A 56,664-nucleotide genomic window follows, 5' to 3' on the forward strand; every position below is an offset into this window, starting at 1 on the left:
TGCGCTTCGCCTTTAAAGTTGAACACTTCGGCGTTTGCCAGCACTTTGGCTTCTAAATCGAACACATTAATCAGGCGCGTGTCGTGGCGTTTGCCGACTTCGTAGTCGTTGAAGTCGTGCGCAGGCGTGATTTTCACGCAGCCGGTGCCAAAATCTTTTTCAACGTATTCGTCGGCGATAACAGGAATGGTGCGGCCGGTCAGCGGCAGGATTAATTCTTTACCGATTAAGTGGGTATAACGTTCGTCTTCGGGATTGACGGCAACAGCCACGTCGCCCAGCAGCGTTTCAGGACGGGTGGTCGCCACGATAACGGCTTCAGCAGGATTGTCGGCCAGCGGATAGCGGATGTGCCACATGGAACCTTGTTCTTCCACGCTTTCTACTTCCAGATCAGACACTGCCGTACCCAAAACCGGATCCCAGTTCACCAAGCGTTTGCCGCGGTAAATCAAGCCCTGTTCAAACAGGCGCACAAACACTTCGGTCACGGTTTCGGCACGCACGTCGTCCATCGTGAAATATTCGCGCGTCCAGTCGGCAGAGCAGCCCACGCGGCGCATTTGTTGGGTAATCGTGCCGCCGGAAACTTCTTTCCATTCCCACACTTTTTCCAAGAATTTTTCGCGCCCCAAGTCATGACGCGACACGTTTTGCGCGGCAAGTTGACGCTCGACCACGATTTGCGTGGCGATGCCCGCGTGGTCGGTGCCCGGAATCCAGGCGGTGTTGCAGCCTTTCATGCGGTAGTAACGGGTCAGACCGTCCATGATGGTTTGGTTGAAGGCATGGCCCATGTGCAGCGTGCCGGTTACATTGGGCGGCGGCAGTTGGATGGAGAAAGACGGTTTCGTCAAATCCATATCAGGCTGGAAATAGCCCTGCTCTTCCCAGTTTTGATAATGTTTGGATTCGATTTCGGCTGGATTGTATTTGTCTAACATGATGGAACTTTGTGAAATTAAGGTTATTTTTGATGTGCGGATTATAACGCAAAAAGGCCGTCTGAATCATTTCAGACGGCCTTCGGCATACGGGTTTTAAAAATGGAACAATACCAGGCTGATGGCAATCACCGCCATACCCGTTGTCAGGCCGTAAACGGTTTCATGGCCGTCTGAATAGCGTTTGGCGGCCGGCAACAGCTCGTCCAACGCCAAAAAAACCATCACGCCGGCTATCACGCCGAATACCGAACCAAACACGGCAGGCGATAAAAACGGCTGCAAAACCAAATAGCCCAAAGCCGCACCCAACGGCTCGGCCAAGCCGGATAGCAGACACGCCCACACCGTTTTCTTACGGCTGCGGGTGGCAAAATAAACCGGCGCGGCAATGGAAATGCCCTCCGGAATATTATGGATGGCAATCGCCAACGCCAAAGGCATCCCGACCGCCGGATTTTCCAAGGTGGCAAAAAACGTCGCCAAGCCTTCGGGGAAATTGTGCGCCGTAATCGCAAACGCCGCCATCATGCCGACTCGCGCAATATGGCGGCGTTTACTTTCTTGAAACGACGGGTCTTGCGCATCCAAGGTTTCATGCGGGTTCGGCACCAGGCGGTCAATCAGCGCGATGCCGCCCATCCCGGCCAAAAATGCCATGGTCGCCGCCGCAAACGCGTGGTCTTTATCATAAATTTCAGCGAACGCCTCACTGGATTTACTGAAAATCTCCGTCAGGGAAACATACACCATCGCACCGCCGGCAAATGCCAAACCAAACGACAACACGCGCGGATTGGGCGTTTTCGAAAACATCACTAAGCCGCTGCCTAATACGGTAAACAAACCAGCGGCCAGCGTGATGGAAAAGGCAACGGCCAAATTGGACATCGAAAAATCGGGCATGAGAAAACCTGCGCTAAAAGCTGGGACAGGTTCAGACTAACACTTTTTAATGATTATGATAATAGTTATTATTTATTTTATTGATTGGATACCCGGATTTTGAAACAAAAGGCCGTCTGAAAAATGGTTTTCAGACGGCCCTTAAGTTTGAAATGTCGCTAAACCTTATCGCTTTCCAGCTTAAGCCTGATAGCGTGACAGGCTCAAGTCGTCGCTGCGGATTTCGGTGTCTTTGCCGCTCACGATATCGGCAGTTAATTTTGCCGAGCCCAGCGACATGGTCCAGCCCAAAGTACCGTGGCCGGTATTCAGGAACAGGTTTTCAAAGCGGGTGCGCCCGATTAACGGCGTGCTGTCGGGCGTCATCGGTCTGAGGCCGCTCCAGAACAATGCCTGGCTCAAATCGCCGCCTTCTGGGAACAAATCGTTGACGACCAAAGCCAAGGTTTCGCGGCGTTTTTCGGGCAGTTTGATTTCGTAGCCCGACAATTCCGCCATGCCGCCGACGCGGATTCTGTTGTCAAAGCGCGTGATGGCAACTTTGTAACTTTCATCTAAAACGGTGGAAACTGGTGCGCCGTCTGAATTGGTGACCGGCAGGGTCAAGGAATAGCCTTTGACGGGATAAATGGGCAGATCAAGGTCCAACTGCGCCAACACAGTCCTGCTAAAGCAGCCGAGCGCACAGACAACGGCATCTGCTTCAAACCGCCCTGTTTCAGTTTCAACGGCTTTGATGCGCAGTCCGTTGTGGTCGATGCGGCTGATGGTTTGGTTGAAGTGGAACTGTACGCCCTTTTCCTGACACAATTTGTATAGGTTTTCAGTGAAGAGGTGGCAGTCGCCGGTCGCGTCCGCAGGCAGATGCAGGCCGCCGGCAATTTTGGCGGTAACGCGTGCCAGCGCAGGCTCAAATTCTGCGCATTCTTCGGGTTTCAGACGGCGGTACGGCACGCCGTAACGTTCCAAAACGGCAATGTCTTGTTCTGCCGCTTCGACTTCTTTGGTTTGGCGGAAAATCTGCAACGTCCCTTTTTTGCGCCCTTCAAAATTCATGCCGGTTTGCGATTCAAAACGGCGGAACATCTCACGGCTGTATTCGGAAATCCTGACCATGCGCTCTTTATTGATTTGATAGCGCGTTGCCGTGCAGTTTTGCAGCATCTGCCACAGCCATTCGATTTGATACAGGCTGCCGTCAGGGCGAAACAGCAAAGGCGGATGGCTTTTAAACAGCCATTTCAGCGCTTTGGTCGGGATACCGGGTGCAGCCCACGGCGTGGTATAGCCATAGGAAAGCTGGCCTGCATTGGCAAAACTGGTTTCCATCGCCACGCCCTTGGCGCGGTCGATGACCGTTACTTCATGTCCTGCCTCTGCCAGATACCACGCGGAAGATACGCCGGCAACACCAGCACCTAAAACAAGCACTTTCATTTTTCTCCTCCTCTGACTTTTTTCAAAACAAACTTAATATACATCGGGCCGTCTGAATGTTCAGACGGCCTTGGACATTAATGCGGCAATTCGCCGTTTTTGATTTTTTGTTTGAAGTCGCGCGTTTCATTGACGATGACTTTCGCCATCAACAAAAGCGCAATCAGGTTGGGCAATGCCATCAAGCCGTTGAATGTGTCCGAAGCCAGCCACACCAAATCAAGGCTCAACACGGTTCCCAGCATGACGGAAGAAACATAACCGACGCGGTACAAACCGGCAAACTTCTCGCCGAAGACATAAACCGCGCATTTCTCGCCGTAATAACACCAGCCGAGAATGGTTGAGTAGGCAAAGAAAATCAGGCCGATGGTCACAATCCAGCCACCGATGCCGGGCAGCATTTTTTGGAAAGTGACGGTTGTCAGTGCCGCGCCGCTCAATTCAGGTTTCACAAACTCGCCGCCTGCGCCGAGCAGACCCATGACCAAAACGATACCGGTAATCGAGCAGACAACGATGGTGTCCAAAAACGTACCGGTCATGGAAACCAAAGCCTGACGGACGGGGTGGTCGGTTTTCGCGGCGGCGGCGGCAATCGGCGCAGAACCCATACCTGCCTCGTTGGAGAACACGCCGCGCGCCACGCCGTAGCGGATGACCGTACCGATAGCGCCGCCGGCCACAGCTTTCGCGCTAAACGCATCGGAGAAAATCAGTTTGACGGCAGGCATCAGCACATCGGAATTAATCACGATAATGGCAATACCGCCCACCACATAAAACACTGCCATGGCAGGTACGATAAAGGACGCGGCTTTGGCAATGCCCTTAATGCCGCCCAAAAGCACGATGGCCGTTAATACAGTCAATATCACGCCGGTGTAGGCAGGTTCGACACCGAAGCTGGTTTGTACTGCCTGCGCAACCGAGTTGGACTGCACCGAGCTGCCGATACCGAAGGAAGCGAATGTGCCGAACAGCGCAAACGCAACGGCCATCCATTTCCAGTTTTTGCCTAAGCCTTTTTCGATGTAATACATCGGGCCGCCGGACATTTCGCCTTTGGAATTGGTGACGCGGTATTTCACCGCCAACACGCCCTCGCCGTATTTGGTGGCCATACCGAAAATGGCGGTCATCCACATCCAAAATACCGCGCCCGGGCCGCCGGTTACCACCGCAGTCGCCACACCGGCGATGTTACCCGTACCGATGGTGGCGGACAGCGCGGTCATCAACGCCGCGAAATGGGAAATATCGCCTTCGTGGTCTTCGCCGTTTTCATGCTTCTTTGACGGCACAAACGCCTGTTTCAGCGCATAACCCAACATGGTGAACTGCAAGCCTTTCAGCAAAACGGTCAGCAAAATGCCCGTACCGACCAGCAGCATCAACATAATAGGTCCCCAGACCCAGCCGCTGATGGTTTCGAAAAAGGCTTTGAGATTGTCTAAAAACAATTGCATGGCTTTCTCCTTTGTCTGTTTTATTTTTTATGCACTACTTTTTGTAGTGTCATGTAATTTCAGCACAGAATATTCAATAAGACAATATCTTTCTTTTTAAAAAGATTTTTGAGGTTTTACCCTAAAAAGATATCTATTTAGACCGGTCAGATTGTTTACAATCCGCTAAAAATAAAGGCTGCGGCCGAGATAAAATGCCAAATGAAAGTTAATCAACCATCAATTAAGACTGCAACAATTAAAATGACACAATCGACAAATGGCACATTATTGAAAAATACAAACGCGCAAATCTTGTTTTAAAAAAGCTTCAGGCCGTCTGAAAGATGGTTTTCAGACGGCCTGAGGCTTTTTAATTATATTGATAAAATCAGGTTGATGAATGTTGCCCAAGCAACTGCGCCAACAGTCGGGCAAAGCGTTCCGTTGCGCCTTCGCTGGTGTGCAAATACAGGGCAGGTTCGATGAGTTCCAATTCATTGAGCAGGAAGGTGTCGCCGACCAATGTACCGTCTACTCGGGCGTAAACCGGCATTTGCGGCAAGGCAGCCAGTACGTCTTGCGCGGCACGGACGGCAAACTCGGGCGGCTCAATACCGAATACCGACACACCATAGGCCAAGTTGGCGCGCCATTCACCTTGTGGCGGCTGACGGCGCACGGCATGGCTGAATACGCCGTTGAAAAACACCAGCGATGTTTCGCCTGCTGTTTCGATTTCGCGGATATACGGTTGAACAATCATGCCTTGCGGATAATCCGCCATGTTCACGTCCAATGCCTCCGCACAAACTTTGACCACGCCTTTGCCACTCTGCCCGAATGCCGGCTTGATGACCGCTTCCGTCCAGCCCTGTTGGTTCAGGATGTCCGCCAATTCGGTTTTTTGCGGCGGAACGAACACGCTGGGAATCACTCGCGCGCCGCACTCTGCCAAATCGCACAAATAAGTCTTTTCCATATTCCAAGCCATCAGCTCGGGCGGATTGATAAAACGCTGCCCCGCCTGCCCGGCTTGTTCCAGCCATAGGCGGAAGGCTTCGGGTTCGGCGGCATAATCCCATGCGCACAAAGGCAGTAAAAACGGCGCAGACGGATGGTTTTGCCACGCATCAAATACGGTTTTCACGCCCATGGTTTCCAAATGCGCCGCCAATGTTTTCAGGTTGTCCGACGGTTCGGGATAGGTTTGGCAGGTAATGAGTGCCAAAACGGTTTGCTCGGTCATGGTTGCATCTCGTTGCTAAAACCAAAATTATATAGCGAAATCAAACCAAAAGATTTTTCAGACGGTCTGATACATGAGGTCGATTCTGATAAAATGGTTTCCCCTTTTCCGTCGGAACATGCTCATGAAATCTGCTCACGTCCTTGTCTGGTTCCGCCGCAACCTCCGCCTGCACGACAATGCCGCGCTTAATGCCGCTGTTGCAAGCGGTTTGCCCATCGCCTGCGTCTGGGTCAGCCAAAGGCCGTCTGAAAACCACAATCCGCGTCAAAGCCTGTTCCATTATCAAGCCGCACAAGAGCTGCATACCCGTCTGGCGGCACACCATATTCCCTTATATGTTGTCTCCACCGACGAAGACCTCCTCCCCTTGGCTGCTGCGCTCAATGCCTATACTGTCATCACAGACGAAGCCTACACCGAAGCCGAAATCCGCCAAGACAACCACCTCTGGCACAATTTCGACCGAGCAGGCATTGCCCTGCAACACGCCAACGACCGCGGTATTTTGGCCAAAGCCCCCCTCATGGATGCCAACGGCCTGCCCTACACCGATTTTGCCGCCTATAAACAAGCATGGTTGCAGGCTTATTCAGGACAAAGGCCGTCTGAAACCGAATTGCCCATTCAAACCGGACAAAACATTCCACTGTTTCCAGCCCATACCGGCGCAATATTGCCTGCCTATCAACAGGGCGGCGAAACCGCAGCCTTAACGCAATGGCACGTGTTCAAACAGAATTTGGTTCACTACCCGATTACCCAAAATTTTCCGGCACGAAAAAACACCAGCCTCCTCAATGCCTACCTGTCCGCAGGCTGCATTTCACCGCGCCTGCTGGCTGCCGAAAGCTTGGCAAACCGACATTTTGAATGGCTGGACAAGCTTATTTTCCGCGACTACTGCTACCAGCTCGCCTACCACCGCCGCCTGCCCGAAACAACCGATGCTGCTCCGGTACGCGAATACTGGCGACACGGCCAAACCGGCGTACCCATCATCGACGCCTCCATCCGCGGCCTCGAAGCCACCGGCCACTTACATCCCGTTCTCCAGCAGCTGTGCGCCCACTATTTCTGCCATGCCCTCAATCTTGACCCCAACCAAGGCATCGCATGGACAGCCTCCGTCCAAACCGGCACCGACCCTGCGCTCAACCAAGCCAACTGGCACCTCGCCGCCCAAGACACAACCACCGTCCGCTATGCCCACCGTTCGCACCAAATCGACCCCGACGGCAGCTACATCCGCAGTTATCTCCCCGAATTGGCGCACCTGCCGTCCACCCTCATCCACACGCCGTGGGCCGCCGCCGACGACATCGACACACACGGCTATCCCTTTCCCAAGGCCGTCTGAAACCTACGTTCACACCAAAAAACCACACTAAATACAGCTGAAAAACGTTCAAACAAAATATTTTGGTTTCAGACGGCCAAACAGATTGAATAGCCAAGATTTACACGGTAAACTTACGTCATTAAAAAATTTTATTATTTCATTACAATGAAACCCGCATTCGACATAAAAACGTCACGTTTGGACGTCTTATCCATCCATCTGCACACCGCAGATCTAACCGAATTGGAAGAATTCCTGCGCCAACTGGCAGGCCAATCCCAAGACGAATTCGTTCCCTTCATTTTAGACGTACAAGATTTCGACCATCCCGAGTCCATCGATTTGGGCGGTATGATTTCCCTGTTTGCCCGTTACGGCATGCAAATTTTAGGGCTGCACCACACCAGCGACACATGGGCGGCAGCGGCGGCGCGTTACCACTTGGTATTCAAACAAGGCAACTCCACCCAGGCAGCCGACACACAAGCAGCACCTACTCCTCGCCAAGCACCGCAGCCGCAAGACGTACAAGCCACCGTTATCAACAATCCGACCGTATTGGTCAGCACGCCCGTGCGTACCGGCCAGCAGGTTTACGCTGAAAACGGCGACCTCATCGTTACTGGCATCGTCAGCCAAGGTGCGGAACTTATCGCCGACGGCAACATCCATATTTACGCCCCCATGCGCGGCAGAGCGTTGGCCGGCGCAAAAGGCAATACCAACGCGCGCATCTTTATTCATTCCATGCAGGCCGAATTAGTCTCCGTTGCCGGTATCTACCGCAACTTCGAGCAAGACCTGCCCGAGCATCTGCACAAAAAACCCGTACAAGTATCATTGCAAGACAACCGACTGGTTATCAGCGCAATCGACGCCGAATAAACATCAGTACTTAAAAAGGAAATATCGTGTCCAAAATCATCGTAGTAACTTCAGGTAAAGGCGGCGTAGGCAAGACCACTACCAGCGCCAGCATCGCAACCGGCCTGGCCCTGCGCGGCCACAAAACCGCCGTGATCGACTTCGACGTCGGTTTGCGCAACCTCGACCTGATTATGGGTTGCGAACGCCGCGTTGTGTATGACCTCATCAACGTCATCCAAGGCGAAGCGACTCTCAACCAAGCCCTGATTAAAGACAAAAACTGCGAAAACCTCTACATCCTGCCTGCATCGCAAACCCGCGATAAAGACGCACTGACCCGCGAAGGCGTGGACAACGTGATGAAAGAGCTGGCCAGCGAAAAAATGGGCTTCGAATTCATTATCTGCGATTCCCCTGCCGGTATCGAACAAGGTGCACTGATGGCACTCTACTTTGCCGACGAAGCCATCATTACCACCAATCCGGAAGTATCCAGCGTCCGCGACTCCGACCGCATCTTGGGCATTTTGCAAAGCAAATCCCGCAAAGCAGAACAAGGCAGCACTGTTAAAGAGCACTTGCTGATTACCCGCTACTCCCCTGAGCGCGTGGCCAAAGGCGAAATGCTGTCGGTACAAGACATCTGCGACATCTTGCGTATTCCGTTGATCGGTGTGATTCCTGAATCACAAAACGTCCTGCAAGCTTCCAACGCCGGCGAACCTGTCATCCACCAAGACAATGCCGCAGCAGCAGAAGCCTACAAAGACGTTATCGCCCGCCTCTTGGGTGAAAACCGCGAAATGCGTTTCCTCGAAGCTGAGAAGAAAAGCTTCTTAAAACGACTGTTCGGAGGTTAATACATGTCACTGCTCGATATGCTGTTCGGCAGAAAGCCGAAAACCGCCACCGTCGCGCGCGACCGCCTGCAAATCATCATCGCGCAAGAACGCGCACAAGAAGGCCAAGCTCCGGACTATCTGCCGACCTTGCGTAAAGAGTTGTTGGAAGTCCTGTCCAAATACGTCAACGTATCATTGGACGACATCCGCATCTCCCAAGAGAAACAAGACGGCTTGGACGTTCTTGAGCTGAACATCACCCTGCCGGAACAAAAAAAGGCTTAACACATGACCTTGACCGAATTGCGTTACATCGTAGCCGTCGCACAAGAACGTCACTTCGGACGTGCCGCACGACGCTGCTTTGTCAGCCAGCCCACCCTCTCCATCGCCATCAAAAAGCTGGAGGAAGAGCTGTCGGTATCCCTGTTCGACCGTAGCAGCAACGACATCATCACGACCGAAGCAGGCGAGCGCATTGTCGCCCAAGCCCGCCGGGTTTTGGAAGAAGCAGAACTCATCAAGCACCTTGCCAATGAAGAGCAAAACGAATTGGAAGGCGCATTCAAACTCGGCCTGATTTTCACCGTTGCCCCCTACCTTCTGCCCAAGCTCATTACCGCGCTGCGTGAAACCGCACCGAAAATGCCGCTGATGCTGGAAGAGAACTATACCCACATCCTGACCGAGTCGCTCAAACGCGGCGATGTCGATGCAATCGTCGTTGCCGAACCGTTCCAAGAGCCGGGCATCGTAACCGAGCCTCTGTATGACGAACCTTTCTTCGTCATCGTTCCCAAAGGACATCACTTTGAAGAACTCGATGCCGTTACGCCTCAACTTTTGAGCGAAGAACAAGTGTTGCTGCTGTCCGAAGGCAACTGTATGCGCGACCAAGTGTTGGCAAGCTGTTCCGAATTGGCTTCCAAGCAAAAAATCCAGGGCTTGACCAATACCCTGCAAGGCAGCTCCATCAACACCATCCGCCACATGGTTGCCAGCGGTTTGGCCATCAGCGTCATGCCGGCTACCGCCTTGACCGAAAACGACCATATGCTTTTCAGCATTATCCCGTTTGAAGGCACTGCACCGCACCGCCGTGTCGTTTTGGCCTATCGCCGCAACTTTGTCCGACCGAAAGCACTGACTGCTTTGCGCACTGCCATTTTGCAATCGCAACTGACCGGTGTAACCTTCGTCAACGAATAAACCGCAAAACAAAAGGCCATCTGAACATTCAGACGGCCTTTTTATTTTTAACCGAATAAAGGATTAGTAGCGGGTATGAACTTGACTGCCGATAACACCACCCAAAGCCGCACCACCCAAGGTAGAGCCGGTATCGCCACCAATCAAGTTACCTGCCACACCACCCAATACCGCACCAGCCGCAGTGTTGCGTTGAGTTTGAGTCATATTGGCACATGCACCCAAAGAAGCGGCCAGCATGATCAAGGTCACAGTTTTTGCAAAAGTTTTCTTCATGGTTTGATTCTCCATCAGGGGTTAAGCTGTATATGGAACAGTATGGCACAACCTTTCATTAATATATTTTCTGATAAGTAAAGACAGATTAAACTAAGATAACGCCCTTGATGAACGGTTAAATGCAAAAATAAACGGTAATTCCAAAAGAATATTTATAAATTTTAATATATTTGGCATAAAATTGCGCATACATCAACCGCATTCGGTAGTGATACAATGACGACTTGTCTGAACTACCGGAAACACCCGTCATGAGTACCTACGCACTGGCACACATCATCCACGTTTATTGCGCGATTGCCTTTGTCGGCGGCGTATTTTTCGAAATGCTGGTTCTCTCCGTTTTGCACACCGGCCGCGTTTCGCGCGAATCGCGCCGAGAAGTCGAACGTGCCATGTCCTATCGTGCCGTCCGCGTGATGCCTATTGTCGTCATCACCCTTTTCATCAGCGGCATCGTGATGGTGTACAACCGCTACCTGCCGATACTTCACCACCCATTCGACAGCTCTTTCAGCATCATGCTGAGCATCAAAATCCTGTTGGCAATAAGCGTTTTGGTGCATTTTGCCATCGCCGTTGTCAAAATGGCCCGACACACCCTCACCGTCGGCTGGTCGAAATACATACACGCCGTTGTCTTCAGCCATATGCTGTTTATCGTCTTTTTTGCCAAGGCGATGTTCTACCTGTCTTGGTAAACCTTACCTATACCCCACACACAAGGATTGTTTATGACCCAATACCCGTCCGTCGGCTCGCCGATGTTTTACGGCATCTTCTTTATTGCCGTCTTAATCATGATTGCCATCGATATGGTATCGCTGAAAAAAAACGGCGCCCACAAAGTCAGCATCAAAGAAGCCCTCGCTTGGAGCGGCATTTGGGTGGCAGTATCCTGCGCATTTGCAGGCTGGCTCTATTTTGAACTGGCGGGCAACCCGACTTACGGGGCCGTTGTCGCCAAAGAAAAAGTCCTTGAATTCTTCACCGGCTATGTACTCGAAAAATCCCTTGCCGTTGATAACATCTTCGTTTTCCTGATGATTTTCGGCTACTTCAAAGTCGAACCCAAATTTCAACACCGCATCTTGCTCTATGGTGTATTCGGCGCCATCGTCCTGCGCGCCATCATGATCTTCATCGGCGCAGCCTTGGTACAACAATTTGAATGGATTTTGTACCTCTTCGGCGCCTTCCTCTTATACACCGGCATTCACATGATGAAGCCGGAAGCCGAAGCTGAAGAAGACCTTTCCCAAAACAAAATCCTGACCCTACTCAAAAAAGTCATCCCGACCAGCCAACAGTTTGACGGTGAAAAATTCTTTACCATTGAAAACGGCAAACGCATCGCTACGCCGCTTTTGCTAGTATTGATTATGATCGAATTGAGCGACGTCATCTTCGCCGTTGACAGCATCCCCGCTATTTTTGCCGTAACCACCGACCCATTCATCGTCCTCACTTCCAACATTTTTGCCATCTTAGGCCTGCGTGCCATGTACTTCTTACTGGCAGACTTTGCCGAACGCTTTATTTTCCTCAAATACGGCTTGGCCTTCGTATTGAGCTTTATCGGTATCAAGATGCTGATTATGCACTGGGTACATATCCCGATTTCCATTTCCCTGTCCGTCGTCTTCGGCGCACTGGGCGCGTCCATCCTGACTTCTTTGGTGTACACGCGTCAGCAAGAAAAAAAATAATCTGCCGATACAAAAAGGCCGTCTGAAAAACATTTTTTCAGACGGCCTTTTCAAATATCGGACACAGGCTTATTTAGCAGCATCTTTCAATTTGTCGGCAGCTTCTTGAGTTGCATCGGCAGCTTTACCCAAAGCATCTTTAGCCGCATCTTTGGCAGCGTCTTTAGCTTCGCCCACAGCAGCTTTTGCATCGTCCAAGGCTTTGTCGCTGGCTTCTTTAGCACCATCGATGGCTTTACCGGTAGTTTCTTTAGCATCGGAAATTGCTTTCTCCGCAGTTTCCTTCGCATCGGCACCGGCTTCTTTAGCGTCAGAAACAGCCTGTTCAGCAGCGCCTTTAGCTTCGGAAGCAGCAGCATCGGCAGCAGAAGCCGCGTGTTCGGCAGCAGCGTTCACATCAGAAGCAACGGCAGAAGCCGCTTCTTGAGTTTCCTGTTTCGCCTCTTGAGAACAAGCAGCCAAACCAGCCACCATCATCGCAGCAATCAATAATTTTTTCATGTTGTATATCCTTTGGTCTAAAAAATATCCATCAGAACTGACAGATTAGAAAATCATAACATAATTAATACTCGAAAACGGGAGAATTAACGCCAAATAACAGCCAGTTTACGTTTTTTGAAAAAAATTTCAAAAAAACAGTTGACGAAAAGAAACAAATTCCCTATAATTCACAGCTTATCGGGTCGTTAGCTCAGTCGGTAGAGCAGCGGACTTTTAATCCGTTGGTCGAGCGTTCGAATCGCTCACGACCCACCAAATATGAAAACCTGCTTTGAAAAAAGCAGGTTTTTTTATATTCTCCATCAAGCCTTTCTTCACTTGATACCTTTCTCATCATCAAAATCAAGCAATATCCGAGCTTTGTCACAATGCTGTTATGGACTCAACTCAAGGCATCACACCAGTACCAACCTCTTATCCAACTCCCCCACCCATCATCTTTTTCTAAAAGCTTCCAAATACCTATCATCAACCCACGCTAAATCCTCTTGTATGCCAGACAATTTAGGCATAGACTAAAACTACATCCAACTACAACAACAGGAGAAGGTTTGATGAAACAACTGTCTATGTATATCAACGGCCGCTTTGAAACCGACTTTAACGGCACATGGCGTGATGTATTGAATCCGGCAACCGAAGAAGTCATCGCGCGTGAGCCTAAAGGCGGAAAAGCCGATGTTGATCGTGCCGTTGCCGCGGCCAGAGATGCGCAAACTGCATGGGAGCGTTTGCCTGCCGTTGAGCGCGGCGCATACCTGCGCAAAATTGCCCAAGGCATCCGCGAACGCGCCGATGAGCTGACCGACACCATTGTCGCCGAAGGCGGCAAAACCAAAGATTTGGCACGCATAGAAGTTATGTTCACTGCCGATTATCTCGACTACCAAGCCGAATGGGCGCGCCGTTATGAAGGTGAAATCATCCAGAGCGACCGCCCGCGTGAAAATATTTTATTGTTCAAACGTCCTTTAGGTGTGATCGCCGGCATTTTGCCGTGGAACTTCCCATTCTTCCTGATCGCCCGCAAAATGGGCCCGGCTTTGGTAACCGGCAATACCATCGTCGTCAAACCAAGCAGCGTTACCCCGATTAACTGCCACATCTTTGCTGAAATCGTTCATGCTTCAGGCTTACCGGCCGGTGTATTCAACGTCGTCAACGGTCCGGGCGCAGAAATCGGCAATGCCTTGGCATCACATCCGCAAGTCGACATGGTCAGCCTGACCGGTTCTGTCGATGCCGGCCGCCAAGTGATGGAAGCCGCCGCCACCAACATTACCAAAGTCTCACTGGAACTGGGCGGCAAAGCCCCTGCCATCGTCCTGAAAGATGCCGACTTGGATCTGGCCGTCAAATCTATCTTGGCTTCACGCGTGGGCAATACCGGCCAAATCTGCAACTGCGCCGAACGCGTGTATGTCCACAGCAGCCTGAAAGACGCGTTTATCGAAAAAATGACCGCTGCCATGAAAGGCGTACGCTACGGCAACCCGGCCGAAGCCGAACCCGGCGCACTGGAAATGGGTCCGTTGATTGAAGAGCGTGCCGTCAAAGCCGTTGCCGAAAAAGTCGAACGCGCAGTTCGACAAGGCGCAACCTTGGTTTGCGGCGGCAAACGTGCCGACGGCAAAGGCTACTTCTTCGAACCTACCCTGCTGACCGATACCGACAACAGCATGGACATCATGAAGGAAGAAACCTTCGGCCCAGTCCTGCCGGTTGCCACTTTCGACACACTCGATCAAGTCATCGCCTTGGCAAACGACAGCGAATTCGGTCTGACCAGCTCCGTCTATACCACCAATCTGAATGAAGCGTTTTATGTAACCCGCCGCCTGCGTTTCGGCGAAACCTACATCAACCGCGAAAACTTTGAAGCCATGCAGGGCTTCCATGCCGGTTGGAAAAAATCAGGTATCGGCGGCGCCGATGGCAAACACGGCTTGGAAGAATATCTGCAAACCCAAGTTGTTTATTTAGAAACCGATATCTAACCGCCAATACTGCCCTTCATGAAACAAAAGGCCGTCTGAAGCTGATTTTTCAGGTTTCAGACGGCCTTTCTGCCTTTATAGAAAAAAACACCGACATCGCGTAAAATAGAGCCAATTTTTCACTTTATTCAGGCCGTCTGAAAACTCCGGCAGCCTGACTCATTTTTCCGGAAAACACCATGAGCGAACAAAACAATCCGCAAATCGAGCCGCAGTTGGACGAAAACCAAATCATCGCCCTGCGCCGCGAGAAACTGCACAACATCCGCAAAGAACGCAACGCCTACCCTAACGATTTCAAACGCGACAGCTTTGCCGCCGACCTGCACACCCAATACGGTGAAATCAGCAAAGAAGAACTCGACCCGCAAGGCATTCCCGTCAAAGTGGCCGGCCGCATGATGCTCAAACGTCAGATGGGCAAAGCCAGTTTCGCCACCATTCAAGACGTTACCGGTCAAATCCAGCTTTATCTGAACAACAAAGGCGTGAGCCAAGAAGTTTTGGACGACTTCAACCACTGGGACTTGGGCGACATCATCGGTGCGGAAGGTACTTTGTTCAAAACCAACCACGGCGAATTGACCGTGCGCGTGTCCAACATCCGCCTACTGTCCAAATCCCTACGTCCGCTGCCGGACAAACACAAAGGCTTGAGCGATCAGGAAACCAAATACCGTCAACGCTACGTCGATTTGATTGCCAACGAAGAATCGCGCAATACCTTCATCAAACGCAGCCAAATCATCCAATCCGTGCGCAATTTCATGGTCAACGAGCATTATTTGGAAGTTGAAACCCCAATGATGCACCCGATTCCAGGCGGTGCGACGGCAAAACCGTTCGTTACCCACCACAATGCCTTGGACATTCCGCTCTACCTGCGCATCGCTCCCGAGCTGTATCTGAAACGCCTGGTTGTCGGCGGCTTGGAACGCGTGTTTGAAATCAACCGCAGCTTCCGCAACGAAGGCATGTCCGTACGCCACAACCCTGAATTCACCATGATCGAATTCTACGAAGCCTTCTCCGACTACGAACGCATGATGCAAATGGCGGAAGACATCATCCGCAACGCTTCCCGCGCGGTAAACGGTACGGCAAAAATCAGCTACAACGGCAAAGAAGTCGATTTGGAAAGCCCGTTTGAACGCCTGACCATTCTCGGGGCCATCAAAAAATACAATCCGCACTACACCGATGAGCAGTTGAACGATGAAGAATGGCTGAAAAAAGAAATCGTCAAACACGGCGAAAGCCTGCCTCCGTCTCCGGGAATCGGCAGCCTGCAACTCGCCCTGTTTGAAGGTTGCGCCGAGGGCAAACTGTGGAACCCTACTTTCATCATCGACTACCCTGTCGAAGTGTCGCCATTGGCACGCGCATCCGACAGCAAACCGGGTTTGACCGAACGCTTCGAGCTTTTCGTTGTCGGCCGCGAACTGGCAAACGGCTACTCCGAGTTGAACGATCCGGAAGACCAAGCCGAACGCTTCAAGGCGCAAGTGGCGCAAAAAGATGCCGGCGACGACGAAGCCATGCACTACGATGCCGACTACATCCGCGCTATGGAATTCGGCCTGCCGCCGACCGGCGGTTGCGGCATCGGCATCGACCGCTTGGTAATGTTGCTGACCGATTCGCAAACCATCCGCGACGTGATTCTGTTCCCGCAAATGCGTCCTGAATAACACATTAAAATAAAATCAAGGCCGTCTGAAAACAAGACTCTGTTTTCAGACGGCCTTTTTGTTTAAATATGTAAAACGGAAAAATTAAAATCGATAATTCCTTTACATTATAATAATAAAATTCCATGATAATCAAAAGCATAATATAAAAAAGAATATGTAAACGTTTTTCAGTTTGTTGACAGTCTGCTAGAATACATCCAATTACAGACAGCTCACACACACAGGCTGTCTGAAAATGCAAAAACTCTGAAAGGTTTGTATGGATCAATTTTTCGAACAGCTTCACGGCTGGGTAAACGCCATCAACGACCCAATGTGGTCGGGGTTGGTATATATGCTTTTAGGCGTAGGCCTCTTTTTCACCGTTACCACCGGTTTTGTACAATTCCGCCTCTTCGGCCGCAGTATCAAAGAAATGCTAGGCGGTCGCAAACAAGGTGATGATCCGCACGGCATCACACCGTTCCAAGCATTTGTTACCGGCTTGGCCAGCCGCGTAGGCGTAGGCAACATCGCCGGTGTGGCGATTGCCATCAAACTCGGCGGGCCGGGCGCGGTGTTCTGGATGTGGGTAACCGCCTTAATCGGCATGAGTTCGGCGTTTGTCGAATCTTCACTGGCCCAACTCTTTAAAATCCGGGACTACGACAACCACCACTTCCGCGGCGGTCCTGCCTACTACATAACTCAAGGCCTGGGACAAAAATGGCTGGGCGTTTTGTTCGCCCTGAGCCTGATTTTCTGTTTTGGCTTTGTATTTGAAGCCGTACAGACCAATACCATCGCCGATACCACCAAAGCGGCATGGGGCTGGGATCAACACTATGTCGGTGTCGCCCTGGTCATTCTGACTGCCCCGATTATCTTCGGCGGTATCCGTCGCGTATCTAAAGCCGCGGAAATTGTCGTTCCGCTGATGGCGGTTTTATATCTCGTCATAGCACTCTTCATCATTGCTACCAATATTTCCCTGATTCCCGACGTGTTCGGTCAGATTTTCTCCAACGCGTTCAACTTCGATTCGGCTGCAGGCGGTTTCCTTGGCGGTCTGATTTCGACCACCATGATGCAGGGTATCAAACGCGGCCTGTATTCCAATGAGGCGGGTATGGGTTCCGCGCCGAACGCCGCAGCCGCAGCCGAAGTGAAACACCCCGTCTCCCAAGGCATGATTCAAATGCTGGGCGTTTTCGTCGATACCATCATCGTCTGCTCATGCACCGCCTTTATCGTCTTGACCTATCAACAGCCTTACGGCGACCTGAGCGGTGCGGCGCTGACCCAAGCGGCAATCGTCAGCCAGGTAGGCGAATGGGGCGCGGGCTTCCTTGCCGCCATCCTGTTTATGTTTGCCTTTTCAACCGTTATCGGCAACTATGCCTATGCTGAGTCCAACGTCCAATTCATCAAGAGCCATTGGCTGGTTACCGCCGTTTTCCGTATGCTGGTTTTAGCATGGGTCTACTTCGGCGCAGTTGCCAACGTACCCTTGGTATGGGATATGGCAGACATGGCCATGGGCATCATGGCATGGATTAACCTCGTTGCCATCCTGCTCCTGTCACCACTTGCCTTCCTGCTGTTGAAAGACTACACAGCTAAGCTGAAAATGGGTAAAGACCCAGAGTTCAAACTCTCTGAGCACCCTGGCTTGAAACGCAAAATCAAATCCGATATCTGGTAAAACCAAAGGCCGTCTGAAACTCCAGACGGCCTTTTTAATCCCTGCCATTTAGACAAAACGATGCCCCTTAAAGCAGAAGCCTTAAGGGGCAGAGCGTTGCGGCACATCTTTTCAGACGGCCTTATTGTAGCAACGTTTCTCATTTCGCAGTGCAACAATATGGATAGATTCTAATTCCAAATCAGTACCCAGTCAAGCATTTCATTTGCATGTTAATACTTACCTAGGATATATTTATACTTACCAAACATCACATTACGGAGAAACTGATGACTGCATTCAAACCCAATCCAATCAACTACATCCTCGGCCTCGATATCGGCATCGCATCCGTCGGCTGGGCGATGGTAGAAATTGACGAAGATGAGAACCCCATCCGCCTGATTGATTTGGGCGTACGCGTATTTGAGCGTGCAGAAGTTCCGAAAACAGGTGACTCTCTCGCAGCGGCAAGACGCTTGGCACGCAGTGTTCGCCGCCTGACCCGCCGTCGCGCCCACCGTCTGCTTCGGGCCCGCCGTCTATTGAAACGCGAAGGTGTATTACAAGCCGCCGATTTTGATGAAAACGGCTTGATTAAATCCTTACCGAATACACCATGGCAACTTCGCGCAGCCGCATTAGACCGCAAACTGACGCCTTTAGAGTGGTCGGCAATCTTGTTGCATTTAATCAAACATCGTGGCTATTTGTCGCAAAGAAAAAACGAAGGCGAAACTGCTGATAAGGAGCTTGGTACTTTGCTTAAAGGCGTAGCCGACAATGCCCATACCTTACAGACAGGCGATTTCCGCACACCGGCCGAATTGGCTTTAAATAAATTTGAGAAAGAAAGCGGCCATATCCGCAACCAACGCGGCGATTATTCGCATACGTTCAGCCGCAAAGATTTGCAGGCAGAGCTGAATTTACTGTTTGAAAAACAAAAAGAATTTGGCAATCCGCATATTTCAGACGGCCTTAAAGAAGGTATCGAGACCCTGCTGATGACGCAACGCCCCGCCCTGTCCGGCGATGCTGTTCAAAAAATGTTGGGGAATTGCACCTTTGAGCCGGCAGAGCCGAAAGCCGCTAAAAACACCTACACAGCCGAACGTTTCATCTGGCTGACCAAGCTGAACAACCTGCGTATTTTAGAGCAAGGCAGCGAGCGGCCATTGACCGCTACCGAACGCGCCACGCTTATGGACGAGCCATACAGAAAATCCAAACTGACTTACGCACAAGCCCGTAAGCTGCTGGGTTTAGAAGATACCGCCTTTTTCAAAGGCTTGCGCTATGGTAAAGACAATGCCGAAGCCTCAACATTGATGGAAATGAAGGCCTACCATGCCATCAGCCGTGCGCTGGAAAAAGAAGGATTGAAAGATAAAAAATCCCCATTAAACCTTTCTCCCGAATTACAAGATGAAATCGGCATGGCATTCTCCCTGTTCAAAACCGATGAAGACATTACAGGCCGTCTGAAAGACCGTGTTCAGCCCGAAATCTTAGAAGCGCTGTTAAAACACATCAACTTCGATAAGTTCGTCCAAATTTCCTTGAAAGCGTTGCGCCGAATTGTGCCTCTAATGAAGCAAGGCAAACGTTACGATGAAGCCTGCACCGAAATCTACGGAGACCATTACGGCAAGAAAAATACGGAAGAAGAGATTTATCTGCCACCGATTCCCGCCGATAAAATCCGTAACCCAGTCGTCTTACGCGCCTTATCTCAAGCCAGAAAAGTCATTAACGCCGTTGTACGCCGTTATGGCTCCCCTGCACGTATCCATATTGAAACGGCAAGAGAGGTAGGTAAATCGTTTAAAGACCGCAAAGAAATCGAAAAACGCCAAGAAGAAAACCGTAAAGACCGGGAAAAAGCCGCCGCTAAATTCCGAGAGTATTTCCCCAATTTTGTCGGCGAACCCAAATCCAAAGATATTCTGAAACTGCGCCTGTACGAGCAACAACACGGCAAATGCCTGTATTCAGGCAAGGAAATCAACTTAGGCCGTCTGAACGAAAAAGGCTATGTCGAAATCGACCATGCCCTGCCGTTCTCGCGCACATGGGACGACAGTTTCAACAATAAAGTGCTAGTATTGGGCAGCGAAAACCAAAACAAAGGCAATCAAACCCCTTACGAATACTTCAACGGCAAAGACAACAGCCGCGAATGGCAGGAATTTAAAGCGCGTGTTGAAACCAGCCGTTTTCCTCGCAGTAAAAAACAACGGATTCTGCTGCAAAAATTCGACGAAGATGGCTTTAAAGAACGCAATATGAACGATACGCGCTACGTCAACCGTTTCCTGTGTCAATTTGTTACCGACCATATGCAACTGACAGGTAAAGGGAAAAGACGTGTCTTTGCATCCAACGGACAAATTACTAATCTGTTGCGCGGCTTTTGGGGATTACGCAAAGTGCGTGCGGAAAACGACCGCCATCACGCCTTGGACGCAGTCGTCGTTGCCTGCTCAACCGTTGCCATGCAGCAGAAAATTACCCGTTTTGTACGCTATAAAGAGATGAACGCGTTTGACGGTAAAACCATAGACAAAGAAACAGGAGAAGTGCTGCATCAAAAAACACACTTCCCGCAACCTTGGGAATTTTTCGCACAAGAAGTCATGATTCGCGTCTTCGGCAAACCGGACGGCAAACCCGAATTTGAAGAAGCCGATACCCCAGAAAAACTGCGCGCGTTGCTTGCCGAAAAATTATCATCTCGCCCCGAAGCCGTACACGAATACGTTACGCCACTGTTTGTTTCACGCGCGCCCAATCGGAAGATGAGCGGGCAAGGCCATATGGAGACCGTCAAATCCGCCAAACGACTGGACGAAGGCATCAGCGTGTTGCGCGTACCGCTGACACAGTTAAAACTGAAAGACTTGGAAAAAATGGTCAATCGGGAGCGCGAACCTAAGCTATACGAAGCGCTGAAAGCACGGCTGGAAGCACATAAAGACGACCCAGCCAAAGCCTTTGCCGAGCCGTTTTACAAATACGATAAAGCAGGCAACTGCACCCAACAGGTAAAAGCCGTACGCATAGAGCAAGTACAGAAAACCGGCGTATGGGTGCGCAACCATAACGGCATTGCCGACAACGCAACCATGGTGCGCGTAGATGTGTTTGAGAAAGGTGGTAAGTATTATCTGGTCCCGATTTACAGTTGGCAGGTCGCAAAAGGGATTTTGCCGGATAGGGCTGTTGTACAAGGAAAAGATGAAGAAGATTGGACGGTAATGGATGATAGTTTTGAGTTTAAGTTTGTACTTTATGCGAATGATCTGATTAAAGCTGAACTTAAAAAAGAAACTTTCTTCGGCTATTTTTCTGGATTAGATCGTTCTACTGGCAACATTTCTTTGCGTTCACATGATTTAGATAAAACTAAAGGTAAAGACGGTATATATCGAATCGGAATTAAAACCGCTCTTTCATTCCAAAAATACCAAATCGACGAACTGGGCAAAGAAATCAGACCATGCCGTCTGAAAAAACGCCCACCTGTCCGTTAAATTAATCTATCCCTGTTTCAGACGGCCTGAAGCAGGGATTTTTTATATAAAAATAAGGGGAAAACATGACTTGGCGTAGCCTGCTTATTCAAAACGGCGGCAAACTATCCTTGCAACGCCGGCAACTGCTGATTCAACAAAACGGCGAGTCCCACACCGTACCATTAGAAGACATCGCCGTTATCATCATCGAAAACCGCGAAACCCTGATTACTGCCCCGCTCCTATCAGCCTTAGCCGAACATGGCTCAACCCTGCTGACATGTGACGAACAGTTCCTGCCCTGCGGACAATGGCTGCCTTATGCCCAATATCACCGCCAACTTAAAATCCTCAAGCTGCAGCTGAATATAAGCGAACCCTTAAAAAAGCAACTCTGGCAACATATCATCCGCCAAAAAATCCTAAATCAAGCATTTGTCGCAGACGAAACAGGCAATGATCTTGCCGCCAAAAGGCTGCGCACTTTGGCAGTCGAAGTCCGTTCGGGCGATACAGGAAACCGTGAAGCCCAAGCTGCCGCCCTCTACTTCCAAGCCCTCTTTGGAGAAAAGTTTACTCGCAATGACAACAATGCCGTCAATGCCGCATTGAACTACACCTACGCCGTACTCCGTGCAGCAGTTGCACGCGCCCTGACTTTATATGGATGGTTGCCTGCATTAGGCTTGTTTCATAGAAGCGAACTAAATCCATTCAACCTCGCCGATGACTTTATCGAACCCTTACGCCCATTGGCCGACCTGGTCGTTATACATTTGCATGAACAAGGCCGTCTGAAAACTGATCTGACCCCTAATATCAAACAAAACCTTATCAAGACCCTTCACTGTCAAATCTGCATCGAACGGCAATACTTCAGCACCTTGGCTGCCATAGACAAAATGATTTCCTCATTTCAAGCCAGCGTAACTGACAAAAATGCCAAACAGCTGAAACTGCCTGAAATCTTGCCATTGAAAGAATACCAATATGAGTGAGGCCAAATTTATGAGGATTATTGTCTTCTTCGACCTACCGGTTACCACAGCGGCAAAGCGCAAAGCTGCCAATCAATTCCGCCAGTTTCTATTAAAAGATGGATACCAAATGCTCCAGCTTTCCGTATACAGCCGTATTGTCAAAGGTCGAGATTCGTTGCAAAAACACCACAACAGGCTATGTGCAAACCTACCGCAAGAAGGGTCAATCCGCTGTTTGGAAGTAACAGAAAAGCAATATGCCACCATGAAACTACTGCTGGGAGAGCTGAAAACCCAAGAAAAAAGGGTAAATGCCGACCAACTATTATTATTTTAAGCCCTATTTTTTAGACCAAATAAAACGGGAAACCCTTACATGATAAGGGTTTCCCGTTGAAGTATTGTAGCACTGCGAAATGAGAAAGGGAGCTACAACGGGTTTCCAATCTTTACGAATACCCCCTTGATTGTAGCACTGCGAAATGAGAAAGGGAGCTACAACCGCACGGCTATGCCATCACCAACAAGCATTATTGTAGCACTGCGAAATGAGAAAGGGAGCTACAACACACCGCAGAAGCTGCACGGCATTTTGGAAATTGTAGCACTGCGAAATGAGAAAGGGAGCTACAACAGTTCGGTTAATTCTTGAATATAAGGCGGAATTGTAGCACTGCGAAATGAGAAAGGGAGCTACAACAACAAAATATGCAAGGTTTGAATTTGTGGAATTGTAGCACTGCGAAATGAGAAAGGGAGCTACAACGATTAAATCTTTAGGATTTGATACCGTATTATTGTAGCACTGCGAAATGAGAAAGGGAGCTACAACTACACTTGCCATTTGCCAAAACGTGTGCCAATTGTAGCACTGCGAAATGAGAAAGGGAGCTACAACCAAATGCCTGCTTTTCTCGCTGGTCTATTCATTGTAGCACTGCGAAATGAGAAAGGGAGCTACAACACAGGAAATGGTGGTTCAGGTGGTGGCGGTATTGTAGCACTGCGAAATGAGAAAGGGAGCTACAACCTGACAAAACGGACTACTTAGGTAAATCTAATTGTAGCACTGCGAAATGAGAAAGGGAGCTACAACCTGAAAATCATTGATTGTTTGGTTTTCAGAATTGTAGCACTGCGAAATGAGAAAGGGAGCTACAACATCATATTCAAGATTATATCTTGACTTGCTATTGTAGCACTGCGAAATGAGAAAGGGAGCTACAACAAAAAATGCCCCCGCTCGCATAAAGAACAGATTGTAGCACTGCGAAATGAGAAAGGGAGCTACAACATCTGATACGTTCAAGTAAACAAAGGCCGTATTGTAGCACTGCGAAATGAGAAAGGGAGCTACAACGCAGATTGCAATGCCATTTGTCTTGATTTTATTGTAGCACTGCGAAATGAGAAAGGGAGCTACAACCCGATTTGCAAGAAGGCGACGTGATTATCGATTGTAGCACTGCGAAATGAGAAAGGGAGCTACAACTATGCGCGGTTCTGCAACAGAGCCGATGAAATTGTAGCACTGCGAAATGAGAAAGGAGCTATCCAAATAAAAAAGCACCACCTAAACAGGTAGTGCTTTCATATTAATTTGCTTATTCAGCAGAATCAGCTGCTTTATCAACCAATTCAACCAATGCCAAAGGAGCATTGTCACCTTTACGGAAACCGTATTTCAGTACACGAACATAGCCGCCGTTACGAGCAGCAAAGCGTGGACCCAATTCGTCAAACAATTTAACTACAACATCACGATCGCGAGTGCGGTCAAAAGCCAAACGACGGTTTGCCAAAGAAGGTTTTTTACCCAAGGTAATCAAGGGCTCAACTACGCGGCGCAATTCTTTTGCTTTAGGCAAAGTTGTCACGATGGTTTCGTGAGTCAACAAGGAATTCGCCATATTGCGCAGCATCGCAGCACGGTGGCTGCTAGTACGGTTTAATTTGCGGTTGCCATTACGATGACGCATGTCATTATCCTTTAATCTTCAAACTTACGGCTTTTCTAAGCCTACAGGCGGCCAAGCTTCTAATTTGGAACCTAATGTCAGACCTTTAGAGGCTAACACTTCTTTGATCTCATTCAAAGATTTACGACCCAAATTAGGGGTCTTGAGAAGCTCGGTTTCAGTACGTTGAATCAAATCGCCAATATAGTAAATATCTTCAGCTTTCAGACAATTAGCTGAACGTACGGTTAATTCCAAATCATCTACAGGACGCAGCAAGATAGGATCAATAGGAGGCGCTTTTTCTTCAACCTCTTCAACCGGAGTACCTTGCAGATCTGCAAAAATAGACATTTGGTCAATTAAGATACGTGCGGCACTACGTACAGCTTCTTCTGGATCAATAGAACCATTGGTTTCAATATCCAAAACCAATTTATCCAAATCCGTGCGTTGCTCTACGCGTGCAGGTTCAACTTCAAAGCTAACACGACTGATGGGCGAAAAGCTCGCATCCAACTGAATCGCACCAATCTGTTTATTCTCATCACGCAATACGCGACGACCTGAAACAGATTGATAACCACGACCTTGCTCTACTTTAATTTCCATGTCGATTTGACCATTGTCGGACAAGTGGCAAATAACATGTTCAGGATTGATGATTTCCACATCATGTGGCAAATCAATATCACCGGCTACAACAGCACCGGCACCTGCTTTTTTCAAAGTCAACTGAACTTGATTACGACCGTGAAGCTTAAATACGATACCTTTGATGTTCAAGAGTACGTCAACAACATCCTCCTGAACACCATCAATAGTAGAGTATTCGTGCAATACGCCAGAAATAACTACTTCAGTTGGGGCAAAGCCATTCATGGATGACAGTAAGATACGACGCAAAGCATTACCTAAAGTATGACCAAAACCACGCTCAAATGGCTGCATAGACACCTTAGCTCGAGTAGAAGACAAGGTATCTACATCGATTTGACGAGGTTTCAAAAATTCGGTTGTGCTATTTTGCATTTAACTGTCCCTCATTGAGCTAGCATTATTTAGAGTAGAACTCTACCACCAGCTGTTCATTAATATCGCCAGACAATTCTGAGCGATCCGGCATATTTTTGAATACACCTTCCAATTTATCGGCATCAACAGATACCCAGCTTGGCAAGCCAATTTGAGTAGCCAGGCTCAATGCTTCTTGGATACGTACTTGTTTCTTAGCTTTTTCACGAACAGCTACAACATCACCTGCTTTAACTTGGAAAGAAGGGATATTAACAACTTGACCGTTTACGACGATAGCTTTGTGAGAAACCAATTGACGTGCTTCAGCGCGGGTAGAGCCAAAACCCATACGATAAACGACATTGTCCAAACGGGACTCCAGCAATTGCAACAGCAATTCACCGGTAGAACCTTTACGACGATCAGCTTCCGCAAAGTAACGACGGAATTGACGTTCTAACACGCCATAAATACGACGGATTTTTTGTTTTTCACGCAATTGCAAACCGTAGTCTGACAAACGTGGTTTTTTCGCACCGTGCTGACCAGGTGCAGAATCCATTTTACATTTTGAATCCAAAGAGCGACGTGCACTCTTCAAAAACAGATCCGTACCTTCGCGACGTGCTAATTTACATTTAGGGCCAATATAACGTGCCATGTTTTAAATCACTCCAATATTAAATACGACGTTTTTTAGGCGGACGGCAACCGTTATGAGGCAACGGGGTAACGTCAGTAATGCTGGTAATCTTGAAACCAAGAGCGTTTAAAGCACGTACAGAAGATTCGCGACCAGGGCCAGGGCCTTTAATGCGGACTTCTAAATTTTTAACGCCATACTCTTGGGCAACTTTACCAGCTGCTTCTGCTGCAACTTGTGCTGCAAATGGTGTACTTTTACGAGAACCTTTAAAACCAGCGCCGCCAGAGGTAGCCCAAGACAATGCATTGCCTTGACGGTCAGTGATTGTAATGATGGTATTGTTGAAAGATGCATGAACGTGCACAATACCTTCGCTTACGGTTTTACGTACTTTTTTACGTACACGCGAAGCTGTGTTTGCTTTAGCCATTAATCAAATTCCTTAAAATTTATTTCTTACCGGCAATCGCTTTGCGCGGACCTTTACGGGTACGAGCATTTGTGCGAGTGCGTTGACCACGACAAGGCAAGCCACGACGATGACGGAAGCCGCGATAGCAACCCATATCCATCAGTCGTTTAATGCTCATCGTTACTTCACGACGCAAATCGCCTTCAACTTCATATTTAGCAACTTGCTCACGCAAAGCGTCTAATTGAGCCTCGTCCAAATCTTTTGCTTTAGTAGTAGGAGCAATATTTGCTGCCTCACAAATCAATTTAGCACGAGTCGCACCAATACCATAAATAGCCTGAAGGCCAATTACGATATGGGCATTATTAGGGATATTTACCCCTGCAATACGAGCCATATTTTTTCCTTTTTAGGGCAAAGTATGTCACTATACCACAAAATCAATAGTTAAGAAAACTAGCTTCTTAACCTTGACGTTGTTTGTGACGTGGGTCAGTACAAATTACGCGAACTACACGATTACGACGAATAATCTTGCAATTGCGACAAATTTTCTTTACAGAAGGTTGTACACGCATTTTATTTCCTTTTATCGTTTATCTTGCTCGGAAAACAATCCGAGCACGGGTTAAATCATAAGGAGTTAATTCAACTGTTACCTTATCACCTGGAGAAATACGGATATAGTGCATTCGCATTTTTCCAGAGATATGACCAAGTACTACATGATCATTTTCCAGTTTTACTTTAAACGTTGCATTGGGCAAAGTCTCAAGGATTTCACCCTGCATCTGTATGGTATCTTCTTTAGCCATAAGCCTACTTACGTGATAAAGATTTCATATCTGGACGACTCATCAAATCTTCATACTGACTGCTCATTACGTAGGAATTGATTTGCGTCCTAAAATCCATTGTAACGACAACCAAGATAAGCAAAGATGTTCCGCCTAAATAGAAAGGTACATTCAATGCTGTCGTTAAAAATTCAGGTATCAGACAGATTGTAGTGATATACAAAGCACCAAATAATGTTAGTCTCAGTACAACTTTTTCCAAATATCTAGAAGTTTGCTCACCTGGGCGGATCCCAGGTACAAATGCACCACTTTTCTTCAAATTCTCAGCCATTTCTTTAGGGCTAAATACTAAAGCAGTATAGAAATAGCAGAAGAAGATAATAGTTGTTGCAAATAATCCAATATACAAAGGCTGTCCGTGTTGCAGCATTGCAGCAACCTTATGAAGAACAGAATTCGTACTATTTGAACCAAACCAACCTAAAAGTGTAGATGGAAATAAAATAATACTGGAAGCAAAAATAGGAGGAATAACACCTGCCATATTTAGCTTGAACGGCATATGAATGCTTTGTCCCGGCATCATTCCAGAGCCAAACTGTCTTTTAGCATAATGCACAGGAACTTTACGCTGAGCACTCTCAAAATAAACTACAGCATAGATCAACAGCAAAATACCAATCACAATTGATACCGCCATCAACATACTCATAGAGCCTTGTTCAGTCAAAGTTAATAACCGAACAATACCGGATGGGATACCCGATACAATGCCTGCTGTAATAATTAAAGAAATACCATTACCAATACCACGCTCGGTAATTTGCTCCCCTAACCACATCAGAAACATAGTACCTGTAACCAAACAGACCACTGTAGAAATATGAAACTCAAGCGAACTCGTTACAACAACACCTTGTTGATAAACAAATGTTGCAACACCAAAGCTTTGCAATACAGCCAATAATACCGTCCCATACCTAGTATATTTCGTAATTATTTTCCTACCAGCCTCACCTTCCTTCTTTAAAGCTTTTAAAGAAGGAACAATTTCAGAAGCAAGCTGAACAATAATCGACGATGAAATATAAGGCATGATACCAATTGCAAATATACTAAAGCGCTCCAACGAACCACCCGAGAACATATTTAACATTCCGAATATGCCGTTTGCAGCGCCTTCGTATAACTTAGCTAATGCAACAGCATCTACGCCCGGTACCGGTATATGAGCACCAATACGGAAAACGACTAAAGCACCTAAAAGGAACACCAGACGTTTTTTCAGATCACCAAATTTGGATAATCCTGATAAAGATTGTTGATTAGCCACTGTAGTGCAAGCCTTATTCTTCTACTTTACCACCGGCAGCTTCAATAGCAGCTTTAGCACCTTTAGTAGCTTTTACACCTTTCAAGGTAACTGCTTTTGAGATTTCACCAGAAGCAATAACTTTTACATTAGAAGCAGTTGCAGGAATCAGACCAGCTTGTTTAAGAACCAAGACATCAATCTCGTTCACAGCAATCAGATTCAATTCACTCAAACGAACTTCAGCATTAGCGGCTGCAGTCAAAGATTTGAAACCACGTTTCGGCAGACGACGTTGCAAAGGCATTTGACCGCCTTCAAAACCTACCTTGTGGAAGCCACCAGAACGACTTTTTTGACCTTTATGACCACGACCACCTGTCTTACCCAAGCCGCTACCAATACCACGGCCTACACGACGACTAGCGTGAGTAGCACCCTCAGCAGGTTGAATAGTATTCAAAAACATATTAAGACTCCACTTTCAACAAGTAGCTGATTTTATTGATCATGCCACGGTTTTCAGGGGTATCCAAAACCTCTACAGTATGTTCACGACGGCGCAAACCTAAACCGCGAGCACATGCACGATGAGATTCAATTGTACCGATCAGGCTCTTAACCAATGTAACTTTAATCTTTTTTTGCTCAGTCATGGTTAGCTCCCAAAATATCTTCTACTGTCAAGCCACGTTTAGCAGCAATATCAGCAGGGGTATACAATTTAGACAAACCGTCTAATGTAGCGCGTACAATATTGTAAGGATTAGTAGAACCATGTACTTTAGCTGAAATGTTATGAATACCCATAGCATCAAATACTAAACGCATTGGACCACCAGCTTTCACACCGCTACCTTCTTTAGCAGGTTGCATAAATACCTTAGTAGCACCATGACGACCAATAACTTCATGATGAATAGTACCGTTTTTCAAAGGTACTTTAATCATAGAGCGTCGAGCTTGATCCATTGCTTTTTGAACAGCAACTGGTACTTCTTTTGATTTACCTTTGCCCATACCGATGCGACCATCACCATCACCAACAACAGTCAGTGCAGAGAAAGCCATGATACGGCCACCTTTAACTACTTTAGTCACGCGATTAACTGCGACCATCTTTTCAATCAGGCCGTCACCGCGTTCTTCAATTTCATGTTTTGCCATCTGAAAGTCTCCAAATATTAGAAGCTTAAACCATTTTCACGTGCAGCTTCAGCCAAAGCTTTCACACGACCGTGATATTGGAAACCTGAACGGTCAAAAGCAACTTTTTCAACACCCACTGCTTTAGCTTTTTCAGCAATACGCTTACCAACTACAGCTGCTGCTTCAACGTTGCTACCTGATTTCAGGCTACTACGTACTTCAGCTTCCAATGTAGAGGCTTGAGCCAATACTTTATCACCTTCAGCACTAATTACTTGAGCATAAATATGATTATTGCTGCGGAACACACATAATCTTACCATTTTCAAGTCCGCAATACGCGCACGGGTTTTGCGTGCACGACGGAGTCGGGTTGTATGTTTATCCATTAGTGAACCTCAATTATTTTTTCTTGGCTTCTTTCATCACTACTACTTCACCCACATAACGAACACCTTTACCTTTATAAGGCTCAGGAGAACGGAATGCACGAATTTCAGCAGCGACTTGGCCAACCACTTGTTTATCTGCACCAGTCAAAACGATTTCTGTTTGGCTAGGAGTTTGAACAGAAACACCTTCAGGCATTTCGTATACGATTGGATGAGAGAAACCCAAAGACAAGTTCAAAACTTTGCCCTGAGCTTGGGCACGATAACCCACACCAATCAATTGAAGTTTTTTCTCAAAACCTTCAGAAACACCCTTAACCATGTTATTAACCAATGCACGAGCAGTACCAGACATAGCATTAGCCTGTTTACTGTCATTTTTTGCAGCAAAAGTCAATTTACCATCGTTCAGTTCAATAGCAACATCGGAATGCAAAGGAAAAGACAATTCGCCGTTTTTACCTTTGATAACCAATGCATCTGTTCCGAATTTTACTTCTACACCAGCAGGAACAGTCACTGGGTTTTTTGCGACGCGTGACATTTACTTTTCTCCACTAGGCTACGATGCACAACAACTCACCACCAACACCCTCAGAACGGGCTTTGCGATCAGTCATTACACCTTTAGAAGTACTAACAATAGCGACACCCAGGCCATTCATTACGCTAGGGATCTCACTTGATGCTTTGTAAATACGCAAACCTGGACGTGAAACACGTTTAATTTGCTCAATCACAGGACGACCTGCATAGTATTTCAATTGAATTTCCAATACCGGTTTTGCATCAGCAGAAACCGCAAAATCCTCGATATAACCTTCTTCTTTCAGAACTTTTGCAATTGCACATTTCAGTTTAGAAGAAGGCATGGCAACTGCTGCTTTATTAGCACGTTGCGCATTGCGAATACGAGTCAACATATCGGAAATAGGATCATGCATACTCATTATTTATACTCCTATTACCAGCTAGCTTTAACAACACCAGGGATCTCGCCACGCATAGCGATTTCACGGATTTTAATACGGCCCAAACCAAATTTACGGAAAGTGCCACGAGGACGACCTGTTAAAGCACAACGACGACGTTGACGTACAGGTGCTGCATTACGAGGAATGGATTGAAATTTCAAACGTGCCTCAAAACGTTCTTCTTCAGTCGCATTAGCATCATTAATAACAGCGAAAATTGCCTCACGTTTAGCTGCAAACTTTTTCGCCAATGCTTGACGTTTCAGCTCACGATTAATAAGTGCTTTCTTAGCCATGATTATCCTTTAAACGGAAACTTGAACAGTGACAACAAAGCTTTCGCTTCTTCATCAGTTTTTGCAGTAGTTGTAATAGTAATATTCAAACCACGCAAAGCATCGATTTTATCGTATTCAATTTCCGGGAAAATAATTTGCTCACGAACGCCCATATTGTAATTGCCACGACCATCAAATGATTTACCGCTTACACCACGGAAGTCACGTACGCGAGGCAATGCAATAGTAATCAAACGATCTAAAAATTCAAACATTTGATCACGACGCAATGTTACTTTGCAACCAACTGGATAGTTATCACGGATTTTAAAACCTGCGATAGATTTACGAGCAACAGTAACAACTGGTTTTTGACCAGCAATTTTCTCTAAATCAGAAACAGCGTGTTCCATAACTTTTTTATCAGCAACAGCTTCACCTACACCCATATTCAAGGTGATTTTTTCAATACGTGGAACTTCCATTACTGATTTGTAACCAAATTGTTTAACCAATTCAGGAACAACTGTATCTTTATAAAACTCTCTCAAACGAGCCATGTTATCTCCTTATGCTCCAATGATAGAGCCATTTGATTTGAAGAAACGAACGCGTTTAACTTTGCCTTCATTTTCAATCAGCTTAATACCAACACGGTCTGCTTTATTAGTTTCCGGATTCAGGATTGCAACATTAGAAATATCCAAAGGCATTTCTTTAGTAATAATACCACCCTCAATACCGCGCATTGGATTAGGTTTTTGATGGCGTTTTACAACATTAACACCCTCAACAACAACTTTATCACCCAACACTCGAACTACTTGACCTTGCTTACCTTTATCTTTACCGGTAATCACTACAACCTGATCGCCTTTAATGATTTTATTCATCGCGCTATTCCTTATAATACTTCAGGCGCCAATGAAACGATTTTCATAAATCGCTCAGTACGCAATTCACGGGTTACCGGACCAAAAATACGAGTACCCAAAGGTTCAAGTTTATTATTCAATAACACAGCAGCATTGTTATCGAATTTAATTAACGCACCATCAGGACGACGCACACCCTTAGCAGTACGAACAACTACCGCATTGTATACATCACCTTTTTTGACACGACCACGTGGGGCTGCATCTTTAACTGCAACTTTAATAATGTCGCCAACAGAAGCGTAGCGACGCTTAGATCCGCCCAATACTTTGATGCACATTACGCGACGCGCACCAGAGTTATCAGCCACATCTAAGATGGTCTGCATTTGAATCATATTAGTACCTTTAAATTAACCAACTTAATTTACCACTTTCATATAACTCGCACCTTACTTTAAGCTGCTTATTAAATGAAACCATCACGGTTCTAGTAAACCAGTCTTGGATCCCGAAGGGAGAGAAACTTCCATAAGAAGCTGGAAGATAAGAAACGAAGTTTACACGCAAATTAACTTTGCTGCAAGACTTCGTTTCTTATTAAGCTACATTACTGTGTTTTAAATCAAACAGTACGCGCTTTCTCAACCAATTCTTTCACAACCCAAGACTTGGTTTTTGACAAAGGACGAGATTCCTCGATTACCACTACATCACCAATGCCATATTGATTGTTTTCATCATGAGCATGGATTTTAGTTGATAAACGAATAATTTTACCGTACAGAGGGTGTTTAACTTTACGCTCAACCAATACTGTAACAGTTTTGTCCATTTTGTCGCTTACCACTTTGCCTTGCAAAGTACGAACATTTTTAGCTTCGCTCATTACTTAGCACCTTTTTCAGTTAAAATGGTTTTAATACGAGCAATATCGCGACGTACACGTTTCAACTCGCTAGATTTACCCAACTGACCGGTTGCATTTTGCATGCGTAAGCCAAACTGAGCTTTCAACAAGTCCAACAAATCAGAGTTTAATTGCTCAATAGATTTGTCTTTCAATTCATTTGCTTTCATTATTGACCCACCTGTCTTACTACAAAGGTTGTAGGAATAGGCAATTTGGCAGCGGCCAATTCAAATGCTTCACGAGCCAAAGACTCAGGAACACCGTCCATTTCATACAATACTTTGCCTGGTTTAACTTCAGCAATGTAATATTCCACATTACCTTTACCGCCACCCATACGAACTTGAATAGGTTTCTCAGTAATTGGTTTATCAGGGAATACACGAATCCAAATACGACCGCCACGTTTAATATGACGAGTCATAGTACGACGAGCAGCTTCGATTTGGCGGGCAGTCAAACGACCACGGCCTACGGCTTTCAAACCGAACTCACCGAAACTTACTTTGTTACCGCGAGTAGCAATACCGGTGTTGCGACCTTTTTGTTGCTTGCGATATTTCAGTCTAGTTGGCTGCAGCATTACGTCCACCTGCCTTTCTTTGTTTCTTCTCATGCTCAGGTTTAGAAGATTTAATATTACCTTCTGTATAAACCCAAACTTTCAGACCCAGTACACCATAAGTAGTGTGTGCTTCGCTAGTTGCATAATCCACGTTCGCACGCAAAGTATGCAAAGGTACACGACCTTCACGGTACCATTCGCTACGAGCAATATCAGCACCATTCAGACGGCCTGAAGTCATGATCTTGATGCCTTTAGCACCAGAACGCATTGCATTTTGCATTGCACGTTTCATAGCGCGACGGAATTGAACACGTTTTTCAAGCTGCTGGGCAATACCATCAGCAATGATTTGCGCATCCAATTCAGGACGGCGAATCTCTTCAATATTTACATGAACAGGCACACCCATCAGAGCTTGCAAGTCACGTTTCAAGATTTCGATATCTTCGCCTTTTTTACCAATAACCACACCTGGACGAGCAGAGTGAATGGTAATACGTGCAGATTTAGCAGGACGCTCGATCACTACGCGACCAACTGAAGCATTAGCCAGTTTTTTACGCAAGTAGTTACGAACATCAATATCTTGTTTCAAAACAGTAGAAAAGTCGGTGCTTTTAGCAAACCATTTTGAAGCCCAGTCTTTAGTTACCGCCAGGCGAAAGCCTGTAGGGTTAATCTTTTGTCCCATAGCTTTTCCTTAGTTGCCCACTGTCACGTTAATATGACAAGTTTGTTTCTCGATGCGGTTACCGCGACCTTTGGCACGAGCTTGGAAACGTTTCAAGCTTGGGCCTTTGTCAACAAAGATAGTTACCACTTTCAGTTCGTCAATGTCAGCACCATTGTTGTGCTCGGCATTGGCGATTGCTGATTCCAACACTTTTTTAATCAGCTCAGCACCTTTTTTAGGGCTGAATGCCAAGATATTCAAAGCTTGGGCAACGTCTTTACCACGAATCAAATCAGCTACCAAACGAGCTTTTTGAGCTGAAATACGGGCGTTTTTATGTTGTGCACTTACTCTCATGATTCACCTTATTTCTTTTTAGCCTTTTTATCAGCCAAGTGGCCTTTAAAGGTACGGGTCAATGAGAACTCACCTAATTTATGACCAACCATGTTGTCGCTGATGAACACAGGCACGTGAGTGCGACCGTTGTGAACAGCGATAGTTAGACCGATGAAATCAGGCAAAATGGTAGAACGACGTGACCAAGTTTTAATTGGGCGTTTGTCGTTGCTTGCACGAGCAGCATCTACTTTTTTCAGCAAATGCAGGTCTACATATGGGCCTTTTTTTAATGAACGAGCCATACTAATTAACCTTTATTTGAGTAACGACGACGAACAATCATGTTATCCGTGCGTTTATTATTACGAGTGCGGTAGCCCTTAGCAGGAGTACCCCATGGGCTAACCGGTTCGCGAGCCTCACCAGTACGGCCTTCACCACCACCATGTGGGTGATCAACAGGGTTCATTACAACACCACGAACGGTCGGACGAATACCACGCCAGCGGTTAGCACCAGCTTTACCGATTTTTTTCAGGCTTTGTTCTTCGTTACCAACTTCACCGATAGTTGCACGGCAATTCACGCTAATTTTGCGCACTTCACCAGAACGCAAACGAACTTGTGCGTAAGCGCCTTCTTTTGCAAGCAATACCGCAGAAGCACCAGCAGAACGTGCAATTTGCGCACCTTTACCAGGTTTCATTTCGATACAGTGAATAGTTGTACCAACAGGAATATTGCGGATCGGCAGAGTGTTACCTACTTTGATAGCAGCTTCAGCACCGGAAACCAATACTGCACCGGCTTGAATACCACGAGGAGCAATGATGTAGCGACGCTCACCATCTGCATAGCACAACAATGCGATAAATGCAGTACGGTTAGGGTCATATTCGATACGCTCTACTTTTGCAGGGATACCGTCTTTGTTACGTTTAAAATCTACTACGCGGTAATGATGTTTATGACCACCGCCTTTATGACGGGTAGTGATATGACCATTGTTGTTACGACCGGCAGTAGAATTTTTCTTTTCCAGCAGAGGTGCATAAGGTGCACCTTTGTGCAAACCTTCTGTTACCACGCGAACCATGCCGCGACGGCCTGCAGAGGTCGGCTTCATTTTAACGATTGCCATTTTGTTTATTCCTTATCTGCAGCTGCAGCAGCGGCTTCCAAATCCAACTCTTGACCGGCAGCCAAGCTTACATAAGCCTTTTTAACATCGCTGCGACGACCTAAAGTGCGACCAAAACGTTTAACTTTACCTTTAATGGTAACAGTAGTAACGTCTGCAACTTGAACGCCGAACAGCAGCTCAACAGCCGCTTTAATTTCAGGTTTGGTTGCATTTGCCAAAACTTTAAACGTCATTTGGTTACGTTTTTCAGCCAATACGTTGCTTTTTTCAGAAACGATAGGTGCCAAGATTACTTGAGTCAAACGTTGTTGATTCATACCCATTGCTCCTCTAATTGTGCAACTGCATCTTTAGTGATAACGACTTTTTTGTAACGCAGCAAGCTGTAAGGATCAACTTGTTGAGCTTCCAAAACCAATACGTTAGGCAAGTTGCGTGAAGCCAAGTAAACATTCTCGTCGAGCTGTTTAGTTACAAACAGCACTTGCTCCAAACCCAAGTTTTTCACTTGTTCGGCAAAAACTTTGGTTTTAGGAGTTTCAGCAGTCAATGCTTCGATTGCAAACAAACGTTCGTCACGAGCCAATTGGGACAAAATAGTCGCCATACCGGCACGGTACATTTTACGGTTCACTTTTTGAGTAAAGTTTTCGTCAGGTTTGTTTGGGAATGCACGACCACCTTTACGCCACAGCGGAGAAGAAGTCATACCGGAGCGAGCACGACCGGTACCTTTTTGGCGCCATGGTTTTTTAGTAGAGTGGTTTACTTCGGCACGAGTTTTTTGAGCACGATTACCAGAACGGGCATTTGCCAAGTAAGCAGTAACCAGTTGGTGAACCAGAGCTTCATTGTATTCACGAGCAAACAAAGCATCAGAAACAGCCAAGCTGCCAGATACTTGTCCTTTAGCGTCAATTACTTTCAATTCCATTACGCACCTACTTTCACGCTAGGACGAACCACGACGTCACTGTTAACCGAACCCGGAACAGCACCTTTAACCAACAAGAGTTGGCGTTCAGCATCAACACGCACAACTTCCAATTTTTGAACAGTTGCTTTAGTGTTGCCGTATTGACCTGCCATACGCTTACCAGGGAACACGCGGCCAGGGTCTTGTGCCATACCGATAGAACCAGGAACACGGTGGGAACGGGAGTTACCGTGGGAAGTACGTTGAGCACCGAAGTTATGACGTTTGATCGTACCAGAGAAACCTTTACCTTTAGAGGTACCGGTTACATCTACCAATTGACCAACTTCAAACATAGAAACGGTAATTTCATCACCGGCTTTCAATTCAGCCAGTTTTTCTTCAGTCAAAGCAAACTCAACCAAACCGCGACCAGCTTCAACACCTGCTTTAGCAAAGTGACCGGCTTCAGTTTTGTTGACACGATTAGCTTTTTTCTGACCAAAGGTAACTTGTACAGCAGTGTAGCCGTCAGTATCTTTGGATTTCACTTGTGTAACGCGGTTGGCAGACATATCCAAAACAGTTACCGGAACAGAAACACCCTGTTCGTCGAACACGCGAGTCATACCAACTTTGCGTCCAACCAGACCTAAAGTCATGATTATTTTCCTTTTAAGTAAAGGGGCGGGCTACGATTGGCCTGCCTTTCAGACAAAGTTAAACTTGATACGGATGTACCAAGTCCGCCATTATAATTGACAAATCAAAGAAATATCAACAAAAATTTCAATTTAACTTCTTAAAACCGTCATTTTTTTCGGATGAAGTGTTGCCAAATATCTGAAAATTTTCAGACGGCCTAAGAATTCTATAAAAAACCGAACAGCTAAGCTGTTCGGTTTTTCAGTTCTTATTGAACTTTAATTTCTACATCCACACCCGCTGGAAGATCCAGTTTCATCAGTGCATCAGTAGTTTTGTCAGTCCAGTCCACGATGTCCATCAGACGCAAGTGGGTACGGATTTCCAATTGTTCACGAGAAGTTTTGTTCACGTGAGGAGAACGCAAGATGTTGAAACGTTCGATTTTAGTTGGCAAAGGAATCGGACCTTTAACAACAGCGCCAGTACGTTTGGCAGTTTCAACGATTTCTTGCGCAGAACGGTCAATCAGACTGTAATCATAAGCTTTCAGGCGGATACGGATTTTTTGGTTTGCCATTTATCAATATCCCTCAATTAAGCGATTACAGAAGAAACCACACCCGCACCTACGGTACGACCACCTTCGCGAATCGCAAAGCGCAGACCTTCTTCCATAGCGATAGGCGCAATCAGTTCTACAGTAATGGTTACGTTCTCACCTGGCATTACCATTTCTACGCCTTCTTCCAAAGTAACTGCACCAGTTACGTCAGTAGTACGGAAGTAGAATTGTGGACGGTAGTTAGCAAAGAATGGAGTGTGACGACCACCCTCTTCTTTGCTCAGTACGTATACTTCTGCTTTGAACTTGGTGTGAGGAGTGATCGTACCTGGTTTAGCCAATACTTGACCACGCTCTACGTCTTCACGTTTAGTACCACGCAGCAATACACCTACGTTGTCACCAGCTTGACCTTCGTCCAGCAGTTTGCGGAACATTTCAACACCGGTACAAGTGGTTTTTTGAGTTTCTTTCAGACCTACGATTTCGATCTCGTCACCAACGTGGATGATACCGCGCTCTACACGACCAGTTACTACTGTACCACGGCCAGAGATAGAGAATACGTCTTCGATAGGCAACAAGAAAGGTTTGTCCACAGCACGCTCAGGTGTTGGGATGTAGCTGTCCAAAGCAGCAGCCAATTCGAAGATTTTTTCTTCGTAACCAGCGTCACCTTCCAAAGCTTTCAGTGCAGAACCTTGTACGATTGGGCAGTCATCGCCTGGGAAGTCGTAGCTTGACAACAAGTCACGGATTTCCATTTCAACCAGTTCCAACAACTCGGCATCGTCAACCATGTCGCATTTATTCATGAATACGATGATGTAAGGCACACCTACTTGGCGAGCCAACAGGATGTGTTCGCGAGTTTGTGGCATAGGACCGTCAGCTGCGGAACATACCAAGATCGCGCCGTCCATTTGGGCAGCACCGGTAATCATGTTTTTAACGTAGTCGGCGTGGCCCGGGCAGTCTACGTGTGCGTAGTGACGGGTTTCAGTTTCGTATTCTACGTGTGAGGTATTAATGGTAATACCACGAGCTTTTTCTTCAGGAGCGTTGTCGATTTGGTCGTAAGCTTTTGCAGCGCCACCGAATTTTTTAGCCAAAATAGTAGTCAAAGCAGCAGTCAGAGTGGTTTTACCATGGTCAACGTGACCGATGGTGCCAACGTTTACGTGCGGTTTGCTACGTTCAAATTTTTCCTTAGCCATGAGCTAATTCCTTTACATTAAAGATCGATTAAAGAACAGAGGCCGTCTGAAAAATCATTTCAGCCTTTCAGACGACCTATTTGCCTGATTAGCCTTTACGGGCTTCAGTTACAGCAGCAGCTATGTGTGCAGGAGCTTCAGAATATTTCTTGAACTCCATAGAGTAAGTAGCGCGACCTTGGGTTGCAGAACGCAGGTCGGTAGAATAACCGAACATTTCTGCCAGAGGCACTTCGGCACGGACTTTTTTACCGCCGATACCGTCATCATCCATACCCAATACGACGCCGCGGCGACGGTTCAAGTCGCCCATTACGTCACCCATGTATTCTTCAGGGGTTTCCACTTCAACTGCCATGATTGGTTCCAACAGAGCTGGATTGGCTTTACGCATACCTTCTTTGAAGGCTTGGGAAGCAGCCAATTCGAAGGCCAGTTGAGAGGAGTCGACGTCGTGTGAAGAACCGAAAATCAAACGTACGCGTACGTCAACTACTGGGTAGCCCGCAACGATACCATTAGGCAGGGTATCGCGGATACCTTTATCAACAGACGGAATGAATTCGCGAGGAATCACACCACCTTTAATTTCGTCGATAAATTCGTAACCTGCACCACCCGGTTCCATAGGTTCCATTTTGATCACAACGTGACCGTATTGACCTTTACCACCAGATTGTTTGGCATGTTTGTATTCAGCTTCAACTTCTTTGCGGATGGTTTCACGGTAAGCCACTTGAGGCGCACCAATGTTTGCTTCCACGCCGAATTCGCGTTTCATACGGTCAACAATAATTTCCAAGTGCAACTCACCCATACCGGAAATAATGGTTTGACCGGATTCTTCGTCTGTACGAACGCGGAAAGAAGGGTCTTCTTTCGCCAGACGGTTCAGGGCGATACCCATTTTCTCTTGGTCGGCTTTGGTTTTCGGCTCAACAGCAATATGGATTACCGGCTCAGGGAATTCCATGCGTTCCAAGATGATAGGTGCGCTTTCTGCACACAAGGTCTCACCAGTAGTAACGTCTTTCAGACCGATAGCGGCTGCGATGTCGCCAGCGCGTACTTCTTCAATTTCAGTACGGTCTGCAGCAGTCATTTGCACCAAGCGACCGATACGTTCGCGAGTACCTTTTACAGAGTTCAATACGGTATCACCGGATTTCACCACACCAGAGTAAACGCGGATAAATGTCAATTGACCAACGTATTTATCATTCAACATTTTGAACGCCAATGCAGAGAATTTCTCTTCATCGCTAGCTTCACGGCTGTCGGCTTCTTCAGTGTTAGGGTTAACACCTTGAACTGGAGGAATGTCGGTAGGAGCAGGCAGCAATTCTACAACTGCATCCAACATACGTTGAACACCTTTGTTTTTGAATGCTGAACCGCACAACATTGGTTGAATTTCACCAGCCAAAGTACGTTGACGCAATGCGCCTACGATTTCTTCCTCAGTCAGCTCGTCACCGCCCAAGTATTTATCCATCAATTCTTCGCTGGCTTCTGCTGCGGCTTCAATCATGTTTTGACGCCATTCTTCGGCAGTCTCAACCAATTCAGCAGGAATATCGCCATAGGTAAAGGTTGTACCTTTATCGGCTTCATTCCAAATAATGGATTTCATTTTCAACAGGTCAACAACACCGCTGAAGCTGTCTTCCGCACCAACCGGAATCACGATAGGTACTGGGTTTGCGCGCAAACGGGTTTTCATTTGCTCAACAACGCGGAAAAAGTTGGCACCTTGACGGTCCATTTTGTTTACAAATGCCAAGCGAGGTACTTGGTATTTATTAGCCTGACGCCATACGGTTTCAGATTGAGGTTGAACACCGCCTACTGCACAGTAAACCATTACCGCGCCGTCCAATACACGCATAGAACGCTCTACCTCTACAGTAAAGTCAACGTGTCCCGGGGTGTCGATGATGTTGAAACGGTGCTCAGGGAACTGTTTCGCCATACCAGACCAATAAGAAGTCACAGCAGCAGAAGTAATGGTAATACCACGCTCTTGCTCTTGTTCCATGTAGTCGGTAGTAGCCGCGCCGTCATGCACTTCGCCCAATTTGTGAGTCAAACCTGTATAGAACAAAATACGTTCTGTTGTGGTTGTTTTACCCGCGTCAATATGGGCAGAAATACCGATATTGCGATACAGGCTGATAGGGGTCTTACGAGCCATTTTGTTAGCCTTTCGATATTAGAAACGGAAGTGAGAGAATGCTTTGTTTGCTTCAGCCATGCGGTGTACTTCTTCACGTTTTTTCAACGCACCGCCACGACCTTCAGCTGCATCAATCAATTCACCCGCCAAACGCAGGTCCATAGATTTCTCACCACGTTTACGGGCCGCATCGCGAACCCAGCGCATTGCCAAGGCCAGACGACGTGAAGGACGAACTTCAACAGGAACTTGGTAGTTTGCACCACCTACACGGCGGCTTTTCACTTCCACGATAGGTTTGGCGTTTGCAATGGCTTCGTTAAATACTTCGATTGCTACTTTGCCGGTTTTTTTCTCAATTTGCTCCAGAGCACCGTAAACGATACGCTCTGCAACAGATTTTTTACCGTCAATCATCAATACGTTCATGAATTTAGTCAGCTCAACGCTGCCGAATTTTGGATCTGGCAGTACGTCGCGCTTAGGGACTTCTCTACGTCTTGGCATTTTAATTTCCTTTAGTCTATTCAGTTGGGTCTATTCCCATGAATACCTAATTAAGTATTCACTTACTCGGCCGTTGTTCAGCTTAGGCGGCCGACGTGCCTATTTGAGTCCCGATAATTATTTAGGACGCTTAGCACCGTATTTAGAACGGGCTTGTTTACGGTCTTTAACACCTGCTGTATCCAAAGAACCGCGTACAGTGTGGTAACGCACACCTGGCAAGTCTTTTACACGACCGCCGCGAATCAATACGACGCTGTGCTCTTGCAGGTTGTGGCCTTCACCGCCGATGTATGAAATGACTTCAAAACCGTTGGTCAGGCGAACTTTACATACTTTACGCAATGCAGAGTTAGGTTTTTTAGGGGTAGTTGTGTATACACGGGTGCATACGCCGCGTTTTTGCGGGCAAGCTTCCAGTGCAGGCACTTTGTTTACGTACACAGGCTTTTGACGGCCTTTGCGTACCAATTGGTTAATAGTTGGCATATTTTCTCGTCCTGTTGAGTTAAATACTTGCCGACACCATGTCGACAAGATTGGAATTATATTTTTATTGCAAGGGTTTAGTCAAGCAAATGACTGATAAAGTTTGGTGTTTTCCAATTTATGCCTAAATTTTAGAAACAAAGGCCGTCTGAAACATTCAGACGGCCTTTGTCATTTTAAATAAATCCGCAATTTGGTTCTCTACTTATTTTCTCCATTGCTTTCCTTATTTATTCAGATGGCCTTAATCTCTACCCTCTTTTAAGTCCTCTAAAAAAATAAAACCGCAAGACTGGCTTGCGGTTTTATTTTCACAATAATCCCGAGGGATTATTCGTCTGAAGCTTCGGTTTCAGAAGTTTCTTGATCGGCTTGCTGCCATTGTTGATGACGGCTGCGGTGGTAGGTCAAACCTGTACCGGCAGGAATCAATCGACCGACAATCACGTTCTCTTTTAAACCGCGCAGCTCGTCTTGCTTGCCCATGATAGCGGCCTCGGTCAAGACGCGGGTTGTTTCTTGGAACGATGCTGCAGAAATGAAGCTGTCGGTAGACAAGGAAGCTTTGGTAATACCCAACAACACATTTTCATAACGTGCCGGCTCTTTGCCTTCAGCAATGGCTTTCTCATTGGCAAGCATCACATCGCTACGCTCAACTTGTTCGCCGGTAATAAACTCTGTATCACCGGAATCGACAATGTTCACTCGACGCAGCATTTGACGGATGATGACTTCGATGTGTTTATCGGAAATCTTCACACCTTGCAGGCGGTAAACCTCTTGTACCTCTTGAACAATGTAGCGAGCCAATGCTTCGATACCTTGCAGACGCAGAATGTCGTGTGGGTCTACGGCACCGTCTACGATGGTTTCACCGCGGTTTACCACTTGACCATCGTGTACCAAAATCTGTTTCTCTTTAGAAATCAGGGTTTCGTATGCTACACCGTCTACGTCGGTAATAATCAGACGCTGTTTACCTTTGGTTTCTTTACCGAAGGAAACGGTACCGGTAATTTCAGCCAACATACCTGCATCTTTCGGCACGCGTGCTTCAAACAATTCGGCTACGCGTGGCAGACCACCGGTAATATCGCGGGTTTTAGAAGACGCTTGTGGAATACGCGCCAACACATCACCCTTACCGACTTCCTGACCTTCCCGGATGGTAATCACCGCACCGACCGGGAATGCCATAGAAACTGGGGTAGTCGTACCAGGAATGCAAATTTCCAGACCATTTTCATCCAACAGTTTGACAGTCGGACGCAACAGTTTAGAAGCACTAGAAGAACGACGTTTGCCGTCAATCACTACCAAAGTAGACAAACCGGTTACATCGTCAGTTTGTTTCGCAACGGTAACACCCTCTTCTACGTTTTCGAATTTCACCAAACCTGCATGTTCGGTAATCATCGGACGGGTATGCGGATCCCAAGTTGCCAAAGTTTGACCGGCTTTAATGGCTTCGCCGTCTTGTACCAACAGGATTGCACCGTAAGGTACTTTGTGACGTTCACGTTCACGGCCGATTTCATCGTGAATCACAACTTCACAAGAGCGGCCAATGACAACCAATTCGCCTTTGTTGTTGGCAACGTAACGCATTTGGCTGCTGAAACGAGCTGTACCATTGGATTTGGCTTCCACTTGGCTGGCAGCAGCCGCACGAGATGCCGCACCACCGATGTGGAACGTACGCATGGTCAGCTGAGTACCTGGCTCACCAATAGATTGTGCAGCAATTACACCTACAGCTTCACCAGCGTTAACCAGTTTACCGCGCGCCAAGTCGCGGCCATAACAGTGTGCACACAAACCATGACGGGTTTTACAAGTAATTGGCGTACGGACTTTAACCTCGTCAACACCAGATTGGTCAATGATATCGACTAATTTCTCAGTCAGCAGTGTACCTGCCTCAACCAATGTTTCGCCTGTTGAAGGATCAACAACATCTGATGCTGTAACACGGCCTAAAATACGATCGCGCAACGCTTCAATTACGTCACCGCCTTGTACTACTGCTTTCATGACAAAGCCGTCTGAAGTACCGCAATCATCTTCAACAACGACCAAGTCTTGAGTTACGTCTACCAGACGACGGGTCAGGTAACCAGAGTTTGCCGTTTTCAACGCGGTATCCGCCAAACCTTTACGCGCACCGTGGGTCGCAATAAAGTATTGCAATACAGTCAAACCTTCGCGGAAGTTAGAGGTAATTGGCGTTTCGATAATAGAGCCGTCAGGTTTGGCCATCAAACCACGCATACCGGACAACTGTTTAATCTGAGCTGCAGAACCACGGGCACCAGAGTCGGCCATCATGTAAATAGAGTTGAAGGACTCTTGATCAACTTCGTTGCCGTCACGGTCGATAACTTTTTGTTTGGACAGATTGTCCATCATCGCTTTAGCGATCTTATCGCCGGCACGACCCCAAATATCGACCACTTTGTTGTAACGTTCGCCGTTGGTCACCAAACCTTGACGGTATTGGTCTTCGATTTCTTTAACTTCGGCATTAGCCTCAGCCAGCAAGGCTGCTTTTTCTTTCGGAATTTCCATATCGTCAACCGCAATGGAAATACCGCCTTTAGCCGCAAAACCGAAACCGGTATACATCAAGTGGTCGGCAAAAATAACTGTGTCACGCAAACCGCACAGACGGAATGATGCGTTAATCAGTTTAGAAATTTCTTTTTTCTTCAGCGCTTTGTTGATGTACTCGAACGGCAGGCCTTTAGGCAAGATTTCGCTCAACAATGCACGGCCGACAGTCGTTTCGTAACGGTTAACGACAGGCTCAAACTCACCTGCTTCGTTTTTTACCCATTCGCGCAGACGTACGGTAATTTTCGTACCCAGTTCAACCTGTTTGGTATGGTATGCACGATGCACTTCTTTCACATCGGCAAACAGGCTGCCTTCGCCTTTGGCATTGATACGGTCGCGGGTCATGTAGTACAGACCCAATACGATATCTTGAGAAGGTACGATGATTGGTTCGCCGTTGGCTGGAGACAATACGTTGTTTGAAGCCAGCATCAGCGTGCGTGCTTCCATTTGTGCTTCCAAGCTCAATGGAACGTGTACAGCCATTTGGTCACCGTCAAAGTCGGCGTTAAATGCGGCACACACCAATGGGTGCAACTGAATCGCTTTACCTTCGATCAGGATAGGTTCGAACGCTTGAATACCCAAACGGTGCAGGGTTGGCGCACGGTTCAGCATAATCGGATGTTCGCGGATCACTTCTTCCAAGATATCCCATACTTCAGGTACTTCTTGTTCTACCAATTTTTTCGCAGCTTTAACAGTAGACGCCAAACCTTGTTTTTCCAATTTGTGGAAAATGAATGGTTTGAACAGTTCCAACGCCATTTTTTTCGGCAGACCACATTGGTGCAGACGCAGGTATGGGCCTACGGTAATCACGGAACGACCGGAGTAGTCCACACGTTTACCCAGCAGGTTTTGACGGAAGCGGCCGCCTTTACCTTTAATCATGTCAGCCAATGATTTCAGCGGACGTTTATTGGCACCGGTCATGGCTTTACCGCGACGGCCGTTATCCAACAGAGAGTCAACTGCTTCTTGCAACATACGTTTTTCATTACGAACGATGATGTCAGGCGCATGCAGTTCCAACAGACGTTTCAGACGGTTGTTACGGTTGATAACGCGGCGGTACAAATCGTTCAAATCGGAAGTGGCAAAACGACCACCATCCAATGGAACCAACGGACGCAAATCAGGTGGCAATACCGGCAGCACGTCCATAATCATCCATTCCAGCTTCATACCGGAACGGTGGAAGGCTTCCAATACTTTCAAGCGTTTGGCAATTTTTTTGATTTTAGTGTCAGAACCGGTAGATTCTAGCTCTTGACGCAGGATTTCGATTTCGCTGACAATATCCAGGGTGCGCAGCAATTCGCGGATACCTTCCGCACCCATTTTGGCATCAAAGTCATCGCCGTATTCGTCCAGCTTGTTGTAGTAATCGTCTTCAGTCAGCAATTGACGGCGTTGCAACGGAGTCATGCCGGGATCGGTCACCACGAATGCTTCAAAGTACAATACACGTTCGATATCACGCAACGTCATGTCCAATACCATACCCAGGCGGGAAGGCAGGGATTTTAAGAACCAAATATGTGCAACAGGTGCAGCCAATTCGATATGGCCCATACGTTCGCGGCGCACTTTGGACAGGGTAACTTCTACGCCACATTTTTCACAGGTTACGCCTTTAAATTTCAAGCGTTTGTACTTACCGCACAAACATTCATAGTCTTTAACCGGGCCAAAGATTTTGGCGCAGAACAAACCGTCGCGCTCAGGTTTGAACGTACGGTAGTTAATGGTTTCAGGTTTTTTAACTTCGCCATAAGACCATGAGCGGATGGTTTCGGGAGAGGCAATACCGATTTTGATGGCATCAAACTCTTCTTCCATGCCGGTGGTTTGCAACGGATTAAATAAGTTCAACAAATTCATTTTTGCTCCTTGAAGGAAGTATTTTTACCGCGTGGCGGATTTTCGATATTGGAAACGGTACTTTTGATTTCAGACGGCCTAAATGCCGATTGCTTCATTCTTATTCTGAACCCGCTTTTTCAGACGACCTTAAAAGGCCGTCTGAAAACTTCTGTTTAGTAGCGTTCCAAATCGATATCCAAGCCCAGTGAGCGAATCTCTTTAACCAATACGTTGAAGGATTCAGGCATACCGGCATCGATTTTGTGTTCGCCTTTGACGATGTTTTCGTACATTTTGGTACGGCCGTTCACGTCGTCAGACTTCACAGTCAGCATCTCTTGCAGCGTGTATGCCGCGCCGTATGCTTCCAATGCCCAAACCTCCATCTCACCGAAACGTTGGCCACCGAACTGAGCTTTACCGCCCAGAGGCTGTTGGGTAACCAGACTGTATGGACCGGTAGAACGGGCGTGCATTTTTTCGTCAACCAAGTGGTGCAGTTTCAGATAGTGCATCACACCGACTGTAACCTTGCGGTCAAATGCTTCGCCTGAACGGCCGTCATACAGCGTGATTTGCGTTTTACTGTCGTTGAAGCCCAGTTTCTCAACCTCAGGATCTTCGCTTGGGTAAGCCAAGTTCAACATTTCGCGGATTTCAGACTCTTTCGCACCGTCGAATACAGGAGAAGCGAAAGATGCACCTTTACGCAGGTTGGAAGCCAATTCGATGATTTCTTCATCTGTCAGGCTGTCCAAATCTTCTTTCTTGCCGCTACCGTTGTAGAGCTTGTTCAAGAATTCACGCAGCTCGCTGGCTTTGCGTTGCTCTTTCAGCATACGGTCGATACGCTCGCCGATACCTTTTGCCGCCCAACCCAAGTGAACTTCCAAAATCTGACCGATGTTCATACGGGAAGGTACACCCAACGGGTTCAGTACGATGTCTACCGGACGGCCGTCAGCCATGTAAGGCATGTCTTCCACCGGCAGAATGCGTGATACCACACCTTTGTTACCGTGGCGACCCGCCATTTTGTCACCGGCTTGCAGACGGCGTTTGATGGCGATAAATACTTTCACCATTTTTTGTACGCCTGGTTGCAGCTCGTCGCCTTGGGTCAGTTTTTTCTTCTTGATCTCATACAACTCATCCGCTTCTTCGCGTTTTTGTTGCAGGCTCAATTTAATCAGTTCCAACTGCTTGGCCAAATCTTCGTCAGCCAGACGGATGTCAAACCAATCATGTTTGCTGGACAGGCTTGCCAAATATTCGGTAGTAATTTCGCTGCCTTTAGCCAGCTTCATCGGACCACCATTGGCTTTTTGACCAACAATCATACGCTCGATACGGTCGAATGCGTCATTATCGAAAATACGCAATTGATCGCCCAAATCTTGACGGTAACGTTTCAATTCAGAATCAATAATGGATTGAGCACGTTTGTCGCGTTGGATACCTTCACGAGTAAAGACTTGAACGTCGATAACGGTACCGCTCATGCCGGTAGGCATACGCAATGAAGTATCTTTTACGTCAGACGCTTTTTCACCGAAGATGGCACGCAGCAGTTTTTCTTCAGGAGTCAGTTGAGTTTCGCCTTTAGGCGTTACTTTACCCACCAAGACGTCACCGGCCTCTACTTCCGCACCGATGTAAACAATACCGGATTCATCCAAACGGTTTTGCATACGCTCAGACAAGTTCGGAATATCGCGGGTAATGTCTTCCGCACCCAGCTTGGTATCACGGGCAACAACGTTCAGTTCTTCAATGTGAATCGAAGTATAACGATCGTCCGCAGCCACTTTTTCAGAAATCAGAATCGAGTCTTCATAGTTATAACCATTCCATGGCATGAAGGCGATGGTCATGTTTTGACCCAAAGCCAATTCGCCCAAATCGGTAGACGCACCGTCAGCAATTAAATCGCCGCGTTGCAAAACGTCACCTGCTTTGACGGCAGGACGCTGATTGATATTGGTAGATTGGTTGGAACGGGTGAATTTAACCAAGTTGTAAATATCGACACCCACTTCACCGGCAGTCGCTTCATCGTCATGAACACGAATCACAACACGGTTGGCATCGACATACTCAACTACACCGCCACGACGGGCAACGATTGCAGTAGCAGAGTCAACGGCAACAGAGCGCTCGATACCGGTACCAACCATTGGTTTTTCAGGGCGCAGACACGGTACGGCCTGACGTTGCATGTTGGCACCCATTAATGCACGGTTCGCGTCATCATGTTCCAAGAATGGAATCAGAGATGCCGCTACAGATACCACTTGACCAGTTGCCACGTCCATATATTGAACGCGGTCAGGCGTTGCCATAATGGTTTCACCTTTTTCACGACAAGTGACCAAGTCGCCAATCAAATTACCGTCTTTGTCCAAATCGGCATTCGCCTGTGCAATCACATAACGGCCTTCTTCGATAGCAGACAAGTAGTCGATTTCTTCAGTTACTTTACCATCGACAACACGGCGGTAAGGAGTTTCCAAGAAACCATAATCATTGGTACGCGCATAAACGGACAATGAGTTGATCAAACCAATGTTTGGACCTTCAGGTGTTTCAATAGGACATACACGGCCATAGTGGGTCGGATGTACGTCTCGCACCTCAAAGCCTGCACGTTCGCGAGTCAAACCGCCCGGGCCCAATGCAGATACACGGCGTTTATGGGTTACTTCAGACAATGGGTTGGTCTGATCCATAAATTGGCTCAATTGGCTGGAACCGAAGAATTCTTTAATCGCGGCAGAAACAGGTTTCGCATTGATCAAGTCATGCGGCATCAAGTTCTCAGATTCTGCTTGGTTCAAACGCTCTTTAACTGCACGTTCTACACGAGCCAAACCGCTGCGGAATTGGTTTTCAGTCAACTCACCCACAGAACGAACACGACGATTACCCAAGTGGTCAATATCGTCTACTTCGCCATGACCGTTACGCAGTTCAACCAATGTCGCAATAGAAGCAACGATGTCTTCAACGCTCAGAACGTAACCACCTTTTTCGGATGCGCCGGCCAAAGTCTCATTTAACAAACGGCCATACCAAGAGTTTTGTTGTGCTTCAGACAATTTTTGCTCGTATGTGCGTGTATTAAATTTCATACGGCCTACGCGAGACAAATCATAGCTGTCTTCACTGAAGAACAAGCGGTTGAAGAGTTGCTCAACAGCTTCTTCGGTAGGTGGTTCGCCAGGACGCATCATGCGGTAAATCGCTACGCGTGCAGCTTGCTGATCAGCAGTTTCGTCTGTACGCAGAGTACTGGAGATGTAACCACCTTGATCCAATTCATTGATATAAAGGGTCGTAATTTCTTTTACACCATGGATATCAAGTTTGGCCAACAGTTCTTCTGTAATTTCATCGTTAGCAGAAGCCAATACTTCGCCGGTTTCCGGATCAATCAGGTCAGCAGCCAATGATTTGCCTATCAAGCTTTCTGGCTCTACATCCAAACGAGTCAAGCCCGCATTGGTAATATCACGGATATTTTTCGCAGTAATGCGTTTACCTTTGGCAACCAGTACATTGCCTTCTTTATCCAAGATATCAACTTTGGCAGTTTCACCTTTCAGACGGCCTGCAACCAGATCAGTTTGAACACCGTTTGAAGACAAATAGAAAGTTTCTTTGTCGTAGAAAATATCCAAAATTTGTTCATTGTTGTAGCCCAAAGCTTTCAACAAAATCGTAACCGGCATTTTACGGCGACGGTCGATACGGAAATACAGCAAATCTTTTGGATCAAATTCGAAATCCAACCATGAACCGCGGTAAGGAATAATACGAGCAGAGAACAACAGCTTACCGGAAGAATGTGTTTTACCACGGTCATGCTCAAAGAACACACCAGGAGAACGGTGTAGCTGGGAAACAATCACACGCTCAGTACCATTGATGACAAAAGAGCCACTTGGCGTCATCAATGGGATTTCGCCCATATATACTTCGTTTTCACGAACTTCTTTTACGGTCGGTTTAGACGCTTCTTTATCCAAAATCACCAAACGGATACGTGCACGCAATGGAGCCGCATAAGTAATACCGCGCAATTGACATTCAGGAATATCGAACAAAGGTTCGCCCAATGTGTAATGCACAAACTCCAATCGTGCATAACCATTATGACTCACAATCGGGAAAATAGAATTGAATGCTGCTTGCAGACCATCATCAGTACGTTGGTCAAAAGCGTTTTCCAACTGTAAAAATTTCGCATAAGAATCAATTTGGGTTGCCAGCAAGAAAGGAACATCCAAGACATTCTCTCGCTTTGCAAAACTCTTACGGATACGTTTTTTCTCGGTAAACGAATAGCTCATATACACTCCGAAAAGCAATTTTAAATAATAGGCCGTCTAAAACAACGGCATGCATCAACCTGATATTTACATTTATTTGCAATGGTTTTATCAAGACTATGCAAATAAATGTAAACAATGCCTGATGCTTATTTTAAGAAGCAAAATAAGGCTGGCAGAAAACTGCCAGCCTTCACAGGAAGCATCAAATTATTTGATTTCGACTTTAGCGCCGGCTTCTTCCAGTTGTTTTTGGATGTCTTCAGCTTCAGCTTTAGAAACACCCTCTTTCAGAGTTTTAGGTGCACCGTCAACGATGTCTTTAGCTTCTTTCAGACCCAAGCCAGTGATAGCGCGGACAACTTTAATCACGCCAACTTTTTGATCACCAGCAGAAGCCAATACTACGTCAAATTCAGTTTTTTCTTCAGCAGCAGCTGCACCAGCACCCGCAGGACCTGCAACTGCAACGGCAGCAGCAGAAACGCCAAATTTCTCTTCAAAAGCTTTAACCAGGTCGTTCAATTCCATTACGGTCAAAGAACCAACGGCTTCCAAAATGTCTTCTTTAGTAATAGCCATGCTATTTTACTCCAAATATTGTATTAAAAAATAATTGATTAAATGAAACAAAATTGATTAAGCGGCTTCTTCGCCAGCTTTTTTCTCTGCCAAAGCAGCCAAACCACGTGCAAAGCCTGATACAGGAGCTTGCATAACGAACAACAGTTTGGACAACAGTTCTTCGCGGCTTGGAATAGAAGCCAACTCAGCAACCTGAGCAGGGTTCATCACTTCGCCATTGTAAGAACCAGCTTTAACGATAATTTTGTCATCTTTTTTCGCGAATTGGTGCAGCACTTTAGCAGCAGCAACAGCATCTTCAGAAGCAGCGTAAACCAATGGACCAACCATTTGATCGGCCAAACCTGCGAATGAAGTACCCTCTACTGCGCGACGAGCCAGAGTATTTTTCAGAACGCGCAAGTAAACGCCTTCTTTACGTGCATTTGCACGAAGCTCAGTCATGCTGGAAACACTGATACCGCGATATTCAGCGACTACGAGAGTTTGAGCGTTAGCAATTGCTGCGCTAATTTCCTCTACGGCCACTTTCTTGGTTTCAATATTGAGACTCAAGGTCTACCTCCCACTGTTTATAAACAGGATACCGAATGATATCCCACCAGCGCGGTAACCTAAAAAGACATCTTACAAGCAATCTTGCAATGTGTTTCAGGACTACCGTCTGCGTAGGGCAATTACGATTAAATCTTACGATCCCTACGGTCTTGGACATCTACTTAATTTTAAGTAGCCCAAATTCAGGCAATCCAAAAAACCGGATCACCTGAAAATTTCTTAGTTGTTCACGCTTGCAGTATCAACGCGAACACCCAAACCCATAGTGCTGGATACAGCAACTTTTTTCAGGTACTGGCCTTTAGCAGCAGCAGGTTTGGCTTTAACGATAGCATCCAGCAACGCATTGAAGTTTTCTTTCAAGTCAGCTTCAGCGAAAGAAGCACGACCGATAGTTGCGTGAACGATACCGGCTTTATCTGTACGGTATTGTACTTGACCTGCTTTTGCATTTTTAACTGCTTCAGCAACGTTAGGAGTAACAGTACCTACTTTAGGGTTTGGCATCAGGCCACGAGGACCCAAGATGGTACCCAATTGACCAACGATACGCATTGCATCAGGAGAAGCAATAACAACGTCAAAGTTCAGGTTACCAGCTTTGATTTCAGCGGCCAGATCTTCAAAACCAACAATATCTGCACCAGCTTCTTTAGCAGCATCTGCATTTGCACCTTGAGTAAACACAGCTACGCGAGTTGTTTTACCGGTACCTTTAGGCAGAACGACTGAACCACGAATAACTTGGTCAGATTTACGAGGATCAACACCCAAGTTGAAAGATACGTCAACAGACTCGTCAAATTTAGCAGTAGCAGCTTTTTTAACCAAAGCAATTGCTTCATCGATTGCGTACAGTTTATTAGCTTCAACAGAAGAGCGAAGAGCTTTCAAGCGTTTAGATACTTTAGCCATTATACAACACCCTCCACATCCAAGCCCATTGAGCGAGCAGAGCCGGCGATAGTACGAACAGCCGCATCCAAGTCAGCAGCAGTCAAATCAGGCTCTTTAGTTTTAGCAATTTCTTCCAACTGAGCGCGGGTCAATTTACCCACTTTGTTAGTCAGAGGATTAGAACTACCTTTTTGCAGACCAGCAGCTTTTTTCAACAAGATAGAAGCTGGCGGGGTTTTCATCACAAATGTGAATGATTTATCTGCAAATGCGGTGATCACGACTGGAATTGGCAAACCAGGTTCCATACCTTGGGTTGCAGCATTAAATGCTTTACAGAATTCCATGATATTTAAACCACGTTGACCCAAAGCAGGACCAACTGGGGGAGATGGATTGGCTTTACCTGCAGGAATTTGCAGTTTGATGTAGCCGATAATTTTCTTTGCCACTTAAGGACTCCTAAAAACGGGTATAACGCGGAACCATTCCGCTTCCCAAACAGAATTTGCGATTATATCCGCTTTAAAAAAAAATTTCAAGCGAATTAAACCACTTAAATCTTTTCAACCTGACCGAACTCTAATTCAACCGGTGTTTCACGACCAAAAATCTGAACTGAAACACGCAGTCTATTACGCTCGTAGTTAACCTCATCAACAATTCCATTGAAATCAGCAAATGGACCTTCATTCACACGAACCTGCTGACCAACCTCAAATTCAACTTTTGGTTTTGGCTTCTCAACACCTGTTTTGACTTGTTGCAAAATAGCATCTGCATCTTTTTGAGAAATTGGGATTGGACGATTTCCGCTACCACCTACAAAACCATTTACTCGAGGGGTACTCTTAACCAAGTGCCATGAATCATCGGTCATTTCCATTTCAACCAACACATAGCCTGGATAGAATTTACGCTCACTGATGGTTTTTCGGCCATTCTTGATATCTACCACTTCCTCTACAGGAACGAGAATCTGACCGAAATATTCTTCCATGTTTTCACGAGCAATACGCTCTTTCAATGTTTTTTGAACATTTTTCTCGAAACCGGAATAGGCCTGTACCACATACCAACGCTTTGACATCTTTACCCTTTCCTATTTAATAAAACATCAAAAAACAACCATGAAATAATTGTATCTGCCGCATAAATGAAGGCTGCTAAAACTGCAACGAAGATAATCACAAATACAGTCATTTTAACCGCTTCATCACGACTCGGCCAAACTACCTTCTTAAACTCAGTCCAAGAGCTCTTAAAATATGCAAACAGACCTTCTTTCTTTTCAGGAGCCGGCTTATTACTTACCACAACTTCCTTTTTCTGATGGCCTTCTTTGCGTCCAGACGGATGTTCTGTCATCTTTACTCACTTATCAATACCCCACCCGCCTTCATTTTAGATAGCGGTATTGATCCATTAATTAATTCCAAATAATCTTAGAACTTAAGTACAAAAAAATTAACCGGCACAAGGCCGGTTAATTTTTTATTTGGCAGGCCAAGAGGGTCTCGAACCCCCAACCCTCGGTTTTGGAGACCGATACTCTACCAATTGAGCTATTGGCCTCTAAACTTAAGCGATTACAGAAGAAACCACACCTGCACCTACGGTACGACCACCTTCGCGAATCGCAAAGCGCAGACCTTCTTCCATAGCGATAGGCGCAATCAGTTCTACAGTAATGGTTACGTTCTCACCTGGCATTACCATTTCTACGCCTTCTTCCAAAGTAACTGCACCAGTTACGTCAGTAGTACGGAAGTAGAATTGTGGACGGTAGTTAGCGAAGAATGGAGTGTGACGACCGCCCTCTTCTTTGCTCAGTACGTATACTTCTGCTTTGAATTTGGTGTGAGGAGTGATAGTACCTGGTTTAGCCAATACTTGACCACGCTCTACGTCTTCACGTTTAGTACCACGCAGCAATACACCTACGTTGTCACCAGCTTGACCTTCGTCCAGCAGTTTACGGAACATTTCAACGCCGGTACAAGTAGTTTTTTGGGTTTCTTTCAGACCTACGATTTCGATCTCGTCACCAACGTGGATGATACCGCGCTCCACACGGCCCGTTACTACGGTACCGCGGCCGGAAATCGAAAATACGTCTTCAATCGGCAGCAGGAACGGTTTGTCAACGGCACGCTCCGGAGTGGGAATGTAACTATCCAAAGCGTCTGCCAACGCAAAGATGGCAGTCTCGCCGATTTCGGAAGTATCGCCTTCCAATGCCTTCAGCGCAGAACCTTTGATAATCGGTACATCATCACCCGGGAAATCGTAGCTACTCAACAGATCGCGGATCTCCATCTCAACCAGTTCCAACAATTCCTCATCATCAACCATGTCGCATTTGTTCATGAATACGATGATGTAAGGTACGCCTACTTGACGAGCCAACAGAATGTGTTCGCGAGTTTGTGGCATAGGACCGTCAGCTGCGGAAACTACCAAGATCGCGCCGTCCATTTGGGCAGCACCGGTAATCATGTTTTTAACGTAGTCGGCGTGACCCGGGCAGTCTACGTGTGCGTAGTGACGGGTTTCAGTTTCGTATTCTACGTGTGAGGTATTAATGGTAATACCACGAGCTTTTTCTTCAGGAGCGTTGTCGATTTGGTCGTAAGCTTTTGCAGCGCCACCGAATTTTTTAGCCAAAATAGTAGTCAAAGCAGCAGTCAGAGTGGTTTTACCATGGTCAACGTGACCGATGGTGCCAACGTTTACGTGCGGTTTGCTACGTTCAAATTTTTCCTTAGCCATGGCAATATCCTATAATCTAAGCTTTTAAAAGAAAGGGTAATAATGAGATGGTGCCCATGGGCAGATTTGAACTGCCGACCTCTCCCTTACCAAGGGAGTGCTCTACCCCTGAGCTACATGGGCGAAATTGTTTGGAGCGGGTGAAGGGAATCGAACCCTCACCGTAAGCTTGGAAGGCTTCTGCTCTACCATTGAGCTACACCCGCATACTCACTATTTGCTCCAAGTAAGAATTTTTGGTGGAGGGAGAAGGATTCGAACCTTCGAAGCTCACGCAACAGATTTACAGTCTGCCCCCTTTGACCGCTCGGGAATCCCTCCAAAAGAGAACGCTAGTTTATTGGCAACTCAGATTTCCGTCAAGATTTTTTTTCATTTATTTCTTTAAAAATATCCAAGCTTTTGCTTTTAAACACTATTTACTTAAACTGAATGATTTTTTCGTACTTGGCCATCAGTTCTTCGTGCGTTTCA

The 56,664-nt window shown here is 46.8% G+C and carries 63 protein-coding genes, 5 tRNA genes and 1 CRISPR repeat array (2 of these 69 only partly in view); of the genes, 14 read left to right on the plus strand and 54 right to left on the minus strand.

The window, feature by feature from the left end; all coding sequences use genetic code 11:
* From O3681_RS10295 to O3681_RS10315, 5 genes are all read right to left on the minus strand, one after another.
* A protein-coding gene (locus O3681_RS10295; RefSeq protein WP_371459907.1) for a valine--tRNA ligase crosses the window boundary here: on the minus strand, positions 1 to 944 show its start. The gene continues 1,888 nt to the left of window position 1, outside the view; the window shows 944 of its 2,832 coding nt (coding positions 1-944); the start codon lies at positions 942 to 944; its stop codon lies beyond the left edge, outside the window.
* Positions 945 to 1,040: 96 nt separating this feature from the next.
* On the minus strand, positions 1,041 to 1,850 hold the full coding sequence (zupT, locus tag O3681_RS10300) for a zinc transporter ZupT (protein ID WP_371459908.1): 810 nt from the start codon (positions 1,848 to 1,850) through the stop codon (positions 1,041 to 1,043).
* 180 nt (positions 1,851 to 2,030) lie between these two features.
* Positions 2,031 to 3,287 carry a D-amino acid dehydrogenase gene (locus O3681_RS10305; RefSeq protein ID WP_371459909.1) on the minus strand — a complete coding sequence of 419 codons (1,257 nt, stop codon included), beginning with the start codon at positions 3,285 to 3,287 and terminating at the stop codon, positions 2,031 to 2,033.
* Between the two features lie 77 nt (positions 3,288 to 3,364).
* Positions 3,365 to 4,756 (minus strand): alanine/glycine:cation symporter family protein, encoded by a 1,392-nt coding sequence (locus O3681_RS10310; protein WP_371459910.1) that lies wholly within the window; start codon positions 4,754 to 4,756, stop codon positions 3,365 to 3,367.
* Positions 4,757 to 5,126: 370 nt separating this feature from the next.
* Positions 5,127 to 5,984 (minus strand): RimK family alpha-L-glutamate ligase, encoded by an 858-nt coding sequence (locus O3681_RS10315; protein ID WP_371459911.1) that lies wholly within the window; start codon positions 5,982 to 5,984, stop codon positions 5,127 to 5,129.
* 124 nt (positions 5,985 to 6,108) lie between these two features.
* Between O3681_RS10315 and O3681_RS10320 the strand changes: the two genes are divergently transcribed.
* The 5 genes from O3681_RS10320 (at position 6,109) to O3681_RS10340 (ending at position 10,244) form a co-directional block, all read left to right on the plus strand.
* Complete coding sequence (locus O3681_RS10320; protein ID WP_371459912.1) at positions 6,109 to 7,344, plus strand: FAD-binding domain-containing protein; 1,236 nt, start codon at positions 6,109 to 6,111, stop codon at positions 7,342 to 7,344.
* A 147-nt stretch (positions 7,345 to 7,491) separates the two neighbouring features.
* Entirely contained in the window at positions 7,492 to 8,211 is a 720-nt protein-coding gene (gene minC, locus O3681_RS10325) for a septum site-determining protein MinC (RefSeq protein WP_004520214.1), read from the plus strand.
* Positions 8,212 to 8,237: 26 nt separating this feature from the next.
* Entirely contained in the window at positions 8,238 to 9,053 is an 816-nt protein-coding gene (gene minD / locus O3681_RS10330; protein WP_049330767.1) for a septum site-determining protein MinD, read from the plus strand.
* Positions 9,054 to 9,056: 3 nt separating this feature from the next.
* Complete coding sequence (minE, locus tag O3681_RS10335; protein WP_003680625.1) at positions 9,057 to 9,320, plus strand: cell division topological specificity factor MinE; 264 nt, start codon at positions 9,057 to 9,059, stop codon at positions 9,318 to 9,320.
* Positions 9,321 to 9,323: 3 nt separating this feature from the next.
* Positions 9,324 to 10,244, plus strand: a complete 921-nt coding sequence (locus O3681_RS10340) for a hydrogen peroxide-inducible genes activator (protein WP_003749313.1) — start codon at positions 9,324 to 9,326, stop codon at positions 10,242 to 10,244.
* A gap of 63 nt (positions 10,245 to 10,307) precedes the next feature.
* Here the strand turns inward: O3681_RS10340 and O3681_RS10345 are convergent, their stop codons facing one another.
* On the minus strand, positions 10,308 to 10,520 hold the full coding sequence (locus O3681_RS10345; RefSeq protein ID WP_003684747.1) for a glycine zipper 2TM domain-containing protein: 213 nt from the start codon (positions 10,518 to 10,520) through the stop codon (positions 10,308 to 10,310).
* Between the two features lie 254 nt (positions 10,521 to 10,774).
* On the opposite strand from O3681_RS10345, the gene O3681_RS10350 reads away from it, so the two are divergent.
* Both O3681_RS10350 and O3681_RS10355 read left to right on the plus strand, forming a co-directional pair.
* Entirely contained in the window at positions 10,775 to 11,224 is a 450-nt protein-coding gene (locus tag O3681_RS10350; RefSeq protein WP_371459913.1) for a CopD family copper resistance protein, read from the plus strand.
* Positions 11,225 to 11,257: 33 nt separating this feature from the next.
* Positions 11,258 to 12,232: a TerC family protein gene (locus O3681_RS10355; RefSeq protein WP_070608394.1), complete on the plus strand. Its 975-nt coding sequence runs from the start codon at positions 11,258 to 11,260 to the stop codon at positions 12,230 to 12,232.
* 69 nt (positions 12,233 to 12,301) lie between these two features.
* On the opposite strand, the gene O3681_RS10360 is transcribed toward O3681_RS10355, so the two are convergent.
* Positions 12,302 to 12,733, minus strand: coding sequence for a hypothetical protein (locus tag O3681_RS10360; RefSeq protein ID WP_003749309.1), 432 nt, complete (start codon positions 12,731 to 12,733; stop codon positions 12,302 to 12,304).
* A gap of 182 nt (positions 12,734 to 12,915) precedes the next feature.
* On the opposite strand from O3681_RS10360, the gene O3681_RS10365 reads away from it, so the two are divergent.
* The 7 genes from O3681_RS10365 (at position 12,916) to cas2 (ending at position 22,925) form a co-directional block, all read left to right on the plus strand.
* Positions 12,916 to 12,991 (plus strand) — tRNA-Lys (locus tag O3681_RS10365).
* A gap of 299 nt (positions 12,992 to 13,290) precedes the next feature.
* The gene (aldA, locus tag O3681_RS10370; RefSeq protein WP_371459914.1) at positions 13,291 to 14,733 is read left to right on the plus strand and encodes an aldehyde dehydrogenase; all 1,443 of its coding nucleotides are present in this window, start codon (positions 13,291 to 13,293) and stop codon (positions 14,731 to 14,733) included.
* 179 nt (positions 14,734 to 14,912) lie between these two features.
* Positions 14,913 to 16,424, plus strand: a complete 1,512-nt coding sequence (gene lysS, locus O3681_RS10375) for a lysine--tRNA ligase (RefSeq protein ID WP_070461269.1) — start codon at positions 14,913 to 14,915, stop codon at positions 16,422 to 16,424.
* Between the two features lie 262 nt (positions 16,425 to 16,686).
* Entirely contained in the window at positions 16,687 to 18,111 is a 1,425-nt protein-coding gene (locus tag O3681_RS10380) for an alanine/glycine:cation symporter family protein (protein WP_371459915.1), read from the plus strand.
* A 269-nt stretch (positions 18,112 to 18,380) separates the two neighbouring features.
* The gene (gene cas9, locus O3681_RS10385; protein ID WP_371459916.1) at positions 18,381 to 21,626 is read left to right on the plus strand and encodes a type II CRISPR RNA-guided endonuclease Cas9; all 3,246 of its coding nucleotides are present in this window, start codon (positions 18,381 to 18,383) and stop codon (positions 21,624 to 21,626) included.
* A gap of 65 nt (positions 21,627 to 21,691) precedes the next feature.
* Positions 21,692 to 22,606, plus strand: coding sequence for a type II CRISPR-associated endonuclease Cas1 (cas1, locus tag O3681_RS10390; protein ID WP_070608383.1), 915 nt, complete (start codon positions 21,692 to 21,694; stop codon positions 22,604 to 22,606).
* A complete protein-coding gene (gene cas2 / locus O3681_RS10395; protein WP_371459917.1) occupies positions 22,599 to 22,925 on the plus strand; it encodes a CRISPR-associated endonuclease Cas2 in 327 nt (108 codons plus the stop codon). The genes cas1 and cas2 overlap by 8 nt, the downstream gene beginning before the upstream one ends.
* Before the next feature lie 63 nt (positions 22,926 to 22,988).
* Positions 22,989 to 24,146: a CRISPR direct-repeat array (repeat unit 36 nt; unit sequence ATTGTAGCACTGCGAAATGAGAAAGGGAGCTACAAC).
* Positions 24,147 to 24,192: 46 nt separating this feature from the next.
* Here cas2 and rplQ read toward each other — a convergent pair.
* From rplQ to O3681_RS10630, 47 genes are all read right to left on the minus strand, one after another.
* Positions 24,193 to 24,567, minus strand: a complete 375-nt coding sequence (rplQ, locus tag O3681_RS10400) for a 50S ribosomal protein L17 (protein ID WP_003684792.1) — start codon at positions 24,565 to 24,567, stop codon at positions 24,193 to 24,195.
* A 24-nt stretch (positions 24,568 to 24,591) separates the two neighbouring features.
* Positions 24,592 to 25,578: a DNA-directed RNA polymerase subunit alpha gene (rpoA, locus tag O3681_RS10405; RefSeq protein ID WP_003749298.1), complete on the minus strand. Its 987-nt coding sequence runs from the start codon at positions 25,576 to 25,578 to the stop codon at positions 24,592 to 24,594.
* Between the two features lie 25 nt (positions 25,579 to 25,603).
* The gene (rpsD, locus tag O3681_RS10410) at positions 25,604 to 26,224 is read right to left on the minus strand and encodes a 30S ribosomal protein S4 (RefSeq protein ID WP_003749296.1); all 621 of its coding nucleotides are present in this window, start codon (positions 26,222 to 26,224) and stop codon (positions 25,604 to 25,606) included.
* 19 nt (positions 26,225 to 26,243) lie between these two features.
* Positions 26,244 to 26,639 carry a 30S ribosomal protein S11 gene (rpsK, locus tag O3681_RS10415; protein ID WP_002216249.1) on the minus strand — a complete coding sequence of 132 codons (396 nt, stop codon included), beginning with the start codon at positions 26,637 to 26,639 and terminating at the stop codon, positions 26,244 to 26,246.
* A 19-nt stretch (positions 26,640 to 26,658) separates the two neighbouring features.
* Positions 26,659 to 27,021, minus strand: coding sequence for a 30S ribosomal protein S13 (gene rpsM / locus O3681_RS10420; protein ID WP_003749295.1), 363 nt, complete (start codon positions 27,019 to 27,021; stop codon positions 26,659 to 26,661).
* A 67-nt stretch (positions 27,022 to 27,088) separates the two neighbouring features.
* Positions 27,089 to 27,202 carry a 50S ribosomal protein L36 gene (rpmJ, locus tag O3681_RS10425; protein WP_003697674.1) on the minus strand — a complete coding sequence of 38 codons (114 nt, stop codon included), beginning with the start codon at positions 27,200 to 27,202 and terminating at the stop codon, positions 27,089 to 27,091.
* An 18-nt stretch (positions 27,203 to 27,220) separates the two neighbouring features.
* Positions 27,221 to 27,439: a translation initiation factor IF-1 gene (infA, locus tag O3681_RS10430; RefSeq protein ID WP_003684714.1), complete on the minus strand. Its 219-nt coding sequence runs from the start codon at positions 27,437 to 27,439 to the stop codon at positions 27,221 to 27,223.
* Positions 27,440 to 27,443: 4 nt separating this feature from the next.
* Entirely contained in the window at positions 27,444 to 28,757 is a 1,314-nt protein-coding gene (gene secY, locus O3681_RS10435) for a preprotein translocase subunit SecY (protein ID WP_101756298.1), read from the minus strand.
* A 13-nt stretch (positions 28,758 to 28,770) separates the two neighbouring features.
* Positions 28,771 to 29,205, minus strand: a complete 435-nt coding sequence (rplO, locus tag O3681_RS10440) for a 50S ribosomal protein L15 (protein ID WP_004520192.1) — start codon at positions 29,203 to 29,205, stop codon at positions 28,771 to 28,773.
* A gap of 1 nt (position 29,206) precedes the next feature.
* Positions 29,207 to 29,392 (minus strand): 50S ribosomal protein L30, encoded by a 186-nt coding sequence (gene rpmD / locus O3681_RS10445; protein WP_003684808.1) that lies wholly within the window; start codon positions 29,390 to 29,392, stop codon positions 29,207 to 29,209.
* Positions 29,385 to 29,903, minus strand: a complete 519-nt coding sequence (gene rpsE, locus O3681_RS10450) for a 30S ribosomal protein S5 (RefSeq protein ID WP_003684704.1) — start codon at positions 29,901 to 29,903, stop codon at positions 29,385 to 29,387. The genes rpmD and rpsE overlap by 8 nt, the downstream gene beginning before the upstream one ends.
* Positions 29,904 to 29,920: 17 nt before the next feature.
* On the minus strand, positions 29,921 to 30,274 hold the full coding sequence (rplR, locus tag O3681_RS10455; RefSeq protein WP_003749287.1) for a 50S ribosomal protein L18: 354 nt from the start codon (positions 30,272 to 30,274) through the stop codon (positions 29,921 to 29,923).
* A 13-nt stretch (positions 30,275 to 30,287) separates the two neighbouring features.
* Entirely contained in the window at positions 30,288 to 30,821 is a 534-nt protein-coding gene (gene rplF, locus O3681_RS10460) for a 50S ribosomal protein L6 (RefSeq protein ID WP_004464590.1), read from the minus strand.
* A gap of 13 nt (positions 30,822 to 30,834) precedes the next feature.
* The gene (rpsH, locus tag O3681_RS10465; RefSeq protein WP_003684738.1) at positions 30,835 to 31,227 is read right to left on the minus strand and encodes a 30S ribosomal protein S8; all 393 of its coding nucleotides are present in this window, start codon (positions 31,225 to 31,227) and stop codon (positions 30,835 to 30,837) included.
* 14 nt (positions 31,228 to 31,241) lie between these two features.
* Positions 31,242 to 31,547 (minus strand): 30S ribosomal protein S14, encoded by a 306-nt coding sequence (rpsN, locus tag O3681_RS10470; protein ID WP_003684736.1) that lies wholly within the window; start codon positions 31,545 to 31,547, stop codon positions 31,242 to 31,244.
* A 2-nt stretch (positions 31,548 to 31,549) separates the two neighbouring features.
* A complete protein-coding gene (gene rplE / locus O3681_RS10475; protein ID WP_003684750.1) occupies positions 31,550 to 32,089 on the minus strand; it encodes a 50S ribosomal protein L5 in 540 nt (179 codons plus the stop codon).
* Positions 32,090 to 32,098: 9 nt separating this feature from the next.
* Positions 32,099 to 32,422, minus strand: a complete 324-nt coding sequence (rplX, locus tag O3681_RS10480; RefSeq protein ID WP_036493506.1) for a 50S ribosomal protein L24 — start codon at positions 32,420 to 32,422, stop codon at positions 32,099 to 32,101.
* Positions 32,423 to 32,433: 11 nt separating this feature from the next.
* A complete protein-coding gene (gene rplN, locus O3681_RS10485) occupies positions 32,434 to 32,802 on the minus strand; it encodes a 50S ribosomal protein L14 (RefSeq protein WP_002215434.1) in 369 nt (122 codons plus the stop codon).
* 227 nt (positions 32,803 to 33,029) lie between these two features.
* Entirely contained in the window at positions 33,030 to 33,293 is a 264-nt protein-coding gene (gene rpsQ / locus O3681_RS10490) for a 30S ribosomal protein S17 (RefSeq protein WP_003684766.1), read from the minus strand.
* A complete protein-coding gene (rpmC, locus tag O3681_RS10495; RefSeq protein ID WP_003684705.1) occupies positions 33,293 to 33,484 on the minus strand; it encodes a 50S ribosomal protein L29 in 192 nt (63 codons plus the stop codon). Before rpmC ends, rpsQ begins: the two co-directional genes overlap by 1 nt.
* The gene (gene rplP / locus O3681_RS10500) at positions 33,484 to 33,900 is read right to left on the minus strand and encodes a 50S ribosomal protein L16 (protein ID WP_003684741.1); all 417 of its coding nucleotides are present in this window, start codon (positions 33,898 to 33,900) and stop codon (positions 33,484 to 33,486) included. Before rplP ends, rpmC begins: the two co-directional genes overlap by 1 nt.
* Positions 33,884 to 34,576, minus strand: coding sequence for a 30S ribosomal protein S3 (rpsC, locus tag O3681_RS10505; protein ID WP_003684753.1), 693 nt, complete (start codon positions 34,574 to 34,576; stop codon positions 33,884 to 33,886). Before rpsC ends, rplP begins: the two co-directional genes overlap by 17 nt.
* 9 nt (positions 34,577 to 34,585) lie before the next feature.
* Positions 34,586 to 34,915: a 50S ribosomal protein L22 gene (rplV, locus tag O3681_RS10510; RefSeq protein WP_003749277.1), complete on the minus strand. Its 330-nt coding sequence runs from the start codon at positions 34,913 to 34,915 to the stop codon at positions 34,586 to 34,588.
* 8 nt (positions 34,916 to 34,923) lie between these two features.
* Entirely contained in the window at positions 34,924 to 35,202 is a 279-nt protein-coding gene (gene rpsS / locus O3681_RS10515) for a 30S ribosomal protein S19 (protein WP_002215422.1), read from the minus strand.
* A 5-nt stretch (positions 35,203 to 35,207) separates the two neighbouring features.
* Positions 35,208 to 36,041: a 50S ribosomal protein L2 gene (gene rplB, locus O3681_RS10520; RefSeq protein WP_003684813.1), complete on the minus strand. Its 834-nt coding sequence runs from the start codon at positions 36,039 to 36,041 to the stop codon at positions 35,208 to 35,210.
* A 5-nt stretch (positions 36,042 to 36,046) separates the two neighbouring features.
* Positions 36,047 to 36,361, minus strand: coding sequence for a 50S ribosomal protein L23 (gene rplW / locus O3681_RS10525; RefSeq protein ID WP_002243944.1), 315 nt, complete (start codon positions 36,359 to 36,361; stop codon positions 36,047 to 36,049).
* Positions 36,358 to 36,978 carry a 50S ribosomal protein L4 gene (gene rplD / locus O3681_RS10530; RefSeq protein ID WP_003684798.1) on the minus strand — a complete coding sequence of 207 codons (621 nt, stop codon included), beginning with the start codon at positions 36,976 to 36,978 and terminating at the stop codon, positions 36,358 to 36,360. The genes rplW and rplD overlap by 4 nt, the downstream gene beginning before the upstream one ends.
* Positions 36,978 to 37,622: a 50S ribosomal protein L3 gene (gene rplC / locus O3681_RS10535; RefSeq protein ID WP_004464584.1), complete on the minus strand. Its 645-nt coding sequence runs from the start codon at positions 37,620 to 37,622 to the stop codon at positions 36,978 to 36,980. The genes rplD and rplC overlap by 1 nt, the downstream gene beginning before the upstream one ends.
* Positions 37,623 to 37,873: 251 nt before the next feature.
* Positions 37,874 to 38,185 carry a 30S ribosomal protein S10 gene (rpsJ, locus tag O3681_RS10540; protein ID WP_002642322.1) on the minus strand — a complete coding sequence of 104 codons (312 nt, stop codon included), beginning with the start codon at positions 38,183 to 38,185 and terminating at the stop codon, positions 37,874 to 37,876.
* Positions 38,186 to 38,202: 17 nt separating this feature from the next.
* Complete coding sequence (gene tuf / locus O3681_RS10545; RefSeq protein ID WP_004520187.1) at positions 38,203 to 39,387, minus strand: elongation factor Tu; 1,185 nt, start codon at positions 39,385 to 39,387, stop codon at positions 38,203 to 38,205.
* A gap of 88 nt (positions 39,388 to 39,475) precedes the next feature.
* Positions 39,476 to 41,581, minus strand: coding sequence for an elongation factor G (gene fusA, locus O3681_RS10550; protein WP_070825978.1), 2,106 nt, complete (start codon positions 41,579 to 41,581; stop codon positions 39,476 to 39,478).
* Between the two features lie 18 nt (positions 41,582 to 41,599).
* Complete coding sequence (gene rpsG, locus O3681_RS10555) at positions 41,600 to 42,070, minus strand: 30S ribosomal protein S7 (RefSeq protein WP_002240962.1); 471 nt, start codon at positions 42,068 to 42,070, stop codon at positions 41,600 to 41,602.
* 117 nt (positions 42,071 to 42,187) lie between these two features.
* Positions 42,188 to 42,559 (minus strand): 30S ribosomal protein S12, encoded by a 372-nt coding sequence (gene rpsL / locus O3681_RS10560; RefSeq protein WP_002218431.1) that lies wholly within the window; start codon positions 42,557 to 42,559, stop codon positions 42,188 to 42,190.
* Positions 42,560 to 42,889: 330 nt separating this feature from the next.
* Entirely contained in the window at positions 42,890 to 47,065 is a 4,176-nt protein-coding gene (gene rpoC / locus O3681_RS10565; protein ID WP_371459918.1) for a DNA-directed RNA polymerase subunit beta', read from the minus strand.
* Positions 47,066 to 47,220: 155 nt separating this feature from the next.
* On the minus strand, positions 47,221 to 51,399 hold the full coding sequence (rpoB, locus tag O3681_RS10570) for a DNA-directed RNA polymerase subunit beta (RefSeq protein WP_101756410.1): 4,179 nt from the start codon (positions 51,397 to 51,399) through the stop codon (positions 47,221 to 47,223).
* A gap of 189 nt (positions 51,400 to 51,588) precedes the next feature.
* A complete protein-coding gene (gene rplL / locus O3681_RS10575) occupies positions 51,589 to 51,960 on the minus strand; it encodes a 50S ribosomal protein L7/L12 (RefSeq protein ID WP_003677916.1) in 372 nt (123 codons plus the stop codon).
* Positions 51,961 to 52,017: 57 nt separating this feature from the next.
* On the minus strand, positions 52,018 to 52,518 hold the full coding sequence (gene rplJ / locus O3681_RS10580) for a 50S ribosomal protein L10 (RefSeq protein ID WP_003680699.1): 501 nt from the start codon (positions 52,516 to 52,518) through the stop codon (positions 52,018 to 52,020).
* A 222-nt stretch (positions 52,519 to 52,740) separates the two neighbouring features.
* Complete coding sequence (rplA, locus tag O3681_RS10585; protein ID WP_003677918.1) at positions 52,741 to 53,436, minus strand: 50S ribosomal protein L1; 696 nt, start codon at positions 53,434 to 53,436, stop codon at positions 52,741 to 52,743.
* Positions 53,436 to 53,870, minus strand: a complete 435-nt coding sequence (rplK, locus tag O3681_RS10590; protein ID WP_002220151.1) for a 50S ribosomal protein L11 — start codon at positions 53,868 to 53,870, stop codon at positions 53,436 to 53,438. Before rplK ends, rplA begins: the two co-directional genes overlap by 1 nt.
* A 104-nt stretch (positions 53,871 to 53,974) precedes the next feature.
* Positions 53,975 to 54,508, minus strand: coding sequence for a transcription termination/antitermination protein NusG (gene nusG, locus O3681_RS10595; RefSeq protein ID WP_371459919.1), 534 nt, complete (start codon positions 54,506 to 54,508; stop codon positions 53,975 to 53,977).
* Positions 54,509 to 54,510: 2 nt separating this feature from the next.
* Positions 54,511 to 54,786: a preprotein translocase subunit SecE gene (secE, locus tag O3681_RS10600; RefSeq protein WP_070461116.1), complete on the minus strand. Its 276-nt coding sequence runs from the start codon at positions 54,784 to 54,786 to the stop codon at positions 54,511 to 54,513.
* A gap of 131 nt (positions 54,787 to 54,917) precedes the next feature.
* A tRNA-Trp gene (locus O3681_RS10605) sits at positions 54,918 to 54,993 on the minus strand.
* A 6-nt stretch (positions 54,994 to 54,999) separates the two neighbouring features.
* A complete protein-coding gene (tuf, locus tag O3681_RS10610; protein ID WP_371459920.1) occupies positions 55,000 to 56,190 on the minus strand; it encodes an elongation factor Tu in 1,191 nt (396 codons plus the stop codon).
* A 48-nt stretch (positions 56,191 to 56,238) separates the two neighbouring features.
* A tRNA-Thr gene (locus tag O3681_RS10615) sits at positions 56,239 to 56,313 on the minus strand.
* Between the two features lie 9 nt (positions 56,314 to 56,322).
* Positions 56,323 to 56,396 (minus strand) — tRNA-Gly (locus tag O3681_RS10620).
* A gap of 31 nt (positions 56,397 to 56,427) precedes the next feature.
* A tRNA-Tyr gene (locus O3681_RS10625) sits at positions 56,428 to 56,511 on the minus strand.
* Positions 56,512 to 56,609: 98 nt separating this feature from the next.
* Positions 56,610 to 56,664, minus strand: partial view of a YfhL family 4Fe-4S dicluster ferredoxin gene (locus O3681_RS10630; RefSeq protein ID WP_003679513.1) — the 3' portion only. Its footprint extends 197 nt past the window's final position; 55 of the gene's 252 nt are visible here — the last part of the coding sequence; its start codon lies off the right edge, out of view; the stop codon is at positions 56,610 to 56,612.

It is taken from the genome of Neisseria sp. 27098_8_158 (genome assembly GCF_041433145.1).
GTDB classification, from domain to species: Bacteria; Pseudomonadota; Gammaproteobacteria; order Burkholderiales; family Neisseriaceae; genus Neisseria; species Neisseria subflava_E.

What these genes read in the sequence shown, in the direction of transcription:
- O3681_RS10355 (WP_070608394.1), top strand. Translation starts at nt 11,258, where the DNA reads ATGACCCAATACCCGTCCGTCGGCTCGCCGATGTTTTACGGCATCTTC.
- rplE (WP_003684750.1), bottom strand. Translation starts at nt 32,089, where the DNA reads ATGGCTCGTTTGAGAGAGTTTTATAAAGATACAGTTGTTCCTGAATTG.
- rpoC (WP_371459918.1), bottom strand. Translation starts at nt 47,065, where the DNA reads ATGAATTTGTTGAACTTATTTAATCCGTTGCAAACCACCGGCATGGAA.
- nusG (WP_371459919.1), bottom strand. Translation starts at nt 54,508, where the DNA reads ATGTCAAAGCGTTGGTATGTGGTACAGGCCTATTCCGGTTTCGAGAAA.
- rplR (WP_003749287.1), bottom strand. Translation starts at nt 30,274, where the DNA reads ATGGATAAACATACAACCCGACTCCGTCGTGCACGCAAAACCCGTGCG.
- O3681_RS10350 (WP_371459913.1), top strand. Translation starts at nt 10,775, where the DNA reads ATGAGTACCTACGCACTGGCACACATCATCCACGTTTATTGCGCGATT.
- rpsC (WP_003684753.1), bottom strand. Translation starts at nt 34,576, where the DNA reads ATGGGACAAAAGATTAACCCTACAGGCTTTCGCCTGGCGGTAACTAAA.
- O3681_RS10360 (WP_003749309.1), bottom strand. Translation starts at nt 12,733, where the DNA reads ATGAAAAAATTATTGATTGCTGCGATGATGGTGGCTGGTTTGGCTGCT.
- infA (WP_003684714.1), bottom strand. Translation starts at nt 27,439, where the DNA reads ATGGCTAAAGAAGATACCATACAGATGCAGGGTGAAATCCTTGAGACT.
- O3681_RS10340 (WP_003749313.1), top strand. Translation starts at nt 9,324, where the DNA reads ATGACCTTGACCGAATTGCGTTACATCGTAGCCGTCGCACAAGAACGT.
- rplB (WP_003684813.1), bottom strand. Translation starts at nt 36,041, where the DNA reads ATGGCAATCGTTAAAATGAAGCCGACCTCTGCAGGCCGTCGCGGCATG.
- rplP (WP_003684741.1), bottom strand. Translation starts at nt 33,900, where the DNA reads ATGCTGCAGCCAACTAGACTGAAATATCGCAAGCAACAAAAAGGTCGC.
- rpsD (WP_003749296.1), bottom strand. Translation starts at nt 26,224, where the DNA reads ATGGCACGTTATATTGGCCCTAAATGTAAATTAGCACGTCGCGAAGGT.
- rplQ (WP_003684792.1), bottom strand. Translation starts at nt 24,567, where the DNA reads ATGCGTCATCGTAATGGCAACCGCAAATTAAACCGTACTAGCAGCCAC.
- rpsG (WP_002240962.1), bottom strand. Translation starts at nt 42,070, where the DNA reads ATGCCAAGACGTAGAGAAGTCCCTAAGCGCGACGTACTGCCAGATCCA.
- rplC (WP_004464584.1), bottom strand. Translation starts at nt 37,622, where the DNA reads ATGACTTTAGGTCTGGTTGGACGCAAAGTTGGTATGACTCGCGTGTTC.
- rpsK (WP_002216249.1), bottom strand. Translation starts at nt 26,639, where the DNA reads ATGGCTAAAGCAAACACAGCTTCGCGTGTACGTAAAAAAGTACGTAAA.
- O3681_RS10310 (WP_371459910.1), bottom strand. Translation starts at nt 4,756, where the DNA reads ATGCAATTGTTTTTAGACAATCTCAAAGCCTTTTTCGAAACCATCAGC.
- rpsH (WP_003684738.1), bottom strand. Translation starts at nt 31,227, where the DNA reads ATGAGTATGCATGATCCTATTTCCGATATGTTGACTCGTATTCGCAAT.
- rpoA (WP_003749298.1), bottom strand. Translation starts at nt 25,578, where the DNA reads ATGCAAAATAGCACAACCGAATTTTTGAAACCTCGTCAAATCGATGTA.
- rplL (WP_003677916.1), bottom strand. Translation starts at nt 51,960, where the DNA reads ATGGCTATTACTAAAGAAGACATTTTGGAAGCCGTTGGTTCTTTGACC.
- rpsQ (WP_003684766.1), bottom strand. Translation starts at nt 33,293, where the DNA reads ATGAGCGAAGCTAAAAATGTTCGTACTTTGCAAGGCAAAGTGGTAAGC.
- rplD (WP_003684798.1), bottom strand. Translation starts at nt 36,978, where the DNA reads ATGGAATTGAAAGTAATTGACGCTAAAGGACAAGTATCTGGCAGCTTG.
- rplO (WP_004520192.1), bottom strand. Translation starts at nt 29,205, where the DNA reads ATGTTTTTGAATACTATTCAACCTGCTGAGGGTGCTACTCACGCTAGT.
- rplV (WP_003749277.1), bottom strand. Translation starts at nt 34,915, where the DNA reads ATGAGAGTAAGTGCACAACATAAAAACGCCCGTATTTCAGCTCAAAAA.
- cas1 (WP_070608383.1), top strand. Translation starts at nt 21,692, where the DNA reads ATGACTTGGCGTAGCCTGCTTATTCAAAACGGCGGCAAACTATCCTTG.
- fusA (WP_070825978.1), bottom strand. Translation starts at nt 41,581, where the DNA reads ATGGCTCGTAAGACCCCTATCAGCCTGTATCGCAATATCGGTATTTCT.
- aldA (WP_371459914.1), top strand. Translation starts at nt 13,291, where the DNA reads ATGAAACAACTGTCTATGTATATCAACGGCCGCTTTGAAACCGACTTT.
- tuf (WP_371459920.1), bottom strand. Translation starts at nt 56,190, where the DNA reads ATGGCTAAGGAAAAATTTGAACGTAGCAAACCGCACGTAAACGTTGGC.
- O3681_RS10380 (WP_371459915.1), top strand. Translation starts at nt 16,687, where the DNA reads ATGGATCAATTTTTCGAACAGCTTCACGGCTGGGTAAACGCCATCAAC.
- rpsE (WP_003684704.1), bottom strand. Translation starts at nt 29,903, where the DNA reads ATGGCAAAACATGAAATTGAAGAACGCGGTGACGGCCTGATTGAAAAG.
- O3681_RS10315 (WP_371459911.1), bottom strand. Translation starts at nt 5,984, where the DNA reads ATGACCGAGCAAACCGTTTTGGCACTCATTACCTGCCAAACCTATCCC.
- minC (WP_004520214.1), top strand. Translation starts at nt 7,492, where the DNA reads ATGAAACCCGCATTCGACATAAAAACGTCACGTTTGGACGTCTTATCC.
- rpmC (WP_003684705.1), bottom strand. Translation starts at nt 33,484, where the DNA reads ATGAAAGCAAATGAATTGAAAGACAAATCTATTGAGCAATTAAACTCT.
- rplF (WP_004464590.1), bottom strand. Translation starts at nt 30,821, where the DNA reads ATGTCACGCGTCGCAAAAAACCCAGTGACTGTTCCTGCTGGTGTAGAA.
- rpsJ (WP_002642322.1), bottom strand. Translation starts at nt 38,185, where the DNA reads ATGGCAAACCAAAAAATCCGTATCCGCCTGAAAGCTTATGATTACAGT.
- rplA (WP_003677918.1), bottom strand. Translation starts at nt 53,436, where the DNA reads ATGGCTAAAGTATCTAAACGCTTGAAAGCTCTTCGCTCTTCTGTTGAA.
- lysS (WP_070461269.1), top strand. Translation starts at nt 14,913, where the DNA reads ATGAGCGAACAAAACAATCCGCAAATCGAGCCGCAGTTGGACGAAAAC.
- rpsS (WP_002215422.1), bottom strand. Translation starts at nt 35,202, where the DNA reads ATGGCTCGTTCATTAAAAAAAGGCCCATATGTAGACCTGCATTTGCTG.
- O3681_RS10305 (WP_371459909.1), bottom strand. Translation starts at nt 3,287, where the DNA reads ATGAAAGTGCTTGTTTTAGGTGCTGGTGTTGCCGGCGTATCTTCCGCG.
- rplW (WP_002243944.1), bottom strand. Translation starts at nt 36,361, where the DNA reads ATGAATCAACAACGTTTGACTCAAGTAATCTTGGCACCTATCGTTTCT.
- tuf (WP_004520187.1), bottom strand. Translation starts at nt 39,387, where the DNA reads ATGGCTAAGGAAAAATTTGAACGTAGCAAACCGCACGTAAACGTTGGC.
- rplN (WP_002215434.1), bottom strand. Translation starts at nt 32,802, where the DNA reads ATGATTCAAATGCAGACCATCTTAGATGTGGCTGATAACTCTGGTGCG.
- secE (WP_070461116.1), bottom strand. Translation starts at nt 54,786, where the DNA reads ATGACAGAACATCCGTCTGGACGCAAAGAAGGCCATCAGAAAAAGGAA.
- rplX (WP_036493506.1), bottom strand. Translation starts at nt 32,422, where the DNA reads ATGAATAAAATCATTAAAGGCGATCAGGTTGTAGTGATTACCGGTAAA.
- rpsL (WP_002218431.1), bottom strand. Translation starts at nt 42,559, where the DNA reads ATGCCAACTATTAACCAATTGGTACGCAAAGGCCGTCAAAAGCCTGTG.
- rpoB (WP_101756410.1), bottom strand. Translation starts at nt 51,399, where the DNA reads ATGAGCTATTCGTTTACCGAGAAAAAACGTATCCGTAAGAGTTTTGCA.
- rpmD (WP_003684808.1), bottom strand. Translation starts at nt 29,392, where the DNA reads ATGACTGAGCAAAAAAAGATTAAAGTTACATTGGTTAAGAGCCTGATC.
- zupT (WP_371459908.1), bottom strand. Translation starts at nt 1,850, where the DNA reads ATGCCCGATTTTTCGATGTCCAATTTGGCCGTTGCCTTTTCCATCACG.
- cas2 (WP_371459917.1), top strand. Translation starts at nt 22,599, where the DNA reads ATGAGTGAGGCCAAATTTATGAGGATTATTGTCTTCTTCGACCTACCG.
- rpsM (WP_003749295.1), bottom strand. Translation starts at nt 27,021, where the DNA reads ATGGCTCGTATTGCAGGGGTAAATATCCCTAATAATGCCCATATCGTA.
- rpsN (WP_003684736.1), bottom strand. Translation starts at nt 31,547, where the DNA reads ATGGCTAAGAAAGCACTTATTAATCGTGAGCTGAAACGTCAAGCATTG.
- O3681_RS10320 (WP_371459912.1), top strand. Translation starts at nt 6,109, where the DNA reads ATGAAATCTGCTCACGTCCTTGTCTGGTTCCGCCGCAACCTCCGCCTG.
- O3681_RS10345 (WP_003684747.1), bottom strand. Translation starts at nt 10,520, where the DNA reads ATGAAGAAAACTTTTGCAAAAACTGTGACCTTGATCATGCTGGCCGCT.
- rpmJ (WP_003697674.1), bottom strand. Translation starts at nt 27,202, where the DNA reads ATGCGTGTACAACCTTCTGTAAAGAAAATTTGTCGCAATTGCAAGATT.
- cas9 (WP_371459916.1), top strand. Translation starts at nt 18,381, where the DNA reads ATGACTGCATTCAAACCCAATCCAATCAACTACATCCTCGGCCTCGAT.
- minE (WP_003680625.1), top strand. Translation starts at nt 9,057, where the DNA reads ATGTCACTGCTCGATATGCTGTTCGGCAGAAAGCCGAAAACCGCCACC.